50 protein-coding genes are annotated in these 45,773 nt (G+C 69.0%); 23 read left to right on the forward strand and 27 right to left on the reverse strand.

Going from position 1 to position 45,773, the window contains the following annotated elements; genetic code table 11:
- From VKV26_00940 to VKV26_00990, 11 genes are all read left to right on the forward strand, one after another.
- A partial coding sequence (locus VKV26_00940; GenBank protein ID HLZ68452.1) for a molybdate ABC transporter permease subunit occupies positions 1-195 on the forward strand: 195 nt, incomplete at its 5' end.
- A gap of 203 nt (positions 196-398) precedes the next feature.
- A complete protein-coding gene (locus VKV26_00945; GenBank protein ID HLZ68453.1) occupies positions 399-692 on the forward strand; it encodes a molybdenum cofactor biosynthesis protein MoaE in 294 nt (97 codons plus the stop codon).
- Positions 689-1,489 carry a class I SAM-dependent methyltransferase gene (locus VKV26_00950; protein HLZ68454.1) on the forward strand — a complete coding sequence of 267 codons (801 nt, stop codon included), beginning with the start codon at positions 689-691 and terminating at the stop codon, positions 1,487-1,489. Before VKV26_00945 ends, VKV26_00950 begins: the two co-directional genes overlap by 4 nt.
- Positions 1,490-1,525: 36 nt before the next feature.
- Complete coding sequence (locus VKV26_00955; protein ID HLZ68455.1) at positions 1,526-2,338, forward strand: uridine kinase; 813 nt, start codon at positions 1,526-1,528, stop codon at positions 2,336-2,338.
- 24 nt (positions 2,339-2,362) lie between these two features.
- Positions 2,363-3,220 (forward strand): uridylate kinase, encoded by an 858-nt coding sequence (locus tag VKV26_00960; protein ID HLZ68456.1) that lies wholly within the window; start codon positions 2,363-2,365, stop codon positions 3,218-3,220.
- Positions 3,221-3,534: 314 nt separating this feature from the next.
- Positions 3,535-4,224 (forward strand): response regulator transcription factor, encoded by a 690-nt coding sequence (locus VKV26_00965; GenBank protein ID HLZ68457.1) that lies wholly within the window; start codon positions 3,535-3,537, stop codon positions 4,222-4,224.
- Between the two features lie 481 nt (positions 4,225-4,705).
- Positions 4,706-4,885 carry a hypothetical protein gene (locus tag VKV26_00970; protein HLZ68458.1) on the forward strand — a complete coding sequence of 60 codons (180 nt, stop codon included), beginning with the start codon at positions 4,706-4,708 and terminating at the stop codon, positions 4,883-4,885.
- A 103-nt stretch (positions 4,886-4,988) separates the two neighbouring features.
- A complete protein-coding gene (locus VKV26_00975; protein ID HLZ68459.1) occupies positions 4,989-5,168 on the forward strand; it encodes a hypothetical protein in 180 nt (59 codons plus the stop codon).
- 275 nt (positions 5,169-5,443) lie between these two features.
- Positions 5,444-5,584 (forward strand): hypothetical protein, encoded by a 141-nt coding sequence (locus VKV26_00980; GenBank protein ID HLZ68460.1) that lies wholly within the window; start codon positions 5,444-5,446, stop codon positions 5,582-5,584.
- A 227-nt stretch (positions 5,585-5,811) separates the two neighbouring features.
- Positions 5,812-6,483, forward strand: coding sequence for a hypothetical protein (locus VKV26_00985; GenBank protein ID HLZ68461.1), 672 nt, complete (start codon positions 5,812-5,814; stop codon positions 6,481-6,483).
- 93 nt (positions 6,484-6,576) lie between these two features.
- Entirely contained in the window at positions 6,577-6,978 is a 402-nt protein-coding gene (locus VKV26_00990; protein HLZ68462.1) for a hypothetical protein, read from the forward strand.
- A gap of 87 nt (positions 6,979-7,065) precedes the next feature.
- Here the strand turns inward: VKV26_00990 and VKV26_00995 are convergent, their stop codons facing one another.
- Positions 7,066-8,703, reverse strand: coding sequence for an MFS transporter (locus tag VKV26_00995; GenBank protein ID HLZ68463.1), 1,638 nt, complete (start codon positions 8,701-8,703; stop codon positions 7,066-7,068).
- Between the two features lie 126 nt (positions 8,704-8,829).
- On the opposite strand from VKV26_00995, the gene VKV26_01000 reads away from it, so the two are divergent.
- A complete protein-coding gene (locus VKV26_01000; GenBank protein HLZ68464.1) occupies positions 8,830-9,279 on the forward strand; it encodes a helix-turn-helix domain-containing protein in 450 nt (149 codons plus the stop codon).
- A 51-nt stretch (positions 9,280-9,330) separates the two neighbouring features.
- Here the strand turns inward: VKV26_01000 and VKV26_01005 are convergent, their stop codons facing one another.
- The 18 genes from VKV26_01005 to VKV26_01090 all read right to left on the reverse strand — a co-directional run bounded on the left by VKV26_01005 (position 9,331) and on the right by VKV26_01090 (position 28,707).
- On the reverse strand, positions 9,331-10,302 hold the full coding sequence (locus VKV26_01005) for an aldo/keto reductase (GenBank protein ID HLZ68465.1): 972 nt from the start codon (positions 10,300-10,302) through the stop codon (positions 9,331-9,333).
- Positions 10,303-10,308: 6 nt separating this feature from the next.
- Positions 10,309-11,790 (reverse strand): NADH-quinone oxidoreductase subunit N, encoded by a 1,482-nt coding sequence (locus VKV26_01010; protein HLZ68466.1) that lies wholly within the window; start codon positions 11,788-11,790, stop codon positions 10,309-10,311.
- Positions 11,787-13,412, reverse strand: coding sequence for an NADH-quinone oxidoreductase subunit M (locus VKV26_01015; protein HLZ68467.1), 1,626 nt, complete (start codon positions 13,410-13,412; stop codon positions 11,787-11,789). The genes VKV26_01010 and VKV26_01015 overlap by 4 nt, the downstream gene beginning before the upstream one ends.
- Before the next feature lie 44 nt (positions 13,413-13,456).
- Entirely contained in the window at positions 13,457-15,517 is a 2,061-nt protein-coding gene (gene nuoL, locus VKV26_01020; protein HLZ68468.1) for an NADH-quinone oxidoreductase subunit L, read from the reverse strand.
- A 43-nt stretch (positions 15,518-15,560) separates the two neighbouring features.
- Positions 15,561-15,869, reverse strand: a complete 309-nt coding sequence (gene nuoK, locus VKV26_01025) for an NADH-quinone oxidoreductase subunit NuoK (protein HLZ68469.1) — start codon at positions 15,867-15,869, stop codon at positions 15,561-15,563.
- Between the two features lie 31 nt (positions 15,870-15,900).
- Positions 15,901-16,599: an NADH-quinone oxidoreductase subunit J gene (locus VKV26_01030; GenBank protein HLZ68470.1), complete on the reverse strand. Its 699-nt coding sequence runs from the start codon at positions 16,597-16,599 to the stop codon at positions 15,901-15,903.
- 72 nt (positions 16,600-16,671) lie between these two features.
- Entirely contained in the window at positions 16,672-17,139 is a 468-nt protein-coding gene (locus VKV26_01035; protein HLZ68471.1) for a 4Fe-4S dicluster domain-containing protein, read from the reverse strand.
- A gap of 82 nt (positions 17,140-17,221) precedes the next feature.
- Entirely contained in the window at positions 17,222-18,382 is a 1,161-nt protein-coding gene (gene nuoH / locus VKV26_01040) for an NADH-quinone oxidoreductase subunit NuoH (GenBank protein HLZ68472.1), read from the reverse strand.
- Between the two features lie 133 nt (positions 18,383-18,515).
- Complete coding sequence (locus tag VKV26_01045; GenBank protein HLZ68473.1) at positions 18,516-19,637, reverse strand: NADH-quinone oxidoreductase subunit D; 1,122 nt, start codon at positions 19,635-19,637, stop codon at positions 18,516-18,518.
- A 174-nt stretch (positions 19,638-19,811) separates the two neighbouring features.
- On the reverse strand, positions 19,812-20,345 hold the full coding sequence (locus VKV26_01050) for an NADH-quinone oxidoreductase subunit C (protein HLZ68474.1): 534 nt from the start codon (positions 20,343-20,345) through the stop codon (positions 19,812-19,814).
- A 155-nt stretch (positions 20,346-20,500) separates the two neighbouring features.
- Positions 20,501-21,172, reverse strand: coding sequence for an NADH-quinone oxidoreductase subunit B family protein (locus tag VKV26_01055; GenBank protein ID HLZ68475.1), 672 nt, complete (start codon positions 21,170-21,172; stop codon positions 20,501-20,503).
- A complete protein-coding gene (locus tag VKV26_01060; protein ID HLZ68476.1) occupies positions 21,163-21,534 on the reverse strand; it encodes an NADH-quinone oxidoreductase subunit A in 372 nt (123 codons plus the stop codon). Before VKV26_01060 ends, VKV26_01055 begins: the two co-directional genes overlap by 10 nt.
- A 436-nt stretch (positions 21,535-21,970) precedes the next feature.
- The gene (locus VKV26_01065) at positions 21,971-22,411 is read right to left on the reverse strand and encodes a MarR family transcriptional regulator (protein ID HLZ68477.1); all 441 of its coding nucleotides are present in this window, start codon (positions 22,409-22,411) and stop codon (positions 21,971-21,973) included.
- Positions 22,412-22,418: 7 nt separating this feature from the next.
- Positions 22,419-25,130 carry a valine--tRNA ligase gene (locus VKV26_01070; GenBank protein ID HLZ68478.1) on the reverse strand — a complete coding sequence of 904 codons (2,712 nt, stop codon included), beginning with the start codon at positions 25,128-25,130 and terminating at the stop codon, positions 22,419-22,421.
- 152 nt (positions 25,131-25,282) lie between these two features.
- Complete coding sequence (locus VKV26_01075; GenBank protein ID HLZ68479.1) at positions 25,283-25,963, reverse strand: redox-sensing transcriptional repressor Rex; 681 nt, start codon at positions 25,961-25,963, stop codon at positions 25,283-25,285.
- A gap of 165 nt (positions 25,964-26,128) precedes the next feature.
- Entirely contained in the window at positions 26,129-27,730 is a 1,602-nt protein-coding gene (locus tag VKV26_01080) for a thiamine pyrophosphate-binding protein (GenBank protein HLZ68480.1), read from the reverse strand.
- A gap of 287 nt (positions 27,731-28,017) precedes the next feature.
- Complete coding sequence (locus VKV26_01085; GenBank protein ID HLZ68481.1) at positions 28,018-28,371, reverse strand: hypothetical protein; 354 nt, start codon at positions 28,369-28,371, stop codon at positions 28,018-28,020.
- Complete coding sequence (locus VKV26_01090) at positions 28,372-28,707, reverse strand: antibiotic biosynthesis monooxygenase (protein ID HLZ68482.1); 336 nt, start codon at positions 28,705-28,707, stop codon at positions 28,372-28,374.
- 227 nt (positions 28,708-28,934) lie between these two features.
- Between VKV26_01090 and VKV26_01095 the strand changes: the two genes are divergently transcribed.
- The 3 genes from VKV26_01095 to VKV26_01105 all read left to right on the forward strand — a co-directional run bounded on the left by VKV26_01095 (position 28,935) and on the right by VKV26_01105 (position 32,963).
- Complete coding sequence (locus VKV26_01095) at positions 28,935-30,131, forward strand: aminotransferase class V-fold PLP-dependent enzyme (GenBank protein ID HLZ68483.1); 1,197 nt, start codon at positions 28,935-28,937, stop codon at positions 30,129-30,131.
- Between the two features lie 149 nt (positions 30,132-30,280).
- Positions 30,281-30,892, forward strand: a complete 612-nt coding sequence (locus VKV26_01100; GenBank protein ID HLZ68484.1) for a GNAT family protein — start codon at positions 30,281-30,283, stop codon at positions 30,890-30,892.
- A gap of 157 nt (positions 30,893-31,049) precedes the next feature.
- Positions 31,050-32,963 (forward strand): hypothetical protein, encoded by a 1,914-nt coding sequence (locus VKV26_01105; GenBank protein HLZ68485.1) that lies wholly within the window; start codon positions 31,050-31,052, stop codon positions 32,961-32,963.
- A gap of 12 nt (positions 32,964-32,975) precedes the next feature.
- Here the strand turns inward: VKV26_01105 and VKV26_01110 are convergent, their stop codons facing one another.
- Both VKV26_01110 and VKV26_01115 read right to left on the reverse strand, forming a co-directional pair.
- Positions 32,976-33,584, reverse strand: a complete 609-nt coding sequence (locus tag VKV26_01110; GenBank protein ID HLZ68486.1) for a hypothetical protein — start codon at positions 33,582-33,584, stop codon at positions 32,976-32,978.
- Positions 33,577-33,837, reverse strand: a complete 261-nt coding sequence (locus VKV26_01115) for a hypothetical protein (GenBank protein ID HLZ68487.1) — start codon at positions 33,835-33,837, stop codon at positions 33,577-33,579. The genes VKV26_01110 and VKV26_01115 overlap by 8 nt, the downstream gene beginning before the upstream one ends.
- A gap of 235 nt (positions 33,838-34,072) precedes the next feature.
- Between VKV26_01115 and VKV26_01120 the strand changes: the two genes are divergently transcribed.
- The 4 genes from VKV26_01120 to VKV26_01135 all read left to right on the forward strand — a co-directional run bounded on the left by VKV26_01120 (position 34,073) and on the right by VKV26_01135 (position 36,408).
- On the forward strand, positions 34,073-34,339 hold the full coding sequence (locus tag VKV26_01120; protein HLZ68488.1) for an alpha/beta hydrolase: 267 nt from the start codon (positions 34,073-34,075) through the stop codon (positions 34,337-34,339).
- Positions 34,340-34,449: 110 nt separating this feature from the next.
- On the forward strand, positions 34,450-34,629 hold the full coding sequence (locus tag VKV26_01125) for a hypothetical protein (GenBank protein HLZ68489.1): 180 nt from the start codon (positions 34,450-34,452) through the stop codon (positions 34,627-34,629).
- A 12-nt stretch (positions 34,630-34,641) separates the two neighbouring features.
- On the forward strand, positions 34,642-34,782 hold the full coding sequence (locus tag VKV26_01130) for a LuxR C-terminal-related transcriptional regulator (protein ID HLZ68490.1): 141 nt from the start codon (positions 34,642-34,644) through the stop codon (positions 34,780-34,782).
- 435 nt (positions 34,783-35,217) lie between these two features.
- Positions 35,218-36,408, forward strand: a complete 1,191-nt coding sequence (locus VKV26_01135) for a homogentisate 1,2-dioxygenase (GenBank protein HLZ68491.1) — start codon at positions 35,218-35,220, stop codon at positions 36,406-36,408.
- 195 nt (positions 36,409-36,603) lie between these two features.
- Here VKV26_01135 and VKV26_01140 read toward each other — a convergent pair whose 3' ends face one another.
- Positions 36,604-36,783: a hypothetical protein gene (locus VKV26_01140; GenBank protein ID HLZ68492.1), complete on the reverse strand. Its 180-nt coding sequence runs from the start codon at positions 36,781-36,783 to the stop codon at positions 36,604-36,606.
- A 211-nt stretch (positions 36,784-36,994) separates the two neighbouring features.
- On the opposite strand from VKV26_01140, the gene VKV26_01145 reads away from it, so the two are divergent.
- Complete coding sequence (locus VKV26_01145; protein ID HLZ68493.1) at positions 36,995-37,888, forward strand: LLM class F420-dependent oxidoreductase; 894 nt, start codon at positions 36,995-36,997, stop codon at positions 37,886-37,888.
- A 15-nt stretch (positions 37,889-37,903) separates the two neighbouring features.
- Here the strand turns inward: VKV26_01145 and VKV26_01150 are convergent, their stop codons facing one another.
- The gene (locus tag VKV26_01150) at positions 37,904-38,077 is read right to left on the reverse strand and encodes a hypothetical protein (protein ID HLZ68494.1); all 174 of its coding nucleotides are present in this window, start codon (positions 38,075-38,077) and stop codon (positions 37,904-37,906) included.
- Between the two features lie 124 nt (positions 38,078-38,201).
- Here VKV26_01150 and VKV26_01155 point away from each other — a divergent pair, with 124 nt between their 5' ends.
- Both VKV26_01155 and VKV26_01160 read left to right on the forward strand, forming a co-directional pair.
- Positions 38,202-38,741 (forward strand): hypothetical protein, encoded by a 540-nt coding sequence (locus VKV26_01155; GenBank protein ID HLZ68495.1) that lies wholly within the window; start codon positions 38,202-38,204, stop codon positions 38,739-38,741.
- A gap of 59 nt (positions 38,742-38,800) precedes the next feature.
- Positions 38,801-39,883, forward strand: a complete 1,083-nt coding sequence (locus tag VKV26_01160) for a hypothetical protein (protein ID HLZ68496.1) — start codon at positions 38,801-38,803, stop codon at positions 39,881-39,883.
- Positions 39,884-40,032: 149 nt separating this feature from the next.
- On the opposite strand, the gene VKV26_01165 is transcribed toward VKV26_01160, so the two are convergent.
- The 4 genes from VKV26_01165 to VKV26_01180 form a co-directional block, all read right to left on the reverse strand.
- Complete coding sequence (locus VKV26_01165; protein HLZ68497.1) at positions 40,033-40,830, reverse strand: pyridoxamine 5'-phosphate oxidase family protein; 798 nt, start codon at positions 40,828-40,830, stop codon at positions 40,033-40,035.
- A gap of 39 nt (positions 40,831-40,869) precedes the next feature.
- Positions 40,870-41,799 carry an ABC transporter permease gene (locus VKV26_01170; GenBank protein ID HLZ68498.1) on the reverse strand — a complete coding sequence of 310 codons (930 nt, stop codon included), beginning with the start codon at positions 41,797-41,799 and terminating at the stop codon, positions 40,870-40,872.
- 189 nt (positions 41,800-41,988) lie between these two features.
- A complete protein-coding gene (locus VKV26_01175; GenBank protein HLZ68499.1) occupies positions 41,989-42,921 on the reverse strand; it encodes an ABC transporter permease in 933 nt (310 codons plus the stop codon).
- A gap of 280 nt (positions 42,922-43,201) precedes the next feature.
- Positions 43,202-44,953 (reverse strand): ABC transporter substrate-binding protein, encoded by a 1,752-nt coding sequence (locus VKV26_01180; GenBank protein ID HLZ68500.1) that lies wholly within the window; start codon positions 44,951-44,953, stop codon positions 43,202-43,204.
- A gap of 597 nt (positions 44,954-45,550) precedes the next feature.
- On the opposite strand from VKV26_01180, the gene VKV26_01185 reads away from it, so the two are divergent.
- Positions 45,551-45,773, forward strand: a 223-nt coding sequence (locus VKV26_01185; protein ID HLZ68501.1) for a hypothetical protein, incomplete at its 3' end; no start/stop codon positions are given.

The raw sequence follows: 45,773 nt of genomic DNA on the forward strand, positions 1-45,773 counted from the left end.
CTGTCGGAGTTCGGCGCGACGATGCTGTTCGCCGGCAACCTGCGCGGCAGCACGCAGACGCTGTCGCTGGCGATCATGACGGCGATGGAGGCCAACCTCTACACCGCGCTGGCGCTGTCGGTGCTGCTGCTCGCCGTCGCCACGGTTACGTTGCTCGTCTTTCGGGCGCTGGCGGGCGACAGCATGCGGCTCTGAGCGCTGCTGGGGGAGTATATCATGTACCTGCTGATCACCGACGAGCCGCTCTCGCTCGATGCGCTGACCGCGCGCGTGCGCTAGGACGGCTGCGGGGCCGTGGCGACGTTTCTCGCCGTCGTCTGCGATACGCGCCCAGGGCGCCGCGTGCTGCGCGTCGAGTACCGCATCCCCCGGGCGGCAGGCGAGCAGGCGCTTGCGAAATCGCCGCCGAGATCCGTGAGCGCTGGGGCAGCGAGCACACGGCGCTGGCGCGGCGGCGCGGCTGCCTGTCCCTCGGTGAGCCGGTGCTGGCCGTGGCCGTCGCCGCTCGTCACCGCGCCGCGGCGCTGGTAGCCTGCGCCTTCGCCGTCGAAGGCATCAAACAACGCGTGCCGGTATGGAAGCGCGAGGAGTGGGACGACGGCGCCGTGACTGAAGGCTGGGAGGTCCGGCCGCCGGCCGAGGCTGCGGCCAGCCTGAGTCCGGCGCCGCGCGACGTCAGAGGCGGTGGATGAGCACAGCTCGCCCAACCTCCCGCCGCTACGACGCGCAGGCCACGGTCTACGACCGCCGCACCGCGCTCGACGCGGCGGCCGCGCGATCGATCGCGGCCGCCATCCTGGCGATCGTGGGCGATCGGCGAACGGTCGTGGAGATCGGTGCCGGCACGGGCGAGCTGGGCCGCCGGCTCGCGGCGCGGTCGGGCCGCTACTTCGGCCTCGATCTCTCGCGGCCAATGCTGGCGCGCTTCCGCGCGAAGCTGGGCGCGGGCGCCGCCGGCGTACATCTCATGCAGGCGGAGTGCAACGGCCCCTGGCCGCTGCGCAGCGGCGCCGCGGACGTGGTGATCGCGGTGCGCGTCGTGCATCTGCTCGCCCCGGCTGTGCTCGCTGCAGAGGCGCGGCGTGTCTGCCGGCCGGGCGGTGTGCTGCTGATCGGCCGCGTGCGGCACGACGAGCACGGCCTGAGGGAGCGGCTGCGGCGCGAGCGCCGGCGACTTTTCGCCGAGCGGGGCGTGGGCTTGCCGGGCGCGGAAGCGGGCAGCCGCCGGGTGCTCGCACGTTGTACCGCCGCCGGCGCGACGCCGCTGGGCAAGCATACGCTGGCCGCCTGGACACACGCCGTCAGCGCCGCGGAGGTGATCGCGGGTTGGGACGCGGCCGGCGCCTGGGCGGGCGGCCCGGTTGCTGAGGGGACGCGCGCCGCGGTGCAGGCGGTGCTGCGGGCCTGGGCGCGGGCCGAGTTCGGCACGCTGCAGTACCAGGAACCGTGCCGCGAGTGCTTCCTGCTTGACGGTGTGCGCTTTCCCTGACGGCGCGGCGGATTCGCCACGCGCAAAGGAGTTGAAATGCCGGAGCACCTGTTGAGCCAGCTCGGAAAGGCGCTGGTCGATGGCTCGCTCACCGATGAAGCGCTGCTCGCCGAAACGGCGGCACAGCCGGTAGTCTCCATCCTGCCCGACGCCAATGTCGTCAAGATCGGTGGACAGAGCTTTATCGATCGCGGCCGGGCGGCGGTTTTCCCCCTGTTGGACGAGCTGGTCGAGAACCTGCCGCGGCACAAGCTGATCATCGGCACCGGCGCCGGCACGCGGGCGCGCCACGCCTACAGCGTCGGGCTGGACCTGGGCATGCCCACGGGCGTGCTCAGCATCCTCGGCACCTTCGTGAGCATGCAGAACGCCCGTATGCTGCACTATCTGCTGGCGAAGCACGGCATTCCCTTCATCGAGCCGGCGCAGTTCCCGCAACTGCCGCTCTACCTCGAAGAGCGGCGGGCGGCAATCTTCTTCGGCATGCCGCCCTACATCTACTGGCAGCCAAACCCCGCGGTGGGCCGCATACCCCCGAACCGCACCGATACCGGCGCTTACCTGGTCAGCGAAGTCTTCGGCGCCCGCGCGATGATCTATGTCAAGGACGAGGATGGGCTCTACACGGCCGACCCCAAGAAGGACCCCGCTGCCCGCTTCATTCCGCGCATCAGCGTGGCCGAGCTGGAGGCGCTGGACCTCGACGATGTGGTGGTGGAGCGCAGCGTGCTGGACTTGCTGAAGAGGGCGCAGCATCGCCGTTCGATTCAGGTGATCAACGGCCTCGTGCCGGGCAATCTGACGCGGGCGCTGGCCGGCGAACCGGTCGGCACGATCATCGAGGCCTGATCCGTGCAGGTGAAGGAGCCGGCCATGACCAGCGGTGACTTCGCGGCCGTCAACGGCGCCGCCCTCGATCGGCGCCACCACGTGCAGTCGCTCCTGATGCGCGAGAGCCTGCTGGACAAGCAGGTGATGTCTGCCAGCGAGACGCCGGTGGTGCGCATGTTGCCCGCCTGCCATGTCATCAAGGTCGGCGGCCGCTCGATTCTGGACGGCGGTCGGGCGACGACCTATCCGCTGGTCGAGGCGATCGGCGCGGCGCTGGCCGAGCACCGGCTGATCATCGCCACGGGCGGCGGCGTGCGCAGCCGTCACGTGTTCTCGATCGGCATCGACCTGGGCCTGCCCACGGGTGTGCTGGCGCAGCTCGCCATCGCCGATGCGTTGGGCAACGCGCACATGCTCGGCACGCTGCTGGCGCCCTACGGCGTGGTCGCATCGCCGCCGGACCTGTTCGGCCATCTGCTGCCGCTGTTCGTGCGGGCCGTGCCCGGCATCATCTGCAACGGCGATCCGCCCTTCTCGCTCTGGGAACATCCGCCCGGCGTCGGCCGCATCCCTCCGCACCGCACCGATGCGGGCGCCTTTCTGCTGGCCGAGTGCTTCGGCTGCGCCACGATCACGCTGCTGAAGGACGTGGACGGCCTCTACGACCGCGACCCGCGGCAGCATGCGGACGCGGAGTTCATCCCCGCGATCACGGTTGCCGAGCTGCGCGAGCGGAAGCTGCCGACACTGCCCTTCGACCGCGTGCTGCTCGATCTGATCGAGCGGGCGCGGCTTGTGAAGCACGTGCAGATCGTCAACGGGCTCAAGCCGCAGCTGCTGGCGCCGGCCTTACGCGGCGAGCACGTGGGCACGATCGTGCGCAAGGATGCCACCGCCTGACGAAACTACGCCTGCCGCCTGCGGCGTGGCCCGCTGGGATCGCGGCGCCGCGCGGGGCTGCTGGCAGAGCGGCTCTGCGGCCGGGGAGATGAGACAACTGCGCGAGCGTAATAGGTTTCAACGATATGAAACTGTTTGCTGCATGCAGGATAACCGCCGTCCACGCGCCGTTGATCTAGGTATGATTAGGAACTCACGGACGGTTTCCTGGCCGTCTCCGTGGTCCAGTTCCGGCTGAGCGTCGCCGTCATGTCCGCGGATGACCTTGTCAGCGGCGCGTGCTTCGCTCTGCTCTGCGCCGGAGGTTTCCCCCGATGACCGCCCTGTCTTCCCCCGCCTGGTCCGTGCTGATCACCGACGACGATGACCTGTTGCGCCTCGGACTCAGCACCCTGCTCACGGAGCCGGCCGACTTCCGGGCAGTGGCAGAACCCCTCGGCCGCGCCACCGCCGCCGCACGCCGCCTGCAGCCCGACCTGATCGTCGTGGATCCCCGCCGGCGGGACAGCCTCGACCTGGCGCTCGTGCGCGAGCTGGCGCGGATCAGCCCGCGCAGCCGTCTCTGCATCCACACCACCGTCTTCACGCCCGCGATCTTCCTCGAATCCCTGCTCGCGGGCGCCGACGCCTACCTGATCAAGGGGAACCTGGAGGGGGCGGGGCTGCGGCAGACGCTGGCGCTGCTGACACGGACGGGCATCGCGGCCGTCGATCAGACGATCCTCGACTACTTCCGTGCACAGCCGCTGGGCACACTGGCAGTCCGCGTGCGCGACGCCTGCGCGCGGCCGGTCACCGAGCGCGAGCGCGCCGTGCTCTCGCTGCTGGCCGAGGGGCTCACCGAGAAAGACATCGCCGCACGGCTCGGCATCCGGCGCACGACGGTCGGCAGTCATGCCCACAACCTGCTCATCAAGCTCGGGGCGGAGAACGCCGTCCAGCTCGGCATCCGCGCGGTCGAACAGGGGTTGCTTGCCCCCGCCGCGCTCGCGATGCCGGCATAAGCATCGGCAGAGGACGAACGGCGACTCGTCATATGTTGAGACGGCGACCCCCGTGAATGCCGATAGACGGGCGCCATGCCAGGGGCGATGCTGTTGACACAGGCCGGGGGGCGCGGCGGCGAAGACGCCGGCCAGCGGGCCGCCCGCAGCCACGGTGGCGGAGAACGCCATCGCCGCCAGAGAGGTGCACAGACCAGGGCGCCTGGGGCACGCTTCCTCAGCGAACGCGCCCACGCCGCCATTCAGAATCGACTCAGCATTCACCTGGCACGCAGATCAGAGCGGGAACGCCGGTACGGCCGCTGTAACACGGCACGGCACGGCGCAGCCCCGCACGGCGAACCGGGCGACGCCGCGCTCCGCAAGGAAACGGCGGCGCCTACCCAGATCGTGTCATCACGGTCCTGCCGCGGAGGACCGAGAGACAGCAATACGGCACGACCCCAGTACCCCATCTTCCCCAGTATTGAGGAGCTTGGAAATGAACTTCGTCGCACTCGGGCAGCTAAACGCCGCCGCCCTGAACCTGGGCAGCCAGACGAACGCTGCCGGCATCGGCCAGGGGCCGGCCGGCGTGAACGTGGCCCTGGTGGGCCAGGCGAACCTCGCGCTCGCCAACGGCGGCAGCCAGTCGAACACCGCGCTGATCGTCCAGATCTAGGACACCTCCATGCCCGCTGCCGGCGTACCTCGGCGAGCGCCGGGCGCTGGCCGGCACGGGCCCATACCTACCAGAACCCACGACGAAAACGAGGAGCTTCAACGTGAACACCGTGAATCTCGCGCAGTTCAACTTCGCCGCCCTGAACCTGGGCAGCCAGACGAACGCGGCCGGTATCGGCCAGGGCCCCGCCGGCGTCAACACGGCCAATGTGCTGCAGGTGAACGCCGCTTTCCGCAACGGCGGCAGCCAGTCGAACACCGCGCTGATCGTCCAGGTCTAGGCCAGCCGCGCCGCGCCGCCGGAGGCCGGCATCGCCCCGGCGGCGCGACGCCGTGCGGGCGCGGCGGACCGCGAAACATCTGCCGATGTACGCGGTCGCCGCGCCCGACGACCAGGCAGCGTCGCTTCGCAGAGCAACCAACCGCGCCGCCGGCCGGCTGGCGTGGTTGTTCCCGTGCCGCGCCACCGGCGCGGCGCATTCGTCTCCCGCCGGCGGGCGTCGGCGCCACCCGGCTCGACCGACGCCGGCGCAGCAACCGACCGAGGAGAGCGGCTATGATCACTTTCGCGCCGACCATTGTCTTCGCTCCAGCGATTTCCAGCAACTTCGCGGTCGCCTTCCAGGCGAACGTCGCCCTGTTCTCGCTGGGACCGCAGACCAACACTCTGAGCATCACGCAGGTCGCAGGTCACTGAACCACGGTTCAGCGGCAGGCCGGCCGTCCGCCGACAGGGGCGGTGCACCATGACCAACGCGTTGTCGGGACATGCCGCGCGGCTCGTTCGCTGGCTGCTGCGCGTCGCTCTGCCGGACGGCAGCGGCGCACGCAACCGTCGAGCAGGCCCGCGGCTTGTTGGCCTGCCGGCCGAGCTGTTCGGCTCCGCCGCGCCGGGTGCAGCAGGGCCAGGGAACGGGTGGCCGCATGAGTAGCGCGATCCTCGGCGTGATCTCCCTGGCTGCGCTGATCGCGGCCGTCGCGGCGATCGGCGGTTGCGCCGTCCTGGCGGTGCGTTGTGCGCGGTTGATGCGGCGGACGCGGAGCGAGGCCGCCCGTCCGAGCGAACCCTGCCACCATGCCGCGCCGCCCCTGGTGGTCGGCATTCTGAACCCACCGCTGCTGCCGCACGCCGAGCGCCTGCCGCTGCACCTCTCCAACATCGGCAGCAGCCCGGCGCTGCAGGTCGAGGCTGTCCTGAGCTGGGGAAACGCGCGCTTCGGCCTCGCCGATGGAGCGCGGCCATACATTCCGCTGGACAGCGTGTGGGAGTGCGAGTTGCTGCGCACTTCCGCTAGGGCGACGGACGGGCCAGAGACCGGGGCGCCGCTGAGCTGCCTGGTCACCTTTCACGATATGTTTCATCGCCGCTTCGCCGCCGTCAGCGTCTACTCGATCAGCGCCGAACGCGGCCTCTGCCTGGAGCGCGTCGACGTCGAGACGCCCGAGGACCAGGAGGACGGCGGCGGCGAGTCCCTCGAGACGGTGCTCGGCCGCCGGCGCGCGGCGTGGTCGGCGCCGCCACGCCCGGCAGTCCGTCTCGCGCCGGTACGCGGCGCCGCGTTTGAGCAAAGTCGGATCGTGGCCCTCGATGTGTAGCAGAGCATGGGCGCGGGCGTGGGCCACTAACACGGCAGCGACGGCGGCGGGCCGGGAGTGCCCCGCCGCGGCCCGACGCCGGGGAGGCAGAGCATGCGTCGACCCTGGATCCTGTTTACCGGTCTCTCTCTGTTGCTGTCCGGGCTGGCGGCGTGCGCTTGCCCGCGCGTATACGCCGAGCCTGCTCCCGACGCGGCCTATTACATCGTGGTGCAGCCCGGAGGCACAGGCGGCGGCCAGATCGAACTGCTGCAGGTGAACGACGGCAACACGCTGATCAGCCTGCAAAGCGGCGTCACGGCCCGTGTCGAATGCACGCGCTACGCGAACGCCGCCGATGCCGCCGCGGCGGCGGCGCTGCGCTACCGCGACGCCACCTGGACCGTGGAACTCGCACCGGACGCGCTGCACGCCCTGCTCGCCGCCGCCGGGATCGCGGACGATGTGACGAGCCTGCTGCCGCCCGTGGCCGATGCCGATCTCTGCACGCCGTGACGCTGCGCCGTCCGGAGTTTGAGCACGCGGCAGCGCCGCCCCTGGGCGGCGCTGCCGCGTTGCTGACCGCGCGATGCTGGCCGCGGCTCACGACGCGGCGCGGTCAAGCTCCTCCAGTAGCTCGACCGGCTCGGCCGCAAGCTGCAGCGGCGCTGCTTGCGGCGCGGCGCCGGCCACTCCCGGACGGGAGGGCAGCAGCGCCAGCGCCAGCACGGCGCCGCCCGCGGCGACCGCGCCGGCGACCAGGCAGCCGCCGGCGAGGCTGTGCAGGAACGCGTTTGTGGCCGCATCGCTCAGCCGCTGCGCCGGCAGGGCCAGCCCGGCCTGGGCGATGTTGTGCGCGGCGACGAGCGCGCCGCCGATCGATCCCCTGGCCGCGGCGACCGCAGCCGGTGACAGGCCGGAGGGCAGCGTTGAACCCAGCCGGCTGGTGTAGAGCGAGGCGGAGACGCTGCCGATTACGGCCACGCCCAGCGTGCCGCCGAACAGCCGCGTCGCGTCGTTGACGGCGGAGCCGACGCCCGCCTTCTCCTTGGAGACGACGCCCATGATCGCTTCCGTCGCCGGCGCGCTGGTCAACCCCATGCCCGTGCCGAGCGCCAGCATCTGCGCCGCGATCGTGGTGTAGGAGGTCGTGCTCGATCCGCTCGCGGACCACAGCAGCCCGGCGCTGAACAGCAGCAGGCCGGCGCCGACGATCGCCTTGTTGCCGAAGCGCACGGCGAGGCGGGTGCCCAGCACCGAGCCGGCCGCAAGCGAGATGGCGACCGGCAAGAGGCGCACGCCGGTGCCCAGCGGGCTGTAGCCCTTCACGAACTGGAAGTACTGCGTGATCAGGAAGACGAAGCCCTGCAGCGCGAAGAAGGCGATCGTCACGGAGCCGCTCGCCGCGGTGAAGCGCAGGTTGCGGAAAAGGTCGACATCCAGCATCGGCTGCGCGATGCGGCGCTCGGCGACGACGAAGGCGGCGAGCAGAGCCAGGCCGCCGGCCAGGGCGCTGAGCGTGCGCGCCGAGCCCCAGCCCCAGTCGGGCGCCTCGATTACGCCGAGCACGAGCACGGCCATGCCGGTCGCGGAGAGCAGGAAGCCGCGCCAGTCCAGCGGCGGCGTCGCGGGATCGCGCGATGGCGGCACGGCCCAGGCGATCAGCGCGGCGACCAGGCCGGCCACCGGCACGAGGAAGAGGAAGACACTGCCCCACCAGTAATGTTCGAGCAGCCAGCCGCCCACGATCGGGCCGGTGGCGACGCCGAGGCCCGTGGTCGCGCCCCAGAAGCCGATGGCGCGAGCGCGCTCCTTGCGCTCGGTGAAGACGTTGGCGAGCAGCGAGAGGGTGGCGGGAAAGATCAGGGCGGCGCCGAGGCCCATCACCGCGCGGGCGGCGATCAGCTGGTGCGCCGACTGGCTGAGCGAACCGGCGAGGCTGGCAGCGGCGAACACGCCCAGCCCCGCCAGCAGGGTGCGCTTGCGGCCGATGCGGTCGCCGAGGCTGCCGGCGGCCAGCACCAGCGCGGCGAAGACCAGGTTGTAGGCATCGACGACCCACTGCAGATCGGTGGTGGTGGCGGAGAGCTTCCGCACGATCGTCGGCAGCGTGACGTTCACGATCGTCACGTCCACACTGATAATGTAGGCCGCGAGGCAGAGGGCGAAGAGGATCAGCCCGCGGCCGCGCCCGGCGCCGCTCCGCTGCGGCTGCCGGTCCACAACTGCAATCCGTGCCATGAGCGGTTCCCTCCGTTTGTGCAGGTGTGCAGTAACTAGTATGATGCTAGTAACAGGCTACGGCATCGACTAGCACGATGCAAGTTACTGGGAGTGGCAAAAGTGCGGCGGAAGAGCTTTGCCGAGATGTCGTGTCCCATCGCCCGCACGCTGGACGTCGTGGGCGAGTGGTGGACGTTGCTGATCATCCGCGACGCGCTGGTCGGCGCCCGCCGCTTCGACGAGTTCCGCCAGTCGGGCATCGCGGACAACATCCTCAGCGCGCGGCTCGACCTGCTGGTGCGCGAGGGCATTCTTGAGCGGCGGGCCTACCAGCTGCACCCGCCGCGCCACGAGTACCTGCTGACCGACAAGGGCTACGACCTGCTGCCGGTCGTCGTCAGCCTCGGCATGTGGGGGCTGAAGTGGACGGAGGGGCCGAAGGATCCCCCGCGCTTCCTGCACCGCCGCTGCGACGGCGAGGTGACGCCGAACTTTCTCTGCGCCGGCTGCGGCGAGACGGTGCAGCCGCGCGAGATCCGCGTCGAGCGCGCCAGGTGGATGGCAGCGCCCGCCGCGGCGCCGGCCGGCGGCTGACCTCGCCGCGCCCGGCCGCTCCCCGGCGGCAGGTATACCCTGGAGAATGCCTCAGGGCGCGGCGCGGCCGAGCGCGTCGAGCCGCTCAAGCTGCTCGGGCGTGAGCTGAAGATCGGCGGCGGGCGCGTTCGTTTCCAGCTCGGCAACCGTCTCCGGGCCGATGATCGCGCTGGTCACGCCGGGGCGGGAGAGCAGCCAGGCGAGCGCGAGCTGCGCCGGCGGGCGTTCCCATGCGCCGGCCAGGCCGTCGAGCTGCCGCGCGAGGTTGACCTGTTCCGCGGTGAAGCCCGTGCCACCCCAGCGCCGGCTGCCGGCGATCGGCCGCCGGACCGTTTCCATGCCGGCCAGCAGGCCGCCGGCGAGCGGGCTGAAGACGGTGATGCCGAGGCCGAAGCGCAGGCAGGCGGGCACGTGCTCGCGCTCGATGCCGCGCTGGGCCAGGTTGTAGGGCAACTGGCAGCAGACCGGCGCGTGCAGTCCCAGCCGCTCGCAGATCCCCAGCGCCTCGGCCGTCTGCCAGGCGGGAAAGGTGGAGAGCGCGGCGTAGCGGACTGTGCCGGCGCGCACCAGGTCGTCGAAGGCGCGCAGCGTCTGATCGAGCGGCGTGTCCGGGTCCGGGTGGTGTGCGTAGTAAAGATCGATATAGTCCGTGCCCAGCCGCCGCAGGCTCTGCTCGACCTGCTGCACGATGTGCCGGCGCGAGAGGCCGCGATCGGTCGGGCCGGGCCCGACCGGCTCCATCACCTTCGTCGCCAGCACCACCCCGGCGCGATGCCCCGCCAGCGCCCGGCCGAGCAGCTCCTCGGCGGAGGCGCGCTGTGCCGCGGGCGGCGCCCCCGGCCGGTCGAAGCGCGGCTGATTGCCGTAGGAGTTGGCGGTGTCGAAGAAGCTGATGCCGAGGTCGAGCGCCCGCTGCACCAGCCGCCCGCACTCCTCCGCCAGCGGCGCCACGCCGAAGGTGGCCGTGCCGAGACAGAGGCGCGAGACGCGCACGCCACTGGCGCCAAGAACCTGGTGCTTCACCGCCCGCTACCGCACCTGCGCATCGCTGCCGTTGTGCTGCGGGCCAACGTGCTGCGCGATGCTGCCGTTGGGGAAGAGCGGCGCGATCGCCTTGTCCGTGCCCTTCACCAGCGGCATGGGGTAAAGACCGACGAAGAAGACGCCCAACGTGAGCAGGCCGATCGCCCCCACGAGGATCGGCGACGGGTGCACGCGCGCGGACGGACTCTTGTCGCCGGCAAGGTAGAGCTGCTTGATCACCAGCAGGTAGTAGTAGAGCGAGATCATGCTGTTGACCACGCCGAAGCCCGCCAGCCAGAGCAGATCGTGGTTCGCGCCGGCCTGGAACAGGAAGAACTTGGTGAAGAAGCCGGCGAACAGCGGCATACCGGACAGCGAGAATAAGCCGATCGTCAGCACTAAAGCCAGGAACGGCTGGCGGTCGGCCATGCCGGCGTAGTCCGGGATCTCGTCGATGCCGGTCTGGTTGAAGATCGCGATCACCGCGCCGAAGACGACCAGGTTGGTGATGATGTAGCCGGCCAGGTGGAAGAGCACGGCGCTGGCCGAGTCCGGCGCCATCGCGGCGATGCCGATCAGCAGGTAGCCGACCTGGCCGATGCTCGAATAGGCGAGCAGCCGCTTGATGTTGTGCTGCTGGATGGCGACGAGGTTGCCGAACGTCATCGTCGCCGCCGAGAGGATCGCCACCAGCCACTTCCACTCGTCCAGGCGCGGGCCGAAGGCGGTGCTGAACAGGCGCAGCAAGAGCGCGAAGCCCGCGGCCTTCGAGGTGATCGAGAGGAAGGCGGTGATCGGCAGCGGCGCGCCCTCGTAGGCGTCGGGGGTGGCCATGTGGAAGGGCACGGCGGCGATCTTGAAGCCGATGCCGGTGAGAATCAGCACGATGCCCATCAGCAGGCCGAGGTCGCCGCTTGCGGGCAGGTTCTGGGCGATGCCGGCGTAGCTGGTCGTCTTGGTCACGCCGTAGACGAGGCTGACGCCGTAGAGAAACATAGCCGAGGCGAAGGCGCCGAGCAGCACGTACTTCAGCCCCGCCTCGTTCGACTTGCGGTCGTACTTGGCGAAGGCGATCAGCACGTAGAGGCTGAAGCTGATCAACTCCAGCGAGATATAGGCGGTGAGCAGCTCGGTGGCGGCGGCCAGGCCGATCGCGCCCGCCGTGCCCAAAAGCAGCACGCCGAAATACTCGCCGCCGTTGCGCAAAAACTTGCGCACGTACTGCGCCGAGAGGATGCAGAGGAAGACGGCCGCGCCAAGAAAGAGCACGCGGAAGAAGAGCGTGTAGTGGTCGACCTGGAAGATGCCGCCGAACGACTCGTCCGTCCGCGCGTAGGCGAAGGAGCCGGCGAGGATGCCCGCCGCGCCCAGCGCCGCGATGTAGCCGACGATGTCCTTACGGAGTTGTGGGAACCACAGCTCGATCGCGATCACGATGAAGGCGAGGCCCACCAGGCAGTACTCGGGGATCAGGAGCGTGTAGTTCATAGCGCGGACTCCTGTCCCAGCGTGGCGCGGCGATGCTCGATCAGCCAGGAGACCGGCGGCGCGCCCGGCGGCGCGTGTGGCTTGACATTGCCGGCGCCCAGGCCGACCGAGCACTGGCCGTTGGGGCAGATCGCCGGGATGCCGCGCAGCCCCTGGGCGATGCGGTCGACGAAGGGGCTGGGCCAGAGGCCCATGAAGACGATCGCCCCCGCCAGCAGCCCGCCGGCCATCGTCTCCATCGGCAGCAGGTCGCGCAGACCGGACCAGCGCACGTTGAACGGTCCGAAGAAGGCGAAGCTGAACATGCGCAGGATGTAGGTCGCCGTGATCAGCGCCGAGAAGACGCCGAGGGCGCCGAACAGCGGATAGGTCTTAAACGTACCGACGAAGATGTTGAACTCCGCCACAAAGCCGGAGAGTAAGGGTAAGCCGAGCGAGGCGAAGCCGGCTAAAGTGAAGAAGGCGACGAAGCGCGGCATCTTGTGGATCAGGCCGCCAAAGGCGCGCAGATCGCGCGTGTGCGCCTGGTCGTAGACGGAGCCGATCATGGCGAAGAAGAGCGCCGTCATCACGCCGTGGCTGAACATCTGCAAGACGGCGCCGTTGACGCCGATCGGGTTCAGCGTGGCCAGGCCCATCAGCACGTAGCCCATGTGGCTGACGCTGGAGAAGCCGGTCATCAGCTTCCAGTCGCGCTGCACCGTGGCGGAGAAGGCGCCGTAGAGCGCGGCCGTGGTGCCCAGCACCATCAGCGCGGGCATCCAGAAGCGGGCGCCGTCGGGGAACATCTGGATGCCCAGGCGCAGGATACCGAAGGCGCCCAGCTTCATCAGCACGCCGGCGTGCAGCATGGAGACGGCCGTGGGCGCCGCCGCGTGGCCGTCCGGCGACCAGCCGTGGAAGGGCCAGAGTCCGGCCAGCACGCCGCAGCCGATCATGATGAAGGGGAAGAAGGTCTTCTGGAAGCCGGGCGAGTAGGCGTGCTTCCACAGCGTGGGCAGGTCGAAGGTGCCGGCGCCGGCCTCGTTGAAGATCGCGATGATGGCGATGAAGATCGCCACCGAGGCGGCGACCAGCATCATCGTCAGCTTCATGCCGCCGTAGGTCTTGTCGCGGTTGGCGCCGTAGGGCGCGGGGCCGCTGCCCCAGACCACGATCAGCAGGTACATCGGCAGCACGGCCAGCTCGTAGAAGAAGAAGAAGAAGAACAGATCCAGCGAGACGAACGTGCCGAACACGCCCGACGACAGCACGAAGAGCAGGATGAAGAAGTCTTTGTTGCGGTAGTCGATCTTGAACGAGACCCAGGTGCCCGCCAGGGTGACGATGCCGTTGAGCAGGATCAGCGGCGCGGCGATGCCGTCCACGCCGAGGTGCAGCGTGATGCCGTTATTGCCCAGAAAGGCGGCGTTGGAGAGCCAGTCCCAGCGCAGCTCGCCCTGGATACCGCCGTCGGAGATGTTGTAGGCGATGAAGGTGAGCAGCGCCAGCACGAACATCGCCAGCGCCGCGAGCACAGCAACCGTGCGCACGACGTTGATCATGCGCCCCGGCACGGCCGTCAGCACAAGGGCCGCACCCCACGGCACCAGCACGAGCGCCAGCAGCACTCCCCCAGCCATCGTCTCTCCTCAGTCGCCCCCGTCGGCGCCGGCCCTGGCCGGTCCTAGACAACGCCCTGCGTCGCAAAGGCGATGATCGCCAGCACCACCACGCCGCCCGCGATCGCCAGCGCGTAGTTGGGAATCTTGCCCGTCTCGCTCAGCTTCAACTCGTAGCCGGTGAAGCCGGTGATGTCGGCCGAGCCGTCCACGCCGGTGTCGTTCACCACCTGGCGGTCGAACCACGAGATCACGCGGCCGAAGCCGAGCACCACGCGGTCGATGATCGCCTGGTACATCTCGTCGAAGTAGAACTTGTGGCGCAGCAGGTCGTAGAGATCGGGGAAGTGCGCCGCCACCCGCGCGGCCCGCTCACCCAGCCCCCACCAGTAGTAGCCGGCGACGAAGAAGCCCAGCAGGCCGGCGATCGTCGCGCCCACGGCCAGGCCGCCATTGATGCTGAGCACCTCGCCCTCGGCGCCGAACGGGATGACGAACCGGCCGATGCCGCCGGGGAAGCCGAGCGCCTTGCCGATCCCCTCGAAGGCCACCCAGCCGGCCGCGATCGAGAGCAGGCCAAGTGCGATCAGCGGCAGCAGCATGCTGGGCGGCGACTCATGCGCGTGGTTGTAGATGTGGCGCACGCGCGGCCTGCCGAAGAAGGTGAGGATGATCATGCGCAGCGTGTAGATGCCGGAGAGCAGCACCCAGAGCAGCAGCAGAACCAGGTAGATCGCGTTCTGGTGGTCGAAGACGCTCTTCAGCACCTCGTCCTTCGACCAGAAGCCGGCCAGCGGCGGAATACCGGCGTTCGCCAGCCCGGCGACGAGGAAGGTGATGAAGGTGATCTTCATCTTCGGCGCCAGGCCGCCCATCTCGGGCATCTCCTGCGTGCCGGTGGCGTGGATCACGGAGCCGGCGCCCAAAAAGAGCAGCGCCTTGAAGAAGGCGTGCGTCATCAGGTGGAACATGGCGCCGGTGAGGGCGCCGGCGCCCAGCGCCGCCATCATGAAGCCCAAATTGCTGATCGTGGAGTAGGCGATGACCTTCTTCAGGTCGGTCTGCACGATCGCGATCAGCGCAGCCATCAGCGCCGTGACCACGCCGATAATCAGCACCACGGTCGTCGCACCCTGCGCCGCCTCGAAGATCGGCAACGTGCGGGCGACCAGATAGATGCCGGCCACGACCATCGTCGCCGCGTGGATCAGGGCCGAGACGGGCGTGGGGCCTTCCATCGCGTCCGGCAGCCAGACCTGGAAGGGCACCTGCGCCGACTTGCCCATCGCGCCGAGGAAGAGGAAGAGCGTGGCGACGGTGAGGTAGCCGCCGCTGAGGCCGTTGGTATGGTTGACGGCGGCGGTGATGATCGTCTGCACGTCGAAGGTGCCGGTGGCGCGCCAGAAGAGGATGATGCCGATCAAAAAGCCGACGTCGCCGGCGCGGGTGGTGACGAACGCTTTCTTCGCCGCCTCGACCGCCGAGCGCCGCTCGATGTAGAAGCCGATCAGCAGGAAGGAGCAAACGCCGACCAGCTCCCAGCAGACGTACATCAAGAGGAAGTTGTCGGCCAGGACCAGCGTCATCATCGCCGCGGCGAACAGCGAGAGCACGGCGAAGAACCAGCCATAGCGCGCCTCGCCGTGCATGTAGCCGGTGGAGTAGATGTTGACCATCAGCGCGACCGTCGTGACCACGGCCAGCATCACGAGCGCGATCGGGTCGACGAAGAAGCCGACGCGCAGGCCGAAGTTGCCGACGTTCAGCCAGTCGAAGGAGTTATCGAAGCCGGCGAGCGGGCCGCCGGCGGTGCGTGTCAGGTAGTCGTGCAGCAGGAAGAAGAACGCCGTGAAGGCGGCGGTGATGGCGAAGATGCCGACCCAGTCGCCCTTGCGCGGCAGGTAGTTGCGCACCAGCGCAAGGATCACGAAGGCGCCGCCGCACAGCGCCGGCAGCAGCCAGGCGCTGTAGACGCTGAAGCTCTTCAGGCCGAGGATGACGGCCGTGATCGCCGCGACGATGCCGAGCACGATCGTGCCGGCAACGGCGACCTGCCAGTCCCACGCCGTGGGATGCTCGCGCCGAAAGCGGAGGGCGGATGCGGGCAAGGGCATCGGCAGCAGCACGTGTTCACCACTCCGGGGCGTAATCGGGCGAGGCCGCGCGGGCCTACCACTTGAGCAGATCGACCTCGTCCACGTTGGCCGTGCGTTCGTTGCGGTAGACGCGCAGGATGATCGCCAGCGCGAGGCCCGCCTCCGCCGCGGCCACCACGATCACGAAGATCGCGAAGACGAGCCCGACGACTTTGTCGGGCGCCAGATAGACGGCGAAGGCGATGAAGTTGATGTTGACCGCGTTCAGCATCAACTCGACGGACATCAGGATCAGCACCGCGTTGCGGCGGGCCAGCACGCCGTATACGCCGAGCGAGAAGAGCAGGGCGCTCAGCACCAGCACCTGTTGCAACGGGATCATCGCGGTCGGCTCTCCTGCGGTTCTGTCGGACTCAGCGTTGCTCCGCCTGGCCGGCGGGCAGCTCCGGCGTCTCCTCGGCGCGGGCGATCACGATCGCGCCCACCAGCGCCACGATCAGCACCAGCGAGGCGATCTCAAACGGCAGCGCGTAGGTGTCGAACAGGGCGTTGCCGATGTCGTTGATCGTCTTGTAGGTGGTGTCGGTCAGGCCCTTCCACGTGTCGACGCGGGCGACCATCAGGATCAGCACCGCGCCGAGGCCGCCGCCGGTGACCAGCGCAAACGGCCACTGCGGCCCGTTCAGGCGCAGCGCCTGCGTCTCGCGCGCCCGCGTCAGCATCAGCGCGAAGATGATCAGGATGGAGACGGCGCCGCCGTAGAGCAGGATCTGCACCAGGCCCAGGAACTCGGCGGAGACGAGCACGAAGACGCCGGCCGTCATCAGCAGCGTCATGATCAGGAAGAGCGCCGCGTGCACCAGGTCATTGGCGAACACGACGCCCATGCCGCCTGCCAGCGCCAGGCCGCCTACCATATAGAAGACGACCTGCGGCGCGTGCAGCGCGGAGATCGTGTCCGTGAACTCGTGCGAGAGGATCACGAACAGCAGCCCGACGAGCAGCAGCACAATCAGCGGCGCCAGCGTCGTCTGCACCGAGTTGGTGGCGTAGACCAGGCGCAGCGCGGCGATGAACGCGAGCGCGGCGAACACGCCGAACAAGACTTCCATCGCGCTCCGCTTGCTCCTCTCGCGCTGAGGTACCTGAGGTACTGAGGTACGAACGAAGCCGGCGCCGGCGGCCTAGCCGGCCGGCACCCAGGCCGTGACCTCACCCGCCTTCGACTTGGCGAGCAGCTCGTCCAGGTCCATCACCAGCTCTTCGCGGTCGGTGACGGACAGCTCGTGCCCGCTCCAGGTGTTGTTCATCGCGATCGCGTCGAAGTTGCAAACCTCGATGCAGATGTTGCAGCGCATGCAGCGGCCGTAGTCGATCCAGAACGTATCCACGATCTTGCGCCGCTTGCTCTCGCCCGCCTTCTGCTTGGGGTTGTCGCGCATCGTCACCGTCATGCAGTCCACGGGGCAGGCCCGTTCGCAGGCCTGGCAGCCGGTGCAGAACGGCTCGGCCACGTTCTCGTCCCAGAGCAGCAGCGGGAAGGCGCGCTCGCGCTCGGGAATCGGCTTATGCACTTCGGGGTATTGGGTCGTCACCGGGCGACGCAGCGTCGTCGTCAGCGTCGTGCCCATGCTCTTGAGCAGGCCAATCACGTCAGGTTCTCCTGAACCTCAAGACCGATCAGATGCCGCAGCGCGATCCGCAACGGCAATTTAACAGTATCGCCCTCCGCGCTTATGCGCCACGCGCCGCCGTCAACTGCCGCACCTGCTCCAGCCGCTCGGCCCGCGGCCGCCGCTGGCCCAGCCGCCGGATGCCCACGCGCAGGCCGATCGCCAGGATCAGCAGCAGCCCGCCGGAGCTGAGCCCCAGCCACAGCCCCCAGCCCCAGGGGTGGTAGACCAGCCAGAGGCCGTTGACGAAGACCTGCAGGAAGGAGAGCGGGATCAGCACCTTCCAGGCGAAGGCCATCAGCTGGTCCACGCGCATGCGCGGGAAGGTCGCGCGCAGCCACATCATCGCCACGATCAGCGCCGAGGCCTTGATGAAGGTCATCAGCAACTGCCAGCCGAACCACGAGCCCTTCAGCCAGGGGAAGGCGTAGCCGCCCAGGAAGAGGTCGGCGCCCAGCACCGCGAGGATGAAGAGGGCGGTGTACTCGGCGAGCTGGAAGAAGGACCAGCGGATGCCGCTGTACTCGACCGTGACGCCGCCCACGACCTCGGACTCGGCCACGGGGATGTCGAAGGGGTTGCGGTTCAACTCGGCCATCATAGCGATGATGAACAGCACGAAGGGCAGCGGCTGGATCAGGGCGTTGGGAACGTGGTTCTGCTGCTCGATGATCTCGCGCAGGTCGAGCGTGTTGGCGACCATCGCGATCGAGAGTGCGGCCAGCACCAGCGGGAGCTCATAGCTGATCATCTGCGCCACGGCGCGCACGCCGCCGAGCAGCGCGTACTTGTTATCCGAGCCCCAGCCGGCCATCAGCCAGCCGACGATGTTCACCGAGGTGACGGCAAGGATGAAGAACAGCGCCAGGCCGGAGAAGCGGATGCCCCAGTCGTGCGAGTAGGGCAGCGCCACGAAGGCGAGGAAGACCGGCACAAAGACGAGGAAGGGCGCCAGCTCGAACACCCAGCGGTCGGCCAGGCGCGGGCGCAGGTCTTCCTTGGTGAGCAGCTTGAGCGCGTCGGCCACGGGCTGGAAGAGGCCGGCGGGGCCGGTGCGCGTCGGCCCGAGCCGCTGCTGCACGCGGGCGATGACTTTGCGCTCGAGGTAGGTGAGCGCCAGCGTGTTGAACGTCATCAGGCCGGTGATGATGGCGACGCGCACGACGGCGTCGAGCCAGCGGTCGGGCAGGTTGAAGATCGTCCCCAGCAAGAGGTAAGACACGCGATCACCTCAGCGTTCGGGCCACTCTTCCGGCAGCGTACCGAACGATCGGCCAACGATCCAGCGAAGCGCATCGCCGTTTTGGCCCGCCTGGCACCGGCAGGCCGCCGAAGCCGGCGCTTCCGTGAGACGCTTACCGATCGACTTCGCAGAGCACGATGTCGGTCGAGCCGAGGATGATCACCGCGTCGGCAACGTACTCGCCGATCACCATCTCGCGCAGCGCCATCAGGTTGCTGAACGAGGGCGAGCGCATCTTGATGCGGTACGGCTTGTTGCCGCCCTTGGAGACGAGATAGATGCCGTACTCGCCGCGCGGGTTTTCCGTCCGCATGTAGCACTCCGAGGGCGGAATGCGCAGCATGCGCGGCATCTTCTCCGGCATGATCGGACCCGTCTGCATCTGCTCCAGCGCCTGCTCCACGATGCGCAGCGACTGGCGCATCTCTTCCAGCCGCACGAGATAGCGGTCGTAGCAGTCGCCGTTGGTGCCCACCGGCACGTCGAACTGGAAGCGGTCGTAGATCGAGTAGGGCTCGTCGCGGCGGATGTCGTAGCTGACGCCGGAGGCGCGCAGCATCGGCCCGGTGAGGCCGTACTCGATCGCCTTCTCCGCGCTGATCACGCCTACGTCCTTGCAGCGGGCGACGAAGACCTCGTTCTCGGTCAGCAGGCCGTTGATGTCGGCGATGCCCTGGCGCAGCCGCCGGATCAGCGCCCGGCACTTCTGCTCGAAGCCGTTCTGCACCTCCCAGGCGACGCCGCCGACGCGGAAGTAGTTGTACATGATCCGCTCGCCGGTCAGCTCTTCGAAGAAGCGCTGAATATCCTCGCGGTCGCGGAAGGCGTAGGTAAAGGTGGTGCCGAACACGCCCACGTCGGTGCCGAAGGCGCCCATGAACATCATGTGCGAGGCGACGCGGTTCAGCTCGGTGCAGATGATGCGGATGTACTCGGCGCGCTCGGGCGGCACGATGCCGGCCAGCTTCTCGGCCGCCATCACGTAGCAGTGCTCGCAGTTGAAGTTGCCCAAATAGTCGGTGCGGTCCTGGATGCCGATCCCCTGGCGATAGTCGAGCGTTTCGGAGAGCTTTTCGCCGCCGCGGTGCATGTAGCCGATCACCGGCTCGACATCGACGATCAGCTCGCCGTCCACCGAAAGCACCATGCGGAAGACGCCGTGCGTACTGGGGTGCTGCGGCCCCATGTTGATGTCGATCGAGACCGTCTCGAACTCTTGCTCAAGCATGCTCATCTGACTGCCTCTCGCGTGGCCTCACCGCCGGCTTCGGCCCTCACCCCCGGCCCCTCTCCCAATCCTGGGCGAGGGGGGCACAATCGCTGCGCCTTCAGCCGAGCAGCCCCGCGCCGTGATCTCTCCCTCGCCCAGGATTGGGAGAGGGGCCGGGGGATGAGGGCCGACGGCCGGCTAAAACGTCTGGTACCCCTGCTTCAGCTCGATCGGCGCCAGCGGGTGCGCCTTGAGCAGCGGGTGAATCTCCATGTCGTCGTCCAGCAGTAGGTGCTTCGGGTTCGGGTGGCCGGTGAAGGTCACGCCGAACATCTCGGCCGTCTCGCGCTCGTGCCAGTCGGCGCCGCACCAGATCGGCGTGATCGAGGCGACGCTGGGGTCGTCCGGCGGCAGCAGCGTCTTGATATGCACCGTGTGCCGGTTCTTGTAGGAGAGCAGCGAGTAGACGATCTCGATGCCCTGCGCCTCCTGGTCGATGCCGGTGAGACAGCGCAGGAAGTCGAAGCCCAGTTCCGGCTTCTCGCGCGCCTGGCGCAGCAGGAAGCCGACCTCCTCGCGCGGCACGCTGAACGTCGTCTCGCCGGCCGCGTTCGTGCCGGCGTCGCGCACCAGGCTGGGGAAGAGATCGCTGAACAGCCGGGCGACGGGGTCTTCCGCCGGCGCCGCGGCCGGCGCTGCCGGGGCGGCGCCTTCGCTTCCTTCGGTGGTCATCGCCTGTTTCGCTCCCGCTTGCCGCGGCCGGCGGTATCCTGGGACGTGCGCCGCTGCGGCGGGTCTTTGCTCTGCCTGCCGGCGGGTTGTCCGCTTCGATGCAACAGGGGAGCCTCGGCTCCCCCGCAACTGCTGCCGTCCTGTCTTATCCCGCCCTACTTCCCGACGCTGGAGCGGTCGGTCATAATCTTTTTCTGCAGGGCGATGAAGCCGTCGATCAGCGCTTCCGGCCGCGGCGGGCAGCCCGGCACGTAGATATCGACGGGGATGATCTTGTCCACACCCTGCAGCACGCGGTCGTACTGCGTGTACGGCCCGCCGTTCGTCGCGCAGGCGCCCATGCTGATCACCCACTTGGGGTTGGGCATCTGCTCGTAGAGCAGCTTTACGGCCGGGGCCATCTTCTTCGTCACGGTGCCGGCCACGATCATCACGTCCGACTGGCGCGGGCTGGGCCAGGGCACGATGCCGAAGCGGTCAAGGTCGTGGTCGGACATGTACGTCGCGATCATCTCGATCGCGCAGCAGGCGAGGCCGAAGGTCATCGGCCAGAGCGAGGACTTGCGGCAGAGGGCGAAGACCGCGTCGGCCGGCACCTGCAGGATGCCCGGCAGCACGGATCGATACGCCGCCTTGCCGCTCACCACTTCCAGCGGCTCCAGCCGCTTCTGCTCCGGCGAGAAGTCCGGGCGGTAGCCCGGAACGGCCGGCGTTTGCGGTGCGGCCGGCTCGCGCGGGGCGACCGGCGCCGGCGGCGCCTCGGGTGCGGCGGGCGAGGTCGTGGTCGCCACGGCGGAGCCGCGCGGTTCGAGTGTCTCTACTTCCATGACAAAACCCCCTTCTTCCAGGCGTAGGCAAGGCCCGCGAAGAGGATCCCGAGGAACACGACCATCTCCCAGAAGGCCTGCGCCCCGAACAGCTTGCTGCGGAAGACCACCGCCCACGGGAAGAGGAACACGGTTTCCACGTCGAAAATGAGGAACAGGATCGCGAAGAGGTAGTAGCGGATGTGGAGGTTGCCCACGGCGCGGCCGATGGGCAGCATGCCGCACTCGTAGGCGGTGCCCTTGGCGCGGCTCGGCGCCTTGGGCGCCAGCAGCAGGTTGCCGATCAGCGCGGTGACGATCAGGAAGGCGCCGACGATCGTGGCGATCAGCACCGCGCCCCAGGTGTCGAAGACCCCATTCACGGCCGCCGCACCTCTAGGCACTGCTCTCTTGTCAGGCTGACAAGCGGCAGGCAAGCGATGCACACACCAGCAAGCACCCCTCGCCTATCCGCACACTAGCACCGGCTCATTCGTGAAGTCAATCGCAATCGCCCGCCCGCCGGCCCTCACCCTCACCCCCTTACCCCTCTCCCTCTCCCAATACTGGAGAGAGGGAGAGGGGCGATCGGTGGCAGGAAGTTCCGGGACGGCGCCGGGCTACCGGGCATGCTTGGCCGCGCCGGCCGCGTGGCCTCACCCCCTGCCCCTCTCCACGGCGTGGAGAGGGGAGCTTGGGACCGGGGCGGGGGATCTGCTGCGCCCCGCCTTCAGCCTCAACCCTTCCGCAATAGATCTCCCCTTCCCCCAGGATTGGGGGAAGGGGTTGGGGGATGGGGGCCGATAGCTCCGCTCAGCGCTAGGGGTGGCGCAGCGGCGGCAAGACGATCATCCCGGCCAGCCGCTCCAGCTCCTGGCGGTGGGTGGTGACGAGCCCCCCCAGCGTCTCTTCACCCTTCTGCGTCAAGTAGACGGCCACGGCGCGGCGGTCGGTCGCGTGCGGGCGGCGCTGCACCATCCCGTTCGCCTCGCTGCGGTCGATCAGGCCGACGACACTGTTGTGCGAGGACTGCAGCCGTTCAGCCAGCTCCGTCACCGTCGCCCACTCGCGCTCCGGGAAGCCCTTGATCGCCAGCATCAGTTGATACTGCTGCGGCGTCAGGCCGACCAGGCGCACGTTGCGCTCGCTGAAGCGGAAGTAGAGACGCAGTCCGTAGCGGAAGCGGGCGAGCGCCTCGTAGTCGGCCTTGCTGAACTCTTCGACCTCGGCAGGACGGGGATCCGATTGCGGCTCACTCATACGCGGCTCACGGCTCCAATGCGTCGAGACTGGCGCGCAGGGCCGCGGTCTTCGCCCGCGACGCGGCCAGCCCCAATTCCATCTTCGCGATCACCTGCTGCGGCGCGCGGCCGCGCATCTTCGGCAACTGCGCTTCGATCCGCGCCACGTTCGCCTCTTCGCCGGCCAGCTCCTTGCTTAGCCGCGCCCGCTCGGCCTCGGTATCCACCAGGCCCGCAAGCGACAGCACCACGCTGCCCCACTCCAGCACCGAGCGCGCCACGTTGGCCGCGGGCAGGTCGCCGGGGTGCACCATCAGCAGCGGCCGGGCGCGGGCCAGCGTCTCCGCCACGGCGGCGCGGGCGGAGAAGGCGTGGCGCAGCGCATCGCTCTCCGCGCCGATCAGCGCCTCCACCCAGCGTGTCGGGTCGATCTTCTTCTCGGCGCGCAGGTTGCGAATCGCGCGCACGGCCTCGATCAGCGCCTCCATCGTGCGCTCGGCCTCGTCGTCGTGCCAGGCGCCGGTTGGCAGCGGGTAGGGTGCAACGATCAGCGCCGGGGACTCGCCGGCCGGCAGGTCGGGGAGCAGGTTCTGCCAGATCTCCTCCGTCACGAACGGCGCAAAGGGGTGCAGCAGCTTGAGCCCGCCCGCCAGGACGTGCGCCAGCACCGGCAGCGGCGAGGCGTCGCCCGCGTTCAGCCGGACTTTGGCCGCCTCGATGTACCAGTCGCAGTATTCGTTCCATAAGAAGTCATAGATGCGCCGCGCCGCTTCGCCGAGCTGGAAGCTGCCGAGGTACTGGTTGACCTCCGCCGTCAGCCCATCGAGCCGGCTGAGGATCCAGCGGTCCTCCAGCGGCAGCGACGCGCGCGCGGCCGGGTCGGGCGCGGCGGTCCGCTCGCCGCCCAGCTTCTGGATCACGAAGCGAGCGGCGTTCCAGAGCTTGTTGCAGAAGTGCTGGGCGGCCTCGATGCGCTCGCGCGAGAAGCGCAGGTCGTTGCCCGCCGAGCCGGCGGTGACCAGCGAGTAGCGCAGCGCGTCGGCGCCGAACTCGTCCACCATGAGCAGGGGATCGACCACGTTCCCCTTGGTCTTGCTCATCTTCTCGCTGTTTTCGTCGCGCACCATGCCGTGCAGGTAGATGGTGTCGAACGGCTCGCGGCCCATGTTGTAGAGGCCGAGCATGATCATGCGGGCCACCCAGAAGAAGAGGATGTCCCAGCCCGTCTCCATCACGCTGGTCGGATAGAACGTCTCCAGGTCGCGTGTCTGCTTCGGCCAGCCCAATGTGCTGTGCGTCCACAGGCCGGAGCTGAACCAGGTATCGAGCACGTCCTCGTCCTGGCGCAGCGCGCCGCCGCACCGCGGGCAGCTCGCCGGCGTCTCGACCGAGACAATCACCTCGTCGCAGGCGTCGCAGTACCAGACGGGGATGCGGTGGCCCCACCACAACTGCCGCGAGATGCACCAGTCGCGGATGTTCTCCATCCAGTTGAGATAGACCTTCTCGAAGCGCTCCGGCACGATGCGGATGCGGCCCTCTTTCACCGCCGCGATCGCCGGCTCGGCCAGCGGTTTCGTCTTCACATACCACTGCGGGCTGACGATCGGCTCGACCACGGTGTCGCAGCGGTCGCAGTGGCCGATCGAAGTCGTGTAGGGCTCGATCCTGACCAGCAGGCCGGCGTTGTCGAAGTCCTCGATGATGCGGCGACGTGCCTCGTAGCGATCGAGGCCGTTGTACGGCCCGGCCTCGGCGTTCATCGTCGCGTCGGGGTTCATCACGTTGATGATCGGCAGGCCGTGGCGCAGGCCGATCTCATAGTCGGTCGGGTCGTGTCCGGGCGTGACCTTCACCGCGCCGGTGCCGAAGGCCGGATCGACCTCGCTGTCGGCGATGATCGGGATCTCGCGGCCGATGATCGGCAGCCGCGCCCGCTGCCCGATCATGTCCTGCCAGCGCTCGTCCTCCGGGTTCACGGCTACGGCGGTGTCGCCCACGATCGTCTCCGGGCGCGTAGTCGCCATCTGCACGAAGCGGCCGGTCTCTGCGCCGCCGGCATCGATCAGCGGGTACTTGACGTGATAGAGGAAGCCCTCGTGTTCCTGGTGGTCGACTTCGAGGTCGGAGAGCGCCGTCTGGCAGCGCGGGCACCAGTTGATGATGCGCGTGCCGCGGTAGATCAGGCCGTCGTCGTAGAGCCGCTTGAACGTGGTGCGCACCGCGAGCTGCGGCGTCTCGTCCATCGTGAAGCGGTTGCGCGACCAGTCGCAGGAGGCGCCGAGGCGGCGGTGCTGGTCGTCGATGCGGCGGCGTGTCTTGCGCACCCACATCCACACACGCTCGACGAACGCCTCGCGGCCGAGATCCTGGCGCGTCAACCCCTCTTTGGCCAGCTCGCGCTCGACCACCATCTGCGTAGCGATGCCGGCGTGGTCGGTGCCGGGCAGCCAGAGCGTGGGGTCGCCCAGCATGCGGTGCCAGCGAATCAGCCCATCCTCGATCGCGGCGGTGAGCGCGTGGCCGAGGTGCAGCTCGCCGGTGACGTTGGGCGGCGGCATGATGATCGTGAACGGCTGCGGCCCGCCCTCGCCATGGCGCCATTCCTCCGGCGGCAGGCCAGGGATGAAGTAGCCGTTCGCCTCCCAGAACTCGTAGATGCGGCCCTCTACGGCGCGCGGATCGTACGCTCGGGGCATTTCGCCGCCGCGTTGCATCCGTGCCGTCTGCGTGGCCATCGTTGACTCCAGTTGTTGAGCAACCTGTGTAATCATGGTACGGGCCGTTCGGAAACGCGGTCAACGAAACGGCGGCCCACTGCTTCTCCCAATCCTGAGAGAAGGAGCGGGGCGATCCTGGGTCGAGGGTTCCAGGGGAGAGGTGGCCCCGGCTACTTCGCCGCCGCGAACTCGTGCGCCTTGAGGTAGTAGGTCATGCTCTGCAGCGCGAGCACCGGATCGATGTGGCGGATGTGCACGCCGGCTGGGGTGCGGGCGGCGATCGGCGCGTAGTTGAGGATGGCGAGCACGCCGGTGGCGACCAGGGTGTCGATCACGGTCTGCGCGTGCTCGGCGGGCACGGCCACGATGCCGATGTCCACGTGCGTTTGCTGCAACGTCTCTTCCAGCACGGAGACGTCTTTGATCAGGAGCGAGCCGACGCGCCGGCCCACGGCCTTGGGATCGGAGTCGAACGCCTCGACGATATGAAAGCCCTGCGGGAAGAAGCCGCCGTAGGAGAGAATCGCGCGGCCCAGCCGGCCCACGCCCACCAGCGCCAGCGACCACTGCCGCTCCAGCCCCAGGATCTGGCGCAGCTCCTCCAGCAGACGGCGCACGTTGTAGCCGCGCCCCTGTTTGCCGAAGCGGCCGAAGTAGCTGAGGTCTTTGCGAATCTGCGCCGGGGTGACGCCGAGCTCGGTGCCGAGCTCCTGCGAGCTGACGACCTCGCGCCCGCGGCCGAGCAGTTCGCTGAGCGCACGTGCGTAAACGGGCAGGCGCTCGATCACGACCTCGGGTATTTCGATCGGCATGGACCGCTCGCGGGCACAAGATTGTGCTTGTGACCACAAGCGTAGCAGCCGCCCTACCCTCGATCAAGGAAGGCGCAACGGCCTCGCAACGCCGTTATGGAATCCGCGTCACTTTGCGAGAAACGCGCAGATTACGGCAATGTCACCCGCTGCCGCGGCGGGCAATCCGAATCACCCCCATCAGGCTGATCGGTGCCGTTCGGCTCAGCTCAGGTCCGCGGGCAGCTCCACGTCCACCAGCACGGGGCCGTCGATGCCCAGCGCCGTCTTGAGCACGGGCGCCAGCTCTTCGGGCCGCTCCACGCGCAGGCCGCGCACGCCCAGCGACTCGGCCAGTTGCACAAAGTTCGGCTCGCGCAGCTCCACGCCGATGTGCCGGCTCTCGAACTGCTGCTGCTGCATGCGCCGCAGAATGCCGTAGCCGCCGTTGTTGAACAGCAGCACCTTCACCGGAATGCCGAACTGCGCCGCCGTCGCCAGCTCCGTGGCCGTGAGCATGAAGCCGCCGTCGCCGGCGAAGACCACCACCTGCCGGCCGGGGTTGCCCGCCTGCGCGCCGATGCCGAACGGCAGCCCCGGCCCGATCGCCACCGACTGCGGCCCCACGTGCGTGCGCGGCTCGTAGAGCGGAAAGTAATTGTTGGCGCCGAAGTACCCCATGATCGTCGCGTCGGTGACGAGGATCGCGTCGCGGGCGATCGTCTCGCGGATCGGGTCCAGCAGCCGCACCAACGGCGCCATGCGCTTCTGCACGTTGGCGCGGGCGCCTTCGCGCAGCCGCTTCGCCGCCGCCGCGCCTTCGCCGGAGGGCTTGTGGCCGCTCCGTTCGAGCGTGTCTGCCAGCGCGTTCAAGGCGGCCGGCGCATCGGCGACGATGCCGACCGCGGCGGGATAGTTGCGGCCGATCTCCTCCGGGTCGATATCGACCTGCACGAGCGTTTCCGGCAGCTTCTGCGACCAGTTCCCGGTCATCTGCCCGCCCATGCGGCTGCCGACGACGAGCAGCGCGTCGCATTCGGCAAGATATGCCTTCACGTCGCGGTCGCCGGTCCAGCCGCCGATCGCCAGCGGGTGCTCGTCCGAGAGGGCGCCGCGGCCGGCCGTCGTCATCACCACCGGCGCGCCGAGCGCTTCGGCCACCCGCTTGAGCGCGGCGTTTGCGCCGGCGCGGTTAACGCCGCCGCCCGCCCAGATCGCGGGCTGCTTCGCGCCGGCCAGCAGCTCGGCCGCGCGCCGGATCGCCTGCGGGTCCGGCTGCGGGCGCTGCGCCGGGCCGGGCGCCGTGATCTCCGCCTCGCCCGTCGCGTACTGCACGTCGATCGGGATCTCGATGAACTCCGGCCGCGGGCGCTGGTTGCGCAGCCGCGTGAAGGCGTCGTGGATCGCGTAGGGGATCTCGGCCACGCTCAGCGCCCGCTGCGTCTGCGCGCCCAGCTCGTCGAAAACGCCGCGCTGGTGCTTGTTCTCGTGCAGAAAGCCCTTGCCCTGATCAAGGTATGCGGACTCGATGTTGCCGGTGATCTGCAGCGTGGGCGAGGAGGCGACCCAGGCCTCGTGCACGGCGCAGGCGCTGTTGAAGGCGCCCGGCCCGGTGCTGGTGAAGTAGACACCGACCTTGCCCGTGGTGCGGGCGTAGCCATCGGCCATGAAGGCGGCGCCCTGTTCGTGGCGCGGCACGATCAGGCGGATGCCCGGCTCCTGGGTGAGCGCGTCGTAGATCGGCAGCGCGTGCACCGAGATGATGCCGAAGACGGTATCGACCCCCGCCGCCTTCAGCGCCTGCACCACTGCCTTGCCGCCCGTCATCTGCGCCACGCTGGATACCTCCCTGCGAAGTGTCGCCGGCCACCCGTGGCCCCCATCCCCCTGCCCCTTCCCCCAATTCTATGGGAAGGGGAGATCTCAGTACGAAGCTTTGGGGCTGAAGGCGGGGGCTTCTGATCGGCCGTAGGGGCGCACGCGGTGCGCTGCTAACCCGACCCCACGCTGAAACTTCCTCCCCAGGATCGCCCTCTCCTTCTCTCCAGGATTGGGAGAAGGAGAGGGGTCGTAGAAACGAACTGAGAATGAGGGCCGCCCCGCCACTCCTCCCCTCACGCGACGCCGATCACCGCCCGCTCGTTCGTGCCGCGGGCGATGAGTTCGCCGGCCACATTGCGCAGCTCGACGTCGAAGATGTAGCGCCGGCCGCGTAGCTCGCGCAGCGTCGCGGTCGTGGTGACCACGTCCGCGGCGGGTTGCGGTGTGGCGCGCGCGATCGTGACGCGGGCGCCGACGGACTGCTCGCCCGGCTCCATGAACGCCGTCATCCACTTGCGCGCCGCGTGCTCCAGCAGCGCCACCAGTGCCCAGAGGCCGTCGATCGGGAAGCCGGCGGCAAGCTCCGTCAGGTCGGTCAGCGCTTCGACTTCGCTGTGCGTCGAGCCCGGCTCCAGTCCCGCCAACACCTACGAGCCCGCGCTCGACACCGTCGCGCCCGAACCCGAGCCGATGAAGAAGGGCGAGTCGAGGTCCCAGTCCAGTTGCTCGCCGGAGTCGTCGAACTTGACCTCGGCCTGCACCGCCATCACGTGCGGGTCGTTGGCCGCGCGGTTGGCGTGTTCGTGCGACTCCCAGAACGTCACCCGACCCACTTCACCCGAAAGGTTCGGCGAGACCAGCACGTAGCCGGCGATGAAGCCCGGCAGCTTCGCGGTGGTGGCGATCAGGTCGCGGAAGTGCGCTTCGACCTCGGCCTTCACCTCCGAGCGGGGATGGGTCAGCGTGATCCGCACGAACGGCATCGCGGACTCCTTTGCGGCATGAACTCCCGCTGCCGGCGCCGGCCAGCGCGCCGCCGGCGTAGCCGTAGCATACGAGAGCGCGACACCCTGTCAAGCGCCGCCCGCGGCCGGCTGCTCGCCCTCGCCGCACGCCGGTACGATCTTCACCCCGGCCGCCGTGAAGACCGAAAATGCAGGGCGGAACTTCTGCGGCGCCGGTACGGGCAGCGGCGGGAATGGACGGTGCGATGCCGGTTCACGCAGCATACGACGAAGCGGCCGAGGCGCGGCACCGAGTGCTGCGCCGTGAGTTCGTGCTCGACCCGGAGTGGATCTTCCTCAACCACGGCTCCCACGGCGCGCGGGCGCGGCCAGTGTTCGCGCGGTATCAGCAGTGGCAGGCCGAAATGGAGCGCCAGCCGGTCGCCTTTCTGAGCCGGCGGATCGGCGGCCTGCTGGCCGAGGCGCGCGGCGCGCTGGCGGCGTATCTCGGCGCCGGCGCCGATGAAGTCGTCTACCACCCCAACGTGACCACGGCGCTGAACGTGGTGGCCCGCTCGCTGCCGCTGGCCGCGGGCGACGAGGTGCTGACCACGGACCATGAGTACGGCGCCCTCGATCGGACCTGGCGCTTTATCTGCGCGAAGCGCGGCGCGCGGTGCGTGGTGCGGCCGCTGCCGGCGCAGTTCGAGGATGCCGATGCCGTGGTCGAGGCGGTCTGGTCCGGCGTCACACCGCGCACGCGCGTGCTCTTTCTCAGCCATATCACCTCCTTCAGCGCCCTGCGGCTGCCGATCGCGCCGCTGATCGCCCGCGCCCGCGACGCCGGCATCTGGTCGGTAATCGACGGGGCGCACGCCGTCGGCCAGATTCCGCTCGATCTGCAGGCGCTCGGCGCCGACTTCTACGGCGGCAACTGCCACAAGTGGCTCTGTGCGCCGCCCGGCGCCGGCTTTCTCTACGCCCGCCGCGACCTGCAGCCGCTGATCGAGCCGCTGATGGTGGGCTGGGGCTGGCAGGCGCGCGACCCCGGCCCTTCGGCCTTCATCGATGAGCAGGAGCGGCAGGGCACACGCGACTACTCCGCCTATCTCAGCGTGCCGGCCGCGATCGCCTACCAGGCCGAGCGCGACTGGCCGCGCGTGCGCGCCGAGTGCCACGAGCTGGTGCGCTACGCCCGTACGGCGCTGACCGAGCTGACCGGCCTGCCACCGCTCTCGGCCGACAGCCCCGACTGGTTCTCCCAGATGGTGACTGCGCCGCTGCCGCCCTGCAACGGCGCCGCGCTGGCCCAGCGCCTGCGCGACGACTACCGCATCGAGATCCCGGTGATCCGCTGGCAGGACCGCGACTTCATCCGCGTCTCTGCCCAGGGCTACACCACACGCGCCGAGATCGACGCCCTGCTCGCGGCGCTGGCCGAGCTGCTGCCGCGGGTCCGGTGAGAACGGGCCCCGGCGGAGCGCCTGCCCCGTCGCACACGGGAGACAGCGCCGTCCCCGTGAACGCCCGGACGGTGCCCGGGGGCGTGCTACGATACGCACGGCTGGCGCCCGCGCCGGCGTTCGCGATCCGGCTGCTTTGAGGAGGAACGGTGCCAGAACCAGCCGCGCAGCAGCCGATCTACACGGTCGAGGGCGAGCTGGTTGCGCTCGGGCCGCGGCGGCGCGATCAGGTCGAGCTGTGGACGCGCTGGATGAACAACCTGGAGGCTACGCGCACGCTCGGCGCCCCCGGCATCTACACGCGCGAGGCCGAGGAGCGCTGGTTCGAGCAGACGGCAGCCGGCAGCGAGACCGGCGCTGCCTTCGCGATCTATGAGCGGGCGAGCGGCCGCCCGATCGGCAACACCGACCTGCGCGAGATCAACTTCAAACATGGCACGGCGACCTTCGGCATCCTGATCGGCGAGCCGTCCTGCTGGAACCGCGGCTACGGCACGGAGGCGACGCGGCTGGTGCTGGACTACGCCTTTCACGTGCTCGGTCTGCACAACGTGCTGCTCACCGTCTACGAAACGAACCCGCGCGGCGTGCGCGCCTACGAGAAGGCCGGCTTCCGCCGGATCGGCCGGCGCCATGGGGCCTACCGCCTTGGCCAGCGGCGCTACGACACGATTTATATGGAAGCGCTCGCGGCCGAGTTCCAGAGCCCGGTGCTGGAGCGCCGCCTGCACGCGCCGCAGGAACCCGGGAACGGATCGTAGATCGAACGGCGGCCGTTGCGACGGTGCACGCGTGCAACCGGCCGCGCAATCGCCACGCCGCCTGGAGTCTTCCCTGCAACCTCCGTGCCTGCCGGCGCGTCATCTCTGGTAGAGGCGCAACCCGCCGCTTGCCTCAACAACCAGTTGTGAGAACACGATGAAGCTCGGCCGATCGATTGCTTTCGCCCTTGCCCTGGCGCTCGTGCTCGCCGCGGGCGGCGGCAGGCAGCTTTCCGCGCAGGCCGGTTCGCCGGCAGTCTCGATCACGCTCGATCCGGCGTCCGGCCCACCCGGCGCCATCGTACAGATCAGCGGCGTCTACCCCGGCGTTGCCGCCGGTGCGAGGCCGAACGCGGCCAGCGGCCACGTCGATCTCTGCTGGGACGGCTGTCCCGGCGGGCTCGCGGCGCTCGCCGTGCCGGTGCAGTGGTCGGACACGACGCCGGGCGGCTTCGGCCTGAGCTTCACCGTGCCGCAGGCGCCCTGGCTCACCGCGGACGGCCCGCACGACCTTGCCGCGGGCGACTACACGGTCGGCCTGCAGTGCCTGACGCCGCCGGGCGGCAGCCTTGCCGGCGGCTGCGCCACGCGCGGCCCGGACGCCTCCGCCACCTTCACGCTCGCCGATGCGACACCGACCGGCTGCCCGCCCGTCGCCTGCGGCTCGCTCAGCCTCACGCCGAACCCGGCGACGCCCGGGCAGTTCGTGAGCGTGAGCGGCGTGGCGCCGCTGGCAACGCTGGGCGGTGGCAACGCCTTCGCCTACTCGCTGACGATCGACGGCGCGGCGGCCGTCCTGCGACCGCTCGCGCAGGCGCCGGACGGCTCCTTCAGCGACGCGTTTCGGCTGCCGCTTGCGTTGCCCGATCTCGGAGTACTGGCGCCGGGAGCGCACACGCTGGCGCTGCACGCGGGGACTGCCGGCGGCAATATCGACGTCGCTTCGGCGGAACTGGACGTGCAGGCGCCGCCCGCCTGGAGCGATCTCGGCGCCCCGCAGCCGCTGCGCATCGAGCGCAGCGAGAACCTGCTCGACCCGGCCTTCGCCACCGATCCGGGCAACGCCGGCCGCCTGGCCTTCTGCGAGCCGGGCGACGTGCAACTCTCACGCGACGGCGGCGTCTCGTGGAATCCGCTTTCGATCGCCAGCGCCGGCGACGCGGCCGCCGCAAACGGTTTCCAGTTGTTCGGCCAGGACGGCGGCGCGGCCTGCACGCAGCTCGTGCTGCCCGCCGGGCGGTCGAGCCTGATCTATGCCGCGTTCCCCGCCGCGCTGGCCGAGTTCGGCGCCCCGCCGATCTTTTTCCTGCCCTTCGAGAGCACCGACGCCGGCCAGAGTTGGCAACTCGTGCCCGCGCCCGACGGCTACGAGGCGAAGCAGTTCGGCGGCTTCCAGGTGGTGAACGGCGCGGTGCAGGCGCTGTTCGCGATGCCCACCGAGCCGGACAGCCCGCCGGCGCTCGCGGTCGAAGAGGCCATGGACGACGGCTCCTGGCAGGCGGTCGCGCTGAACTGCGCGGGCGAGGGGCCGTGCCTGCGCTTCGGCGCCGGGCCGAACGCAATCGGCTCGTGCGCCATGAACGAGCGCGTGCAGGCTTTGTTCTACTCGACGGACGGCGGCGCGAGCTTCCAGCCGCCCGCCGCGCCCGCCACGGTCAACGCCTGCGACCTGAACGAGCTGGCGCCGCTCTCGCCCATGGACGCCTTGCTGCTCGCCGGGCGCGCCGACTTCCCGCTGCAGGTCACACACGACGGCGGCCAGAGCTTCGGCTCGGTGACACTGCCGCCGCTGCCCGACGCCGACCCGAGCCTGCCGGCGCAGTACCGCGGCCTGCAGATCCTGCCGGACGGCTCGCTGCTGGCGCAGACGCAGGCCGGCGACGGCTGGCTCGGCCTCTGCCCCGGCGCTTCGGCATGGCAGAGCACAAACATTCCCGGCAGCGCGATCGCCTCGACGCTGCGCGTGCTCAACAGCCGGCTCTGGTGGCTGCAGCGCGCGGACGACGGCTCACTGCACCCCTTCAGCCTGCCGCCCGCCGCCGCCGGCTGCCGCGGCGGCGCGGGCACGTGACGCCAGTGAGCATTACCGTGCGCTGCACTCCTCGTCCAATCCCCGTGACGGCGCCGCCCCGCTGCTGTGCTGGTACTGCCTGATAAAACCGTCGATGCGGCGGATACGATTATCGTCAGGTTCACGAAACTCGTTGAGCCAGTACAGGATGTAGCTCGTCTCCAGGTGCTCATCCACCTTGAAGACGTTCTCGATGTCTATCCAATCCTTCGGGCGGTTGAACAACGCCTTGCAAACAACCAGGTCGGCGGCGGAGATGACGGGGATCGCCGATCCTACGTAATCAACCTCCCGAGTTCTGGTTGCCAGAGATGCATGGAACGGCGTATTGGCGAAGAACAAATCGACCGGCAGATCGCCCCAGCGCAGCCGGGTCTGGGCGATGGTTCGCAGATCGCGCTCGGCCTTCTCTCGGTCGCGGATGAGAAAGACAGGCGAAAGGCTGTCCAGTACGCGCGCCGCTTGCTCTTGTGGCAACGCAATATTCACATCGATATCGTGCGTGTAGCGCGGGATGCCGGCGTACGCGAGTGCGATTGCACCACCAAAGGCATGCGGGATGCCGTTTCTTTCGAATGCGCTATGAATCGCGATGATTTCCGTGGGAAGTAGCTCATTCATAAGTGATGATCGCGAACGTGTTGTCCTGATTCAGAATGAGCCGCACCGAGTCCTCGTATTGCGCGATCGTGTTCGGTACTGCTGCGCTGATGCGCCTGCCCTCGAGCAGGAGCCGATACAATGTTCGCCCGCGTTGCTCATCGCTGGCATTGCGCCAGTATTCTACATCTTCCTGGTCGTGCTCGAGCGCGTTGCCCAGGAAGCGAGCAAGCAGTGCATCTTTGGCAGACGATCCGCGTTCGTTCTCGTTCACCTGGACTGCATTGTACACCCGCGACAGCGAGAACGGTTCGGCTCACTTCGTGGCCCGCCGCACAGGCGCAACGAACCGCGCACCGGGCATCTGTTCGGTGCGCCCCCGAATCGAATCTGCAGCGCTCAGTGATCGCCCTTCGCTGCGGCGTATATTCTCGCTAAAGCAAGGCTTTTGCCACGGCGGGAAGACGGCCATGGAGCAGGAGATTCGCTTCTGAGGCACGCGGGACGGCGTGCGCATCGCCTACTCCACCGTGGGCAGTGGCCCGCCGCTGGTCGTGCCGCCGGCGGGAACCAGCCACCTCGAAGTGGCCTGGGAGTTTCCACCTAATCGTGCGTTTGTCGAGGCGCTCGCGCAGCGATTCACGTACATCACATACGATCGCCGGGGCTGCGGACTTTCTGACCACGATCGCACCGACTTCTCGCTGGCGGCCGAGTTGGCGTGCTGCGAGGCAGTGATCGATCGATTGGGATTGGAACAGTGCCGGCGCTTGTGATTCACCGGTGAGACGACCTGGCGATTCCATTCGAGCGCGGCCGGCGACTGGCTGCCACGGTGCCCAATGCGCGCCTTCTCCCGCTGGAAGGCGAGGCACACTTTCCCTGTGTGGGTGACAGCGACGCGATCCTGGGCGCGATCCTCGACTTCCTCGGTGAACCGGCCCCCGACGCCGCACCGCCCACCCTCCACGCGGTTGCCGTGCCGCCCGCAGACGGACTGCCGAACGGCGCGACCGGCCTGACGCAGCGCGAGACGCAGGTGCTGCGGCTGCTCGCGGCCGGCTAGAGCAACAAGGAGATCGCCGCCGAACTGGCCGTGTCGGTGGCGACGGCCGAGCGCCACATCGCCAATCTGTACGCCAAGATCGGCGCCCGCGGCCGCGTCGATGCGATCGCCTACGCGCTACGCGGCGATCTGAGTCACGCCGCAGCTCGGTAGTCGATCTGCATACTCACCCTCATCCGCTGGCGAGCGAACTGCATCCCTTCCCTCAGCGAGGCTGAGGGTGATCCGGGATGGCGGGCCTGCGTCGGCGGCGCATCATCGGCTTGCGGGCAATGAGTAACGGCCCGCAAGGAGAGAGATGATGCTGCCGTCGCCAACCAACGATATGCTGCTGGACTGCAAGCTGCAGGAACTCGATCTGCTGGGCTGGTGCGGCCCTGTGTGGCATGCCGCAGCGGAAGCCGAGCAACCGTCGCAACGTCGAACATCAGCTCCCGCCCGCCGTGCCCTCGGCGCCCGGATCGGCATGGCGCTGATCCGCCTCGGCGAGCGCCTGACCGGCGCGCTTGCTCGCGGGCGTACACTGTGGGCGAGCGGGGCGGCGCTGCCCGGGCCGCCTGCCGTCTTCAGCGAGGGAGCGCAGCCGAGATGCCGTACTACGTTGCCCGCGGCCCGATGCCGCACAAGCGCCATACCCAGTTCCGCAAAGCCGACGGCTCGCTCTACCACGAGGAGCTGCTCGGCTCCGAGGGTTTCGCCGGTGCCAGCACGCTCGTCTACCGCCTGCACCCGCCCACCGCCGTGCAGGCGATGCAGGCGCAGCCGCCCATGCCGCGCGAGGTCTGGGACGACGACCTGCACCGCCATCACCTCTTCCGCACGCTGCTGGCCGAGCCGGAGGGCGATGCGATCTCCGGCCGCAAGACACTCTTCTTCAACCAGGACGTGGCCTTCAGCATCCTGCGCCCGGCCGGGCCGATGGCCTACTTCTTCCGCAACGCCTACGCCAACGAGCTGTACTTCGTGCATGAGGGCAGCGGCACGCTGGCCACCGCCTTCGGCCGCATCGACTACCGCCCCGGCGACTACCTCGTCGTGCCGCACAACACGACCTACCAGTTGCAGCCCAGGCCCGGCACCGAGTATGACCAGCGGCTGGTCTTGATCGAGGCCGCGGGCTACATCGAGCCGCCGAAACGCTACCTGAACGAGTACGGCCAGTTCCTGGAGTGGGCGCCCTACTGTGAGCGCGACCTGCGCCCGCCGGCCGAGATCGAGACCTACGACGAGCGCGGCGAGTACGAGGTGCGCGTCAAGACGGGCACGAAGGTCACGAGCTACGTCTACGCCGAGCACCCGTTCGACGTGGTCGGTTGGGACGGCTGTCTCTATCCCTACGCGCTCAACATCGCGGACTTCGAGCCGATCACCGGCCGCATCCACCAGCCGCCGCCCGTGCACCAGGTCTTCCAGATTCCGGGCGCCGTGGTCTGCAACTTCCTGCCGCGCAAGATCGACTACCATCCGCAGTCGATCCCCTCGCCCTACAACCACAGCAACATCGACAGCGACGAAGTCCTGTACTTCGTCAACGGCCAGATGCTGGGGCGCAAGGCGGTGGAAGTCGCCTCGATCTCGCTGCACCCCAGCGGCATTCCGCACGGCCCCAAGCCCGGCGGCCTGGAAGCCTCGATCGGCCACACCGAGACCGACGAGATCGCCGTGATGCTGGACACCTTCCGCCCGCTGACGCTGACCCAGGCCGCCCGCACCTTCGACGACCCGGCCTATCCGATGGCCTGGCTGCCGCGGGAGCAGGGCGTAGGGCCGAGGGGTTAGGGAGCAGGGAATAGAGGGAGAAGCAACGCGCCGTGAGTCGCGGCCGCGCCGCGAAGGCCGCCCGCGGTGCGCCCCTACGCTTGCCTGCTAACCCGCCGCCCTCTGGATCGCTGCAACCCAGGATCGCCCCTCTCCTTCTCTCCAGAATTGGGAGAAGGAGAGGGGTCGTAGAAACGAAGTGAGGATGAGGGCCGCCTAGAGCCGCACGCCGAAGAAGAGGGAGAGCGCGGCCAGCACCACGACCAGCCCGACGTAGAGGTAGCCGAAGCGGCGCACCCGCCGCCAGAAGCGCAGCGCAAACTTGAAGCGCAGCAACCCCAGCACGGCCATGACGCCCAGCGCTAAGATCAGCGTCTCGACGATCGATTCGCGCACGCCTCACGCCCGCGCCCGCCCTGCCAGCGGTGCGCGATCAGGATAGCAGGACGCGGCCGGCAGCAGCGGCGGCGTCACAACCGGGCGGCGCTGCCGGCCGTGACATCCGCTACTCGCGCCACGTCGGGCGCGCGGCACCATAGCTTGACACTCCGCGCCGCCGCGCCATGATCGGAGCAATCTGCCCATCCGCCCGCGCAGGAGCGCCCCGATGCAGTTCGGCCTGCACCTGCCCCATCTCGGCCGCAGCGCCTCGCGCGAGGTGCTGAGCGGTTTCGCCCAGGCGGCCGAGGCCACGGGCTTCGACTCGCTCTGGGTCAGCGACCACGTGATCGTGCCGAAGCGGCTGGAGTCGCGCTACCCCTACAACGAGTCCGGCGAGTTTCCCTTCCGGCCCGACGCGCCCTTCCTCGACCCGATCGCCACCCTGCTCTTCGTCGCCGGCTGCACCGAGCGCGTGCGGTTGGGCACGGCGGTGCTGATCATCCCCTACCGCAACCCGGTAGTGCAGGCCAAGGAGCTGGCGACGCTCGACTTTGTCTCTGGCGGGCGGCTGATCCTCGGCATCGGCACGGGCTGGATGGCCGAAGAGTTCGCCGCGCTCGACGTGCCCTTCGCGCACCGCGGCGGCCGCACCAACGAGTACCTGGCGCTGATTAAGCAGCTCTGGAGCGCCGAGGACACGAGCTTCAGCGGCACGTTCTACCGCCTGGACGACGTCGGCTTCGCGCCGAAGCCGTTGCAACAGCCGCGCCCGCCGATCTGGGGCGGCGGCCACAGCGAACCCGCCTTCCGCCGCGGCGGGCAGCTCTGCGACGGCTGGCTGGGCGCGAACGTCAGCCCTCAGCAGGTTGCGGCGCAGTTCGCCCGCGTGCAGCACTACGCCAGGGAGGCGGGCCGCGACCCGGACGCCCTGACGCTGGCCGCGCGCATTCCGCTGCGCTTCGCGCCGGGCAACGAGCAGGCGCTGCGCGAGGAGGTCGCGGCCTACCGCGCCGCGGGCGTCTCGCACCTGGCCTTCGACATGGGCGTGCGCTCGGTCGAGACGGCGCGGGAGACGATGGAACGCGTGATGGAGTCGGTGCTGGCGCAAGCGCGCGGCTGAACGGCGCGGCGCCGGCTACTCGCGCTCCTCGTCCTGCGGCCCGTAGGCGGGGAAGTCGCGCTCGTAGTCGGCGGCAATGCTTTGCAACATGTTCAGATACTCTTCTTCCGCCGGCGTGCGCGGGTGGCGATCCAGCAAGCGCCGGATCAGGTCCAGCACCACGGCGTGCACTTCGCGATCGATGCTCATCGCCTCCTCCGCGGCCGTGTCGCGTGATCGCGGCGGCCGCGCTCATCGTAGCGTAGCCGCCGCTGCCCGGCGCTTGCCTGGCATGGCCCCCGTGTACGATGGTGAAGGCGCAGCGGAGGCGGAGATGTCCTCGGTTCATTCCACGGCCACACGGACGCTGCCGGCGCCGCGCCGCTCGCTCTGGTCGCGGCTGAAGCTGCCGGCGATCCTGCTGCTGATCGCGATCAACGCCGGCGCGATCGTGGGCAACGCGGCACTCGACCTCTGGCAGGTGCTCGGCCCCTCGCGCGTGGTAAGCGGCACGCTCGTCGGCCACGAACGCATCGTGCAAACCGGTGAGAACGCCGACGAGCAATACGTGCTGACGGTGGACACCGGCCACGGCAACGAGCTGATCAACGCGACCGAGAAGGCGTTCAACGAAACGCAAACCGGCCAGAGCGTGACCGTGGAGTGGGACGGCCGCGGCGCCCTGGGCCACGACGAGGCGCTGCGCAAGCTCACCGCCGGCGCCCAGGTCGTCTATCAGTCCCACCCCTGGCGGCGGGCGCTGAGCCAGCTGATCGTCGCCGGCATCACGATCGCCGTCGCCGCCGTTGCCACGCTCTGGCTGCTGCGCGGCACGGCGCGGCGGCGCCCGTCCCCTACGCGAGCGAGCGATTGACCTGCCGGCCCGGCAGGTCGCCGCAGTGGCCGGCTGCTCGGCGATAACACGGGGGAGGCATGAGCGCCGCTGCAGAACTGACCGAGGCCGATATCCGCGCGGCGCGAGCGGCGATCGAGGCCTGCTACGCGCAGGGCTGGAGCGACGGCCTGCCCGTGGTGCCGCCGATCGGCGCCTTCTTGGACGAGTTCCTGGCACAGACCGCGCGCGTCCCGGACGAGGTGCTGATCACGCAGGAGCATCTCGACCGTACGTGCACGGTGCGGCAAGCGGCGATCAACGCCGTAATGGCGGGCTGCCTGCCGGAGTATTTCCCGGTGCTGCTGGCGGCGCTCGACGCCTTCCGCGGCATCGGCGCGGGCAGCGGCCTGCTGCAAAGCACCACGGGCCAGGCGCCGCTGCTGGTGGTCAACGGCTCGGTGCGCGGCAGGCTCGGCTTCAACAGCGCCGAGAACATCTTCGGCCCCGGCGACCGCGCGAACACGACCATTGGCCGCGCCATGCGCCTGATCATCATGAACACGCTCGGCATCCGCCCGCACGAGTTCGACCAGAGCGCTCAGGGCACGCCGCTCAAGTACAGTTGCTGCATCGCCGAGAACGAAGAGGAGAGCCCCTGGGAGCCGCTGCACGTCGAGCGCGGCTTTGCGGCGGAGGAGAGCACGGTCACGATCCAGATGACGCGCAGCGACCTGCACGTCGAGCACCGCAGCACGCAGTCGCCGGAAGAGATCCTGCTGACGATCGCCGACTCGATGTCCTACGCCGGCGGCATCTACGAGGCGCCGCCCTACAACCGCACCAGTGGCTCGATCGTGGTGATGGGGCCGGAGCACGCGCAGATCGTCGCCCGCGGCGGCTGGACAAAGCAGCAGGTGCGCGAGTTCCTCTTCGAGCACTTCGGCAAGACGAAGCGCGAGCTGCGCCGCTTCGGCAAGATCATCGGCCTGGAGGACGAGGCCGAAGACGCCTTCATCCACACCGCGCCGTCGCCGGACGCGATCCTGCTGGTGGTGGCCGGCTCGCCCAACGCGGGCGTCTCCACGGTCTGCTCGAACTTCGCCTGGCGCAACGCGACGGTGGCCGTCGGCCCTCACCCCCGTCCCCTCTCCCAATCCTGGGCGAGGGGCGATCGTGGGTAGAGCGCTCGTGTCGCTGTACGGTTAACCCGGCAGTGTCCGATTCATTTGCCCCATGCTCGCCCCTCGCCTGTACGCTCGCCGCAGGCGTCCGATCTCCAAACCTCTGCGGATGGGAGAGCGAGGACGGGGGAGAGGGCCGATCGCCGGGGTTAGGGGGCCGGCCGCTCCATGCGCACGGAGCCCCGCGGGCTGGCGCCCTGCACGCGCTCGACGTCGATGATCAGCGCCAGGCCGTGGCGCTCCGGGTCGTGGTTCTGCTCCACTTCGGGCGAGAGGGCGAAGACCCGCTCGCGCACCGCCGGGTCGGCTTCAACGTGCCCGCGCCCCTGGAAGATCAGCGTCGTGCGCGTCTTGCTGTCGCGGTAGAGCAGCGAGAGCGCCGGGTTGCGCTGCATCGCCTGCGCCATGCCGCTGTTGGGGTTGCGCAGCCAGATGGCGAGCTGGTGGTCGCTGAACACGTGCGTGCTGCCGCGCAGCGACTGCACCGGACGGCCCTCCGCGTCCACGTAGGCCAGCGTCAGCGGCGTACCGTTGGCGAGGGCGCCGTTGACCAGGCCGCGTACGAAGTCGGGGAGGGTCCGGCTCGTTTCGGGCGGCGGCGCCTGCACGGTGCGCTGCTCGACGCGGCTGATCTGCCCGGCCGCGTTGAAGGCGAAGCGCAGGCTGACGGAGCGCGGCGCGGCGCCGAACGGGCCGAACTCGGCCTGCACGGAGAGACCGTCGCCGTCGGGGTGCGGCTCGGACCAGCCGCCATGCTGGTAGACCGGCGTCAGCGGCCACTGCCCGCTGATCCGCGCCAACACCGCATCGTGCCCGGCGAACTCCTCCCGCCCCGTGTTCAGCACTACGTCCGGCGCGAGATAGCCGGCGGCGCGCTGTGCCGCCGCGGCCTCGCCCGTGCGCAGCGCCTGCACGTACGCCTCGACTGCTGCTCGTTGGTCCGCCATCGCCCATTGCCTCCGAAATTCACGGCCGCGGCCGCGCCGTCAGACACGCAGGCGCGGGTCCAAAAAGTCGCGCAGCCAGTCGCCCACGGCGTTCACGGCCAGCACTGTGAGCATGATCGCCACGCCGGGGAAGGTGTAGGTCCACCAGGCGCCGGTGATGATCTGGCTCTGGCCCGCGGCCACCATGTTGCCCCAGGTCGCCGTGGTCGGCGGCACGGAGAGACCGAGAAAGGAGAGCGCCGCCTCGGCCAGGATCGTGCTGGCCACGCCGAAGCTGGCGATCACGATGATCGAGGCCCAGGTGTTAGGCAGAATGTGCCGCACCATGATGCGCACGTCGCCCGCGCCCATCGCCCGCGCCGCCTCCACGAACTCCTTCTCACGGTACGACAGCACCTGCCCGCGCACCACGCGCGCGTAGGTCACCCAGCTGGTGATGCCGAGCGTGAAGATGATGCTCTTCAGCCCCGGCCCCAGCACGGCCAGGATCGCGATCGCCAGCAGGATGAAGGGGATGGCGAGCTGGATGTCGGCCAGCCGCATGATCACGTCGTCGGTGAGGCCGCGGTAGTAGCCCGCCACCAGGCCGGCAGCAATGCCGATCGCGCCGCCCACCAGCACGGCGGTCAGTCCCACGGCCAGCGAGATGCGGGCGCCGTAGAGCAGGCGCGAATAGATGTCGCGCCCTTGCTCATCGGTGCCGAGCGGGAAGACGCGCGTGCCGGTCTTGTGCTTGTAGGTGCCCCAGAAGGGCGGGATCTTGTTGGAGACGACCTCACCCTGCGAGGCGTTGTGCAGGGCGAGTTGCGGCGCGAACACGGCGGCGACCATGACCAGCAGCAGGATCGCGCAGCCGATCGTCGCCAGCCGGGCCCGCAGCAGGCTGCGCAGCCAGCGGGGCAGCAGATGGCGCGGCCCGGCTGCGGCCAGGGCCGGGAACGTATCGGCGGCGGGCGAAAGCTGCGTCATGCGTGTTGGCAGCGGGCGGCTGGCAACGGGGCGGCCCCTGGTTCCCCCGGAGCCGTTGCCTGCGCCGCGCCTGCCAAAGCCTCCTGTCTGCTGAAGTCTGCGCCCGCCGAAGAGAGAAGAGGAATCAGGAGTAGCCGCTGCTCGTTCCTCGCTCCTTATTCCTACGCCCCACGCCCCACGCCCTACGCCCTACCCATAGCGGATGCGCGGGTCGAGGAAGCCGTAGGTCAGGTCCACCAGCAGGTTGAGCGCGACGAAGATGACGGAGAGCATCGTCACCGCGCCGACGACGACGGGAAAGTCCTTCTGCTCGATCGCGCGGATCACCATCTGGCCCACGCCCGGCCAGGCAAAGACCGTCTCCGTGACCACGGCGCCGCCCAGCAGCACGCCGAACTCCAGCCCCATGATCGTCACCAGCGGGATCATCGCGTTTTTGAGCGCGTGGCGGATCATCACCGTGTACTCGCGCAGCCCCTTCGCCCGCGCCGTGCGCACGAACTCCTGGCCCAGCACCTCCAGCAGGTTGGAGCGCACCAGCCGCGCGTTGCGCGCCATGGAGAAGGTGCCCAGCGTGATCGCCGGTAAGACGAGGTGGTGCAGCTCGTCCACGAAGCCGTCGCCGCGGCCGACGATCGGGAACCAGCCGAGCTGGCCGCCGAAGACCCAGAGCAGCATGATGCCCAAAAAGAAGACAGGCACGGACTGGCCGAACATCGCCACCAGCATCGCCACGTTGTCCAGCAGCGAGTTGCGCCGCGTGGCCGAGATGATACCGACGGGTATGGCGACGGCCAGCGCCAGGGCGTAGGCGGCGATGCTCAGCTCCAGCGTGGCGGGCAGCTTCTCCAGCACCACCCGCGTCACCGGCTGGCGGAAGCGCAACGACTCGCCGAAGTCGCCGTGGGCGGCGTGCACGACGAAGCGGCCGTACTGCTCGTACCAGGGCCGGTCGAAGCCGAGGCTGTGGCGCAGGTTGGCGATGTCCTCCGTGGTGGCCTGGGTGCTGGCGATCAGCAGCGTGGGGTCGCCCGTCTGGTAGAGCACGAAGAAGACGATGAAGGTCGCGCCGGCCACGACGAGCACCGACTGCAGCAGGCGGCGGATCAGGTAGTTCAGCACGGGCCGGCCCTCATCCCCTTCCCTTCCCCCAATCCTTGTCATCGCGCGGAGCGCGATCTGGGATGGGGAAGGGCGATCGTGGGTTGCTGATACGGAAGGGCGTCGGGTTAGTCGGGTGCCATCGGTCGCGTCTGTGGGCGCGAAGCGCGCACGCCGTGTGCCCCTACACGTGGCTTGTGAGCCCCGGCTTCAGCCTCAACCCTCCGTAAAAGGATCTCCCCTTCTCCCATCGTGCAACGAATGGGAGAAGGGGCCGGGGGATGAGGGCCACCCTCCCCCGTCAGCTCTTCAGCGAGGCGTCGTGCAGCAGGATGCGCTCGTCCGGCCGCGGCTCCCAGGTCAGGCGCTTGCTGAAGCCGTAGTTGTCCACCTGGTGCCAGACGAATACCCAGGGCGCGTCGTCCATGATGATCGCCGAGATCTGATTGATCAGGGTTTGGCGCTTGGTCTCGTCCGTCTCCTTCTTGAGCTGGTTGTAGAGGTCGATGTACTGCTGGTTCTGCCAGTGCGTGCCGTCCAGCGAGAAGTCCGGGTTGACGTAGAACGCCTCGTCCTGGCCGGTGAAGGGCGAGCCCAGGCCCAGCAGGAAGAAGTCGTCCGGGTCGCGCTTCTGCAGCTTGTCGCCGGCGTAAACGGCGAAGTCGAGCACCTGCAAATTGACCTTGACGCCGACCTTGGAGACGTCAGAGACGAAGGCCTGGGCGATCTCCTTGTCCTTGATGTAGCGGCCGTTGGGCGAGTCCATCGTCACGGAGAAGCCGTTGGCGAGGCCGGCGTCGCTCAAAAGCTGCTTTGCCTTGTTCACGTCGTAGGTGTACGCCTTGGCGTCCGGCGGCTCGTGCGGCGGGTTGATGATCGTCTTCGTGCGCGTGCCGGCGCCGTTGAGCAGGCCCTTGTTCACCGCGTCGAAGTTGAAGGCGTAGTTCATCGCCTGGCGCACGCGCTTGTCGTCGAACGGCTTGTGGTCGCAGCGCATGCCGATGTAGATGTTGCGCCCGCCGGCCAGCGAGCCGACCTGCGCGTACTTCTTCACATCGTCCACCAGGTCGGGCGGCACGTTGACGACGATGTCGGCCTCGCCCTTCTGCAGGGCGAGCAGGCGCGTCTCGACCTGTGTGACCGGCTTCCAGATCAGCTTGGCGATGGCGGGCTTCTTGCCCCAGTAGCCGTCGAAGGCCTGCATCGTCAGGTGGTCGTCTTTGACCCACTCGACGAACTTATACGGGCCGCTGCCGACGGGGTTGGCCGAGACCTTGGCGAGGTTGGCGTCCGACTCGTCGGTGTAGACGCCGGGCGGCATCACTTCATACGAGGCGAGCTGGTAGGTGAGGAAGGACTCGGCCACGGGCGCCGAGGTCTTCATCTGCACCGTTGTGGCATCCACGGCGGTGGCAGAGGCGAAATTGGTGAGCCGGCCGAAGTTGGCGATGATCGGCTTGCCGCCGATCTTGTCCTTCGAATGCCGCGCGAGGCTGAAGGCGACGGCCGCGGCATCGACCGGGCTGCCGTCGTGGAACTTGGCGCCGCTCTTGACCTTGAACTCCCAGGTGAGCGGGTCGATCGACTTCCACGACTCGATGATCCAGGGCTCCTGCTTCAGCGTCTTGCCGTTCTGCCAGAGGAACGGGTCGAACATGTGGAAGTTGATGTTCGCTTCCGGCACCGAGTTGCGGAACTCGGGATCCATGAAGTTGACATCGGCGCCTTGCAAAATCACCGCCTGGCCCGCCGGCGCCTTGTTGGGCGCCGCCGCCGCAGGGGCGGCGCTGCCCGCGGGCTGCGCCGCGGCCGTTGCGGCCCCGCCAGCGGTCGCCGCGGCCGCGGGGCTGCCGCCGGTGGCGGCCGGGGCGGCCTGGGTGGGCGCCTGGGTGGCCCTGGCGCCGTTGTTCTTGTTGTTGTTGCTGCTGCCGCAGGCGAGCAGCCAGGGCGCCAGCCCCGCGCCGCCGGCCAGGGCGCTCAGCTTCAGCACCGTGCGCCGCCGCAGACGCCGCACCGGCCCGAAGGTTTCCCGCCGCGAGAACGAACCGCTCATAGCCCCTCCCGTCGTCGATCCCGGCAGACCACTTGCGGCTTCCCGCGCGCTGGTCGCGAATCGCGCTCACGAATTCTGTAACAGCCTCGTGCCGGCGTCAAGGCGAACGCGTGGCGGACGGCGCCCTCACCCTCACCCCCGCTTCTTGCCTCTTGCCTCTTGCCCCAGTGCCAGGGAAAGGGGAGATCGCTGCGCGGGGCAGCGAGGCTGAAGGCAGGGAAAACAACGCTCAGTGCTGCACCCTCCCCTCGCCATGGGATGGAGAGGGGCCGGGGGTGAGGCCGCGCAGCCCGCGGCAACATGGCGGTCTTCGGCCTGTAACGTAACGTTTACACGGTAATTACCTGAAAAAGCTTGACACGCGCCCGGCGCCGCTGCTAGTGTGTTCGTGAAATCACGAACGAAGTTGGACCGGAGCGCCGCCGGGCGCCCACCGCAGCGCCTTCCCCGCGTTCCTCTCGCAGCAGATCGTCGCGCACCCCGCTTCACTCCTGCCGATCCGCGCGGGCGCTCGTTCGTCGCGCCGCTTTTGCCGGCAGGCCGCCGGCAGCTGTATTGGTCATCGCGCGGTGCGCGATGGCAAAAGGAGAATCCCTGATGGCTGCAACCACCTCCACGTCAACGCCCGCCCAGACACCCGCCGCCCCTGCGGCCGAGCTGCCCGGCCTCGCGCTGTTCAACGCCTGGCGTGCAGAGATGCAGCGCGCCATGCTGCAGTCGATGCGCGCCTTCGACGTGCTGCGCGACCAGAAGCCCGCCAACGTCGGCAAGGCGCCGAAGGACGTGCTCTGGCAGCAGGGCACCGCCCAGCTCTACCGCT

It is taken from the genome of Dehalococcoidia bacterium (genome assembly GCA_035310145.1).
Classification (GTDB): Bacteria; Chloroflexota; Dehalococcoidia; order CAUJGQ01; family CAUJGQ01; genus CALFMN01.

What these genes read in the sequence shown, in the direction of transcription:
- VKV26_00950 (HLZ68454.1), top strand. Translation starts at nt 689, where the DNA reads ATGAGCACAGCTCGCCCAACCTCCCGCCGCTACGACGCGCAGGCCACG.
- VKV26_00955 (HLZ68455.1), top strand. Translation starts at nt 1,526, where the DNA reads ATGCCGGAGCACCTGTTGAGCCAGCTCGGAAAGGCGCTGGTCGATGGC.
- VKV26_00960 (HLZ68456.1), top strand. Translation starts at nt 2,363, where the DNA reads ATGACCAGCGGTGACTTCGCGGCCGTCAACGGCGCCGCCCTCGATCGG.
- VKV26_00965 (HLZ68457.1), top strand. Translation starts at nt 3,535, where the DNA reads ATGACCGCCCTGTCTTCCCCCGCCTGGTCCGTGCTGATCACCGACGAC.
- VKV26_00970 (HLZ68458.1), top strand. Translation starts at nt 4,706, where the DNA reads ATGAACTTCGTCGCACTCGGGCAGCTAAACGCCGCCGCCCTGAACCTG.
- VKV26_00980 (HLZ68460.1), top strand. Translation starts at nt 5,444, where the DNA reads ATGATCACTTTCGCGCCGACCATTGTCTTCGCTCCAGCGATTTCCAGC.
- VKV26_00985 (HLZ68461.1), top strand. Translation starts at nt 5,812, where the DNA reads ATGAGTAGCGCGATCCTCGGCGTGATCTCCCTGGCTGCGCTGATCGCG.
- VKV26_00990 (HLZ68462.1), top strand. Translation starts at nt 6,577, where the DNA reads ATGCGTCGACCCTGGATCCTGTTTACCGGTCTCTCTCTGTTGCTGTCC.
- VKV26_00995 (HLZ68463.1), bottom strand. Translation starts at nt 8,703, where the DNA reads ATGGCACGGATTGCAGTTGTGGACCGGCAGCCGCAGCGGAGCGGCGCC.
- VKV26_01000 (HLZ68464.1), top strand. Translation starts at nt 8,830, where the DNA reads ATGTCGTGTCCCATCGCCCGCACGCTGGACGTCGTGGGCGAGTGGTGG.
- VKV26_01010 (HLZ68466.1), bottom strand. Translation starts at nt 11,790, where the DNA reads ATGAACTACACGCTCCTGATCCCCGAGTACTGCCTGGTGGGCCTCGCC.
- VKV26_01015 (HLZ68467.1), bottom strand. Translation starts at nt 13,412, where the DNA reads ATGGCTGGGGGAGTGCTGCTGGCGCTCGTGCTGGTGCCGTGGGGTGCG.
- nuoK (HLZ68469.1), bottom strand. Translation starts at nt 15,869, where the DNA reads ATGATCCCGTTGCAACAGGTGCTGGTGCTGAGCGCCCTGCTCTTCTCG.
- VKV26_01030 (HLZ68470.1), bottom strand. Translation starts at nt 16,599, where the DNA reads ATGGAAGTCTTGTTCGGCGTGTTCGCCGCGCTCGCGTTCATCGCCGCG.
- VKV26_01045 (HLZ68473.1), bottom strand. Translation starts at nt 19,637, where the DNA reads ATGAGCATGCTTGAGCAAGAGTTCGAGACGGTCTCGATCGACATCAAC.
- VKV26_01050 (HLZ68474.1), bottom strand. Translation starts at nt 20,345, where the DNA reads ATGACCACCGAAGGAAGCGAAGGCGCCGCCCCGGCAGCGCCGGCCGCG.
- VKV26_01055 (HLZ68475.1), bottom strand. Translation starts at nt 21,172, where the DNA reads ATGGAAGTAGAGACACTCGAACCGCGCGGCTCCGCCGTGGCGACCACG.
- VKV26_01065 (HLZ68477.1), bottom strand. Translation starts at nt 22,411, where the DNA reads ATGAGTGAGCCGCAATCGGATCCCCGTCCTGCCGAGGTCGAAGAGTTC.
- VKV26_01070 (HLZ68478.1), bottom strand. Translation starts at nt 25,130, where the DNA reads ATGGCCACGCAGACGGCACGGATGCAACGCGGCGGCGAAATGCCCCGA.
- VKV26_01080 (HLZ68480.1), bottom strand. Translation starts at nt 27,730, where the DNA reads ATGACGGGCGGCAAGGCAGTGGTGCAGGCGCTGAAGGCGGCGGGGGTC.
- VKV26_01090 (HLZ68482.1), bottom strand. Translation starts at nt 28,707, where the DNA reads ATGCCGTTCGTGCGGATCACGCTGACCCATCCCCGCTCGGAGGTGAAG.
- VKV26_01095 (HLZ68483.1), top strand. Translation starts at nt 28,935, where the DNA reads ATGCCGGTTCACGCAGCATACGACGAAGCGGCCGAGGCGCGGCACCGA.
- VKV26_01105 (HLZ68485.1), top strand. Translation starts at nt 31,050, where the DNA reads ATGAAGCTCGGCCGATCGATTGCTTTCGCCCTTGCCCTGGCGCTCGTG.
- VKV26_01110 (HLZ68486.1), bottom strand. Translation starts at nt 33,584, where the DNA reads ATGAATGAGCTACTTCCCACGGAAATCATCGCGATTCATAGCGCATTC.
- VKV26_01135 (HLZ68491.1), top strand. Translation starts at nt 35,218, where the DNA reads ATGCCGTACTACGTTGCCCGCGGCCCGATGCCGCACAAGCGCCATACC.
- VKV26_01145 (HLZ68493.1), top strand. Translation starts at nt 36,995, where the DNA reads ATGCAGTTCGGCCTGCACCTGCCCCATCTCGGCCGCAGCGCCTCGCGC.
- VKV26_01150 (HLZ68494.1), bottom strand. Translation starts at nt 38,077, where the DNA reads ATGAGCATCGATCGCGAAGTGCACGCCGTGGTGCTGGACCTGATCCGG.
- VKV26_01155 (HLZ68495.1), top strand. Translation starts at nt 38,202, where the DNA reads ATGTCCTCGGTTCATTCCACGGCCACACGGACGCTGCCGGCGCCGCGC.
- VKV26_01160 (HLZ68496.1), top strand. Translation starts at nt 38,801, where the DNA reads ATGAGCGCCGCTGCAGAACTGACCGAGGCCGATATCCGCGCGGCGCGA.
- VKV26_01165 (HLZ68497.1), bottom strand. Translation starts at nt 40,830, where the DNA reads ATGGCGGACCAACGAGCAGCAGTCGAGGCGTACGTGCAGGCGCTGCGC.
- VKV26_01170 (HLZ68498.1), bottom strand. Translation starts at nt 41,799, where the DNA reads ATGACGCAGCTTTCGCCCGCCGCCGATACGTTCCCGGCCCTGGCCGCA.
- VKV26_01180 (HLZ68500.1), bottom strand. Translation starts at nt 44,953, where the DNA reads ATGAGCGGTTCGTTCTCGCGGCGGGAAACCTTCGGGCCGGTGCGGCGT.